We start from the raw sequence: 54,888 nt of genomic DNA on the forward strand, positions 1-54,888 counted from the left end.
CCGTCGAGGCCTGGGTCGCCGTGATCCGCCCCGGCAACATGCTGTTCGAAGTCGCCGGCGTGCCGGAGTCGCAGGCCAAGGAGGCCATGCGTCTTGCTTCCTACAAGCTCGGCCTTCCGACCCGCTTCGTCGTCCGCAACCCGCACGCCTGAGGCATCACTTCTTAAAGAACCACGACCATGGCTCAGACCAAGTTCAAGGACATCAAGGAGCTCTCCGTGAAGGAGCTCGAGTCCAAGCTCCGCGACCTCAAGGAGGAGGGATTCAACCTCCGCCTGCAGAAGGCCACCGGCACGCTTGAAAATTCCGCCCGCATCCGCGTGCTCCGCCGCGAGGCCGCCCGCGTCCAAACCGTGCTCACCCAGCGTAAGAACGCCTGAGCCGCCCGCATCCGCAGCAGCCACCACCATCCATTTCCATGAGCGAGCAGCCACAGCAGGAAACCGCCGCACACGTCCGCAAGACCCGCGTCGGCGTCGTGACCTCCAACAAGATGAGCAAGACCCTCGTGGTCGAGCACGTCGCCCGGGTGCCCCACCCGAAGTTCAACAAGATCGTCAAGCGCTCCAAGAAGTACTACGTGCACGACGAGAAGGGTGAAGCCCAGATCGGCGACAAGGTCCGCATCGTCGAAACCCGCCCTCTTTCCAAGCTGAAGCGCTGGACGCTCGAGAAGGTGCTCACGCACTGAGTTTTCCGCCGGTTCTACCGATCCACTCACCACACACGCTTTTTCCGCCATGATCCAGATGGAATCCCTCGTTCAGGTCGCCGACAACACCGGCGCCCGCTCTGCCAAGATGATCGGTGTCCTCGGCAAGCGCTCCCGCACCGCACAGGTGGGAGACATCATCACCGCCCACATTCGCGACTCGATCCCGACCGCCTCGGTCAAGAAGGGCTCTGTCGTGAAGGCAGTGGTCGTCCGCACCGCTTTCCCGATCCGTCGTGCTGACGGCTCCGTCCTTCGCTTCGATGGCAACGCGATCGTCATCATCGACAAGGACAACAACCCGAAGGGCACCCGCATCTTCGGACCGGTCGCCCGCGAACTGCGTGAAAAGCAGTTCATGAAGATCGTCTCGCTTGCACCCGAGGTCCTCTGAGGCTACGGGGCACCCCTTCAACCGAATATTTCCCATGAAGACTCACGTCAAGAAAGGCGACGAAGTCGAGATCATCGCCGGCAACCACAAGGGCAAGCGCGGCACTGTTCTCTCCGTCGATGCTGAAAAAGGCAAGGTCGTCGTCCAAGGCGGCCGCACCATCAAGAAGGCCACCCGCCGCTCCGAAGCGAATCCCGATGGCGGGATCCTCGAGCAGGACGGCCCCGTCCACATCTCGAATGTAAAGAAACTGGGCTGAGACTTCGGTCTTTGCCCGCGCTTAAGCGCACTAAACGAAGCGCTGACCCGCTAAAACAAAATGAGCACCCCAGTACTGCAAAAGCAATACGCGGAGAAGGTTGCGCCGGCTCTCAAGGAGAAGCTTGGCTACACCAATCCGCATCAGATCCCACGGCTTGAAAAGATCGTGGTCACCTCGTGCATGGGCAAGGCCCCGGACCGCAAGGTCGCGGTGGACGATGCCGTCTCCGAGATCGCCAAGATCACCGGCCAGAAGCCGTCGATCACCTACTCGAAGAAGGCCGTTGCCAACTTCAAGCTGCGCGAGGGTGAAGCCCTCGGTGCCCGCGTGACTCTCCGCGGCGCCCGCATGTGGGAATTCCTGCATCGCTTCATCAACGTCACCGCGCCGAACATCCGCGACTTCCGCGGTATTTCGCCGAAGGGCTTCGACGGCCGCGGCAACTACGCCGTCGGTCTGCCTGACCAGTCCATCTTCCCTGAAATCGAGCTTGATCAGATCAAGCGCACCATCGGTTTCGACATCATCTTCGTCACCACGGCCAAAACCAATGACGAAGGCCGTGCCCTGCTGACCGAGCTGGGATTGCCGTTCCGCGACGTGAAGAAGGCGGAGACCACCGAAGGCGCCGCCGCCTGATTCCGATTACCTTTCAAGGAACCACCATCATGGCCGTTCTCACCGATCCAATTTCCGACTTCCTGACCCGCTTCAAGAACTGCTGCCGCGCTGGCAACGAGCAGTTCCTGGCCCCCTACTCCCGCATCAAGGCCGACATCGCCAAGGTGCTTCAGGAGGAAGGCTACATCTGGGGCTTCGAAGTCATCACCGACTCCGGACACCCGCAGCTCAAGGTCAAGGCCCGCTACGTCGATGGCCGCCCGGTCCTCACCGACCTCAAGCGGGTCTCCAAGCCCGGCCGCCGCGTTTATTGCGGTGGTCAGGAAATGCCCCGCGTCCTCAACGGACTCGGCATCGCCATCGTCTCCACCTCCAAGGGTGTGATGACCGGCTCCAACGCCAAGCGCAGCCAACTCGGCGGCGAAGTGCTCGGTCACGTCTGGTAATCCCCAACCCGAGAAAGGAACATTTACCATGTCACGAGTTGGTCTCAAACCGATTTCCCTGCCCGCCAAGGTCAGCGTGAAAGTTGACGGCACCACGGTCGTCGTCGAAGGCCCGAAGGGTAAGCTCGATCTCGCGCTTCCCTCCGGCATCACCATCAATGCAGACGACACCGCCACGGTGATCGTCGCCCGCGCCAGCGAGGCACGCACCCACCGCGCGCTGCACGGCACCGTCCGCAGCCTGGTGAACAACATGATCACCGGAGTCTCCCAAGGCTTCTTCAAGGACCTTGAAATCCAGGGCGTCGGTCTCCGTGCCGCAGTCAAGGGCAAGGACCTCGACCTGTCCCTTGGCAAGTCCCACCCGATCCTTCACCCGATCCCGGCCGGTCTGACCGTCACCGTGAACGAAAACACCAAGATCAAGGTGGAAGGCATCGACAAGCAGCTCGTCGGCCAGTTCGCCGCCGAGGTCCGCGGCTTCTACCCGCCGGAGCCTTACAAGGGCAAGGGCGTCCGTTACGTGGGCGAGCACGTTCGCCGCAAGGAAGGCAAGAGCGTCGGCAAGTAACCCCGAAACCTTTACTCGAAATGAGCAAGATCAATCGCAAGGAAGGACGCCGCCGCATCCACGCGCGCATCCGCAAGAAGGTCGCCGGGACCGCCGCACGCCCGCGTCTGGCCGTTCACTACTCGAACCAGCACGTTTACGCGCAGGTCATCGACGACGTCGCCGGTCGTACCCTCGTCTCCGCCTCGACGCTCGACAAGAGCTTCGAAAGTGCCGCCTCGAACGTGGAAGCCGCCGCCAAGGTGGGTGCCCTCGTTGCCGAGCGTGCCAAGGCTGCCAATGTCAGCGCCGTGGTCTTCGACCGCGGTGGTCACCTCTACCACGGCAAGATCAAGGCTCTGGCCGATGCCGCCCGCGAAGCCGGTCTTCAATTCTAATATCTTACCGTCATGGTGACTCCAGATTCGACTCCTACTCCTTCCGCACCCCAGCCCCCGCAGGGCGGCCAGCAACAGCAACCGGGCGGCTACGGCCAGCGCGGCGGCTACGGTGGCAACCGCGGTGGTGGTGGCGGCTACGGCGGCCCTGGTGGCCAGAACCGCGGCGGCCCGCGTGGCCCTCGCCGCGACGACCGCAACCAGCCGCAGGAGTCCGATGGACCCCAGCTCGCTGAGAAGGTCGTCTTCATCAACCGTTGCGCCAAGGTTGTCAAAGGCGGCCGTCGCTTCAGCTTCTCCGCGCTCGTCGTCGCTGGCGACCGCGAGGGCAAGGTCGGCCTCGGCTTCGGCAAGGCCAACGAAGTGGCCGACGCGATCAAGAAGGCCGGCGAGTCCGCCAAGAAGTCGCTCAAGCCGATGAACATCGTGGAAGGAACCATCCCCCACGAAATCTACGCCGAGTTCGGTGGTGGCAAGGTGCTCCTCAAGCCCGCATCGCCGGGAACTGGCATCATCGCCGGCGGTGGCGTCCGCGCCGTCTGCGAAGCAGTCGGCATCCGCGACATCCTCGCGAAGTCGATGGGCTCCTCCAATCACTCGAACGTGGTCAAGGCCACCCTCAAGGCACTCACCCAGCTTCGCACCCGCGACCAGATCCTCGGATCCCGCGGCAAGAAGAAGGAAAAGGCGATTTAGTTCATTGGGAGATTGGGTGATTGAGGTTTTCCGACCCCAGTCGCCTAATTATCCCAATATCCCAATTAACTTCAAAAAGTTATGAAACTTCACACTCTCGCGCCTAATAAAGGTGCCAAGCACCGGGTCAAGCGCCTCGGCTGCGGCGAAAGCTCCGGCCACGGCAAGACCTCCGGCAAGGGCAACAAGGGCCAGAAGGCCCGCTCCGGCAGCGGCACCCGCGTCGGTTTCGAAGGTGGCCAGATGCCCCTTCACCGTCGTCTGCCCAAGCGCGGCTTCAACAACTTCAACTTCAAGACCAAGGTCGAAGTGGTGAACCTGGCCCAGCTCGACAAGGCCTTCAACGACGGCGACACCGTCAATGAAGAAGCCCTGCGCAAGGCCGGTCTCATCAATCGCGCCTGCGAACAGGTCAAGGTGCTCGGCCTCGGCGAGATCAGCAAGAAGCTGACCATCGTCGTGGACACGATCAGCGCCTCGGCCAAGGAGAAGGTCGAAAAGGCTGGCGGCTCCGTCCAGCTCATCGCTTGATCCTCTGTTGGTCATACCCGTCTTGACGGTTCTCCGGCGAGGAAGCGCTTGATCGCTTCCTCGCCTTGTTTACAAACCCGTCGCTTTTTGCAGCTCACCGCTTCCCCATGATCTCCGCGTTCGCGAATACTTGGAAGGTGCCGGAACTCCGGGACCGCATTCTTTTCACCCTGGCGATGATCATCATCGTCCGCCTTGGCGTTCACATCACGTTGCCCGGGGTGAATTCCGCGGTCATCGAGAAGTGGATGGCCGATGCTGCGAAGACCGACGGCGGCAACGCCTTCGGCGCGATGCTCACCATCTTCGCCGGTGGTGGCCTCCAGCAGGCCGGCATCTTCGCGCTGGGGATCATGCCCTACATTTCCGCATCGATCATGGTGCAGCTCATGACCGCGGTGGTGCCGAAGCTGGCCCGCCTGGCCCGTGAAGACGGCGGCCGCCAGAAGATCACCCAATACACCCGCTACATCACGATCGTGATCGCGCTGGTGCAGGGCTACTTCGTGGCGACCTCGCTGATGCATCCGGAGCGCCTGTTCTACATGCAGGGCATCGACAACGTCGCGAAATACGGCGTGCTCGTACCCGGTGCGAACATGATGTGGATCGCGCTGACCGTGCTGACGCTGGTGTCCGGCACCCTGCTGCTGATGTGGATCGGTGACCAGATGACCGAGCGCGGTCTCGGCAACGGCACCTCGATCATCATCACGGTGAACATCATTTCCGCGCTGCCCGGCGCGCTCGTCCAGACCTGGCGTCACTTCGTGACCGGGGATGACGTGAATGCCTTCCGCTCGGTCATGATGGTCGTCATGATTGCCATGCTGATCCTCGTGATCGCCGGCACCATTGCCATCACCCAGGCCCAGCGCCGGATCGCGGTCCAGTACGCCAAGCGCGTCGTCGGCCGCAAGCAGTTCGGCGGACAGACCCAGTACCTGCCGCTCAAGGTCAACTACGCCGGCGTGATGCCGATCATCTTCGCGACCGCGATCCTGTCGCTGCCGACGATGATGATCTCGTGGATTGCCAAGGGCGAAACCTGGGCCGTGAAGCTCCAGGAAGCGCTCAACCCCGGGGGTAGCTGGTACTACGTCCTCGGTGGCCTGTTCATCTTCTTCTTCTCCTACTTCTGGGTGGCCACCATGTTCCAGCCGTCGCAGATCTCGGAAGACCTCAAGCGCAATGGCGGCTACATTCCCGGCGTCCGTCCGGGCAAGCCGACGGCCGACTTCCTCGACTTCACGATGACGCGCCTGACCTTCGCGGGTGCCATCTTCCTGTCCCTCATCTTCGTGCTGCCGCCGCTGGTGGGCCACCTCGTAGACCTGCCGCCGGGCTCGATGGTGCTCCAGTTCTTCGGTGGAACCAGCTTGCTGATCCTCGTGGGTGTGGTGCTCGACATCATGCGCCAGGTGGAGACCCACCTGCTGCAGCGCCACTACGACGGCTTCCTCCGCAAGGGCAAGATCAAGGGGCGCTACGACCGCCTCGCCCAGACCGGCAATGCCGCGTCCAGCACCGCACTCGTTTACCTATGGGCCGTGATCGGCTTGCTGGTGGTCGTGGCCGCTGCGGCGTGGATCGCCAAAGCCTAATACGGCGATGTCGAAACGTGTGGTTCTCCTCGGTCCGCCTGCCTCCGGCAAGGGGACCCAGGGCCGTCGCCTGGCCGAGGATCTCGGCCTCGCCTACCTGAGCACCGGCGCGCTCTTGCGCTCGGCGGTGGAGCAGGGGAGCGAACTCGGCAAGCAGGCCGAGCCGATACTCGCGAAGGGAGAATACCTGCCCGACTCGCTGATGTGCCCGATCATGGGCGAATGGCTCTCGAAGCAAGCCGGCGGTTGGGTGCTCGATGGTTTCCCGCGCAGTCTCTTCCAAGCCGACTTCCTCGCGAGCTGGCTGGCGGAACACAGCCAGAAGCTGACCGCTGCGGTGCTGTTGGAAGCGCCGCTCGATGAGCTGCTGGTGCGCCTGGGCAATCGCATCGAGTGCCCCGAGTGCCGTTGGTCCGGCCGTCGTCAGGAACTCAACCGCGCCGACCGCTGCCCCGAGTGCGGCGGCGTGACCGGCCCGCGTGCCGACGATACCCCATTGAATTTCCGGTCGCGCCTCGCCGAATACGAAGAGCACACGCTCCCGGTGGTGGCCCGCTATGAAGGCGAAGGCCTGCTGCGCCGTTTCGATGCGACCACGGGCGTGGAAGACGTGGAAAAGCGCTTGGTCGAGTGCATCCGATCCCTCGAAGCCCATGGCCAGGCGGCATAAGATCAAGATCAAGACGCCGCACGAGATCGGCCGCATGCGCATTGCCGGTGCGATTGCCAGCGAGGTCCTGCTGGAGCTTGCAAAGGCGATCGAGCCCGGGCGCACGACCCTCGAGATCGACCAGCTCGCCGCCGAGCTGATGCGCCAGCGCGAGTGCAAGAGCGCCTTCCTCGGCTACCGCGGGCAAAGCGGGCCGTTCAAGGGCCAGATCTGTATTTCCGTTAATGAAGAGGTCGTCCATGGCCTCGGTGGACCGCGCAAGATCCAGCCGGGTGACGTGGTGAAGCTCGACGTGGGCATCGTGAAGAACGGCTGGATTGGCGACAATGCCATCACCGTGGCGGTTGGCGACGTCCCCGACGAGACCCGCCGTCTTCTCATTGCGACCGAAGAGTCCCTTTTCGCCGCCATTTCCCATGCCCGCGCCGGCGAACGGCTGGCCGACCTGTGCGGCTCAGTCGAGGAGTACGTGAAGCCGTTGGGTTTCACTGTGGTTCGCGACTTTGTCGGTCACGGCGTCGGCCGGGACCTGCATGAAGCGCCGCAGGTGCCGAATTACCGGCCCCAAGGCAAGAGCCCCATCCTTGAGCCGGGCATGATCCTGGCCATCGAGCCGATGGTGAATGCCGGTGTCCGCACAGTGCGCATTCTGGACGATGGCTGGACGGTGGTGACCACCGACGGCAAGCCGTCTGCGCATTTCGAGCACACGGTGCTAATTACTGAAGGCGAGCCCGAGTTGCTGACGTGGCGGCCACGCGGCGTGCCGGGACTTTAAGGGCAGGGCTCAAAGCAGTCGGGCTTGCGATCCTTCTCCGTGACGGCCGTCACCAAGCGTGGAGCCGGTTCTTTTCCTCAAGGGTTCGCAGCCGAGCCCTTTGAAACCGCCTTGCTGTATTTCATCACTGCGGCGGCGATGCCCTTGGCCACCGTGTTGCGATAGGCCTCGTTGTGGATCAGGCGCGCCTCGTAGGGATGCGTCATGAAACCACACTCGACCAGGATCGCCGGGTGCTTCACCCCGGTCAGCACGCTGAAGCGGGCGCGCTTGATGCCGCGGTCCAGCGTGTAGGATTTTTCGGTCTTGGGCTCCTTGAGGAGGGTCAGCAGCGAACCGTGGACGGCGGTGGCGAGCGCGACGTTGCCGGAGTCGTGGCTATTGCCGGTGCGCATCTGGAAGTCGCTGGCATTCAGGCCGCGGCCGTAGTGGGCCACACCGATGGGCGAGAGGGTGAACGTTTCCAGACCGCGCGCGGCGCTGCCGCCCGAGTTGTGGTGGATGGAAATGAAGATCGCGTTTTCGCCCACGCGGTTCGCGAGCTGAACGCGCTCCTGCAGCGTGAGGTAGCGGTCGCTCTCGCGGGTCATCACCACCTTGTAGCCGACCTTCGGGTCGGACAGGATTTTCTTGAGACGCGTTGCGACGTCGAGGTTGTAGCCGGCTTCGGTGCCCAGTCCATTGGTCGCTCCGGGATCCTTGCCGCCGTGGCCGGCGTCGATGATCACGGTTTTGAAATTGCCAGCGTCCGCGATGTAGTTCGGCCGCAGGACGGGATCCACCAGCTTGGTGAGGTCGATCCGCGACATCCAGACGCGTCCGCCATTGTCCTCCACCTTGTAGCTGAAGACGAACTTCACGCCATTCATCAGGCACTCCTGCGAGCCGATCTGGAGTTTCATCAGGACTCCCTGCTTCTCCACCTTGCCGGTGCGTGGATTCTTGGCCATGACGACCTTGTCCAGCAGGAGCTGGTTGCCGCTGCGTTTGATGGAATCGAAGCCGTAAAACTTCTTCATCCCATCCACACAGATGTAGTCGCGGCCGTTGATCTGTTTGGTCTCCCACTGCGCACGGGCGACGGGAGAAGCTCCCAGCCACGCGAAGAGCACAGCCAGCAGGAGCGGAATCGAAAATCGGTTCTGCATGAGGTTTTTCGGGGCGTTGCGCAGGGGAGACCTAGGGAATAGCGGATTTGCGGCGGTATGACAAATCCGTTTTCACCGGACAAAAAAGCCGGCCGCCCCGGATGTTGCCTGAGCTTTTTCTTTTCCCGCCCTAACCGCGGCCTACGGTCCCGCCGCATGACCATCGAAACCGTCGGCAACTACCGCGCCATTTGGGGCGAAGGACCCTTGTGGTGGAAGGATTCGCTCCTCTATGTGGATATCGAAAGCCACCGCGTGGTGCGTTTCAATCCGGCCACCGGCGAGGAGCAGACCTGGGACGTCGGCGAGCGCGTCGGCACCGTGGTTCCGCGGGAGGCAGGCGGCTTCGTGATCGCGGGCGACCATGGTTTCCATTTTCTCAGTGAGGACGGTCACCTGACCTCGCTCGGCGACCCGGAGCCGGACAAGGGCGACAACCGCTTCAATGACGGCAAGTGCTCGCCCGACGGCCGCTTCTTCGCCGGAACGATCAGCCTGGTGAAAAAGACCGGCGATGCCCGGCTCTACCGCCTCGATCCCGATCTGACGATCCACGAGGTCTTCGGCCCGGTGACGAATTCGAACGGCATCGTGTGGAGCGCTGACGGCCGTACGGTCTACTACATCGACACCCCGCGGAAAGAGGTCCTCGCCTTCGACTACGAAGCCGGCCACCTGACGAACCTGCGGAGCGTGGTTTCCACGGCGCATCACGGCTCCTCGCCGGATGGGATGACCATCGACGCCGATGGCAACCTGTGGATCGCGTTTTGCCACGGCGCCTGCGTGGCCTGCTTCAGCCCGGAGAGCGGGGAAGAGCTGCGCAAGGTGGATCTGCCTTGCTTGGAGACAACGGCCTGTGCCTTTGGCGGGCCGGATCTGGCGGATCTCTACGTCACCACCGGCGTGCACAAGAGCGTGGAAGAAGCGGACGCCGGGCGCCTCTTCGGGATCCGCGGGCTCGGGGTGAAAGGCGTGGCGGCGAATGGGTTTGCGGGATAATAGAACCCGCTCGGGTCTTCCGAAGCTCTTGATCGGACGGCGTTGCTTCCACTGTCGTCGTTTTCCTCCACCGCCCGCATCGCATGTCCTTTCGCACTTGGGTCACTCGCCTCTCCCGCCAGCTCAGCGGCGAGAATCCCTTCACCGGCGGCGACCTCCTCCCGTCCCGTGTCTCCCTCTTCGGTGCCGGCGGTCCTACGCTCCCCTTTCCCCATCCGTGGAATTACAAGGAGCCTATCAAGATCTTCGAGGCCTTCTACACCGGTGCGGAAAAGGAAACCGGCGCCGGAGCCCGGCACAATCGTTACCTCTACCTCGCCGGCCTACCCCCCGTCCTGCTCACGCGCGATCCCGCTGTGATCAAGGCCATCCTCGCCGCCACCGGGGACAAGCCCGGTCAGTTCGACCGTGACACCGGGCCCACCGCCGGCATCGCCCGCGCCACCGGCGTGGACTCGCTGCTCTATGCGAACGGCGCCGTGTGGAAACGCCAGAAGCGCCTCTCCGCCGAGCCCTTCAGCAAGTCGAACCTCTTCCAGCCGGAGAAATTCCACGGATTCGAGCAGACCTTCCGCCGGACCGTCGCGGAGCGCCTCGCGGCCTTGCGCGCCCACCTCCAGGCCACCGGGCAGAAGACCACGCGACTCCGGCTGGAGCCGGAGATCCAAGTCGTCATGCTTGAGATGCTGGTGAACAACTTCTTCGGTGCCGCCGTCTCCCGCGAGGAACTGCGCGACCGCTATGTGCCCGCGCTCGTGCATCTCATCGAGCACATGATCATTGATACCGTCGCGCCCCGGCTCCACGCCTTGCGCTGCCGCCTCACCGGCCGGGACAAGGTGCTCAAACAATACGCCGCCGACTTCGAGGCGCTCACGGACATCGCCCTCTCCGGTCGCGCCGAGGGGCGCGGCCTTTGGTGCCAATTCGAGTCCGACGCCACGAATGACGCCCTGCGCGCGAATGTCCGCGTCTTCCTCGCCGGTGCCATGGAGGCCACCACCTCCTTTGCCAGTTGGGCCCTTTCCCACCTCTCCCGCACGCCCGCCATCCAGGAGCAGATCTTCTCCGAGGTGCGCGACATGAACGCCTACGATCCGGACAACCTCGCCGCCGCCGTCACGTTGAATCGCGTTCTGGAGGAAACCCTGCGCCTTACTCCAGCGCTCTATTTCTTTCCCCGCCGCGCCACCGTGGACACCACACTCGAGGTCGGTGACGGGAAAAGGATGTTCATCCCGGACGGCACCTGCATCCGCCTCGATGTATGGCACGCCAACCGCAACGAGGAATTCTGGGGCGAGGCCGTCAGCGGCCATCGAGCCGATGTCTTCGCGCCCGCGCGCTGGGATGTCCTCGCCGCGAAAGGCATCACCTCCCGCGACATGCTTCACTTCGGCTTCGGTCACGGCCCCCGCTTCTGCCCCGGCCGCTACCTTGGCCTCCTCGAGGTGGGCCTCGTCGTCGGTGCCATCGTGAAAATGTTCAAGTTCACCGCTGCCGCCGAAAAGACCGACCCCTGCGCCGGCGTTTCCACCAAGCCCGCGGACGGCGTGTGGGTGGATCTGGAGTCGAGGGAGTGAGTCTCCTGCAAAGACCACATGCTTAGCCCTCCCGAGGAGACGCCGGGATCACGCAATCCCGGACAAGCCGTCCATTTCAAGTGACACCATGAATGCCAGCCTGATCCACGAAGCAGCCCGTGCCACCCACGAAGCCCAGTTGCCGTTTCCCGAAATCGTCGGCCTTCTGATCCAAGCGGGCGTCGAGTTTTACCATGTCGATTATCTCGCCCGCACGACGACCTACCATGACGGCGCGGGCGAACAACTCGTCGTGGAGCTGCCTTATGAAAACCTCCCGCCAGTGGCTGCCGACTTCGATGCGGAGGCGGTGCGCGCCGCCATTCTCGACAGCCAGCTTCACGGGCAGACGCACGAAGCCTTTTCCCGTCGCGTGATGGCGGCCGGCACGCAGGGCTACCATGCCTTTCTCCGTGGCCAGCGTGTGATCTACACCGGCCGCCAGGGAGACCAGCATATCGAGTGGTTCCCCGGAGCGCGATGAGACCTGCGGCTCACTCGGACTTCTTCTCTTCCGCTGGAGCCGGGGCAGGGTAAATTGTCACGCGTTCCCCCTTCTTCACCTGGAGTGCTTCCGCGGCGTTGCCACCGTTGATGACGATGGCCACCCAGCCGTCGGGTGTGACGTAGACGGCGGTCTTCCCTTCCTCCACGTCGGTGCGGTAGAGCGCGACGGTCGCTTCGAGTTGCGCGGCGCCGCTCTTCACGATCGCCTTGTCTCCGGGCTTGAGCTTGAGTGTGTCGAGATCCGCGGAGACCAGATCGCTGGAAAGGTTGCCGAAGCTTGCGGAGACGAAGGTGATCTTGCCGGCCAGCCCGCCGTCCTGTTTGGCGGCGGTGCTCTTCCTTGCGGGCGGGCGCACGGTGCCATCCTTGTCTTTCTCCGGCGCGGTGCCATCGATCCATCCATCCACGGCCACCACCGCGTGGTAACGCTCGATGGCGGAGACATTGCAATGTCCCGGGCGCTTGATCTCCCACAGGGCGGTGGTTTCCGCGCCGGCCTTTTCGCGATAGTGGCGAGGGTGATCGAGTTCGGTCTCGTTGGTCAGGAACAGCACCGGCACCTTCGGCTTCCAGGAAAGCGTCTGGTAGTAGGCTCCCGTCTCCCGGTCGCCAAGGTAGGCGCCGATGGCGACCACGCCGTGGAGATTGTCGATGGCACCTTCCGCGGCGAGCGTGCTGATCAGCCCGCCCATGGAGCTGCCGACCAAAATGCAGCGGTTCACCCCGCCCTTGGCCGCGGCGATGTGGTCGCGCAGCACCTTCAGGTCAGTGATGGCGTCCTCAATGATCCAGCCATTCCGCCGGTAGCTGGTCGAAGCGATCGCCCAACCCTTATCTAACAGCGGTGTGGCGAATCGCTTGTCGATTTCGAAGTCGGCCTTCAGCGGCTGGTCCTCGGCGCGATAGCCGTGGGCGATCAGCACCAGCTTGCCTTCCCACTTCTCCGGCGTGGCGAACATGTACTTCGCTCCATCGATTTCGCCGGTCACGACCTCCGCGGCATGGAGGTGGACGGCGAAAAGGACGATGGCGAGCACGAGGGCTTTCACCCCGACATGCTACGGAAGGCTCGACCGTGAAGGGAAGGGGGAAGTCGCCTTAAATCGCCCGCAGCGCCAAGTAAGCCTCGATTTCCTCGGCGGGATTGTGGGCGCGCATCAGCGACTCGCCGATGAGCACCGCATTCGCGCCGGCATCGAGGGCGCGCTGGACGTCTTCCGGCGTGCGCAGGCCGGACTCGGAGACGAGGATGACGTCGTCGCCCACCTCGTCCGCCAGGTCCTCGGTGGTCGCGAGGTCGATCTCGAAGGTCTTGAGGTTGCGGTTATTGATGCCGATCAAATCCGCGCCGAGCTCAAGGGCGCGCTCCATTTCCGGCAGGTTGTGAACCTCGACCAGCACGTCGAGCTGGAAGTCTTTCGCTTCCTGGTAGAGGCGCTTGAGAGTGTCGTCATCGAGCGCGGCGACGATCAACAGGATCGCATCCGCACCGGCCACGATGGCTTCGTGGATTTGCACCGGGTGGACGGTGAAGTCCTTGCGCAGCAGCGGCGCATCGGAGAATTCCGAGATTTTCGTAAGATAGCTCAGCGAGCCCTGGAAGTACTTCTCATCGGTAAGGATGGACAGGCAGGACGCACCGCCGTCGAGGTAGCGCCTTGCCTGGCGGATCGGGTCGAAATTCGGGTCGATCAGGCCGACCGACGGCGAGGCTTTTTTCACCTCCGCGATCACGCCGAGCCGGTCCGGACCGAGTTCAAGGGCCGCGCGGAAGCCACGGAACTCATTGCGCTGCAAGGCGGCGGCGCGCAAGTGGCCGGCGCGGGCTAGCAGCGCTTCGACTTCCTGATGCTTGGTGGCGATGATCTCGGCGAGCTTGTCGGACATGGCGGGCGCGGGAGGAAAACCACGGAACGCCCGCCGCGGGAAGCGGAAAGACCGGCCGCTGTGGCAGCCGCGCGGCCAATCGTTCGGAACCGTGAACGATTTTTCCCTGTCGCCCGTCGCGGGAGGGGTCTGATAGAGACTCGGGCAACCCAGTTTTCACATGCCCCCCCCGGTGCCGAAGCGCGATCTACTCATCGTGGACGACCATCCGATCATCACCCTCGCGGTGAAGTCGCTGGTCGAGACCATGCTCACCGGTTACGTCCCGCACACGGTCCACACCGCGGCGGATGCACTGGAGTTGGCAGTGCAACTCAAGCCTGCCGTGGCGGTCGTGGATATCTCATTGCCGGACGGCGACGGGCTCGATCTCGTCCGCCGGATCAAGGAAGCCGCCCCGTCCTGTGCGGTGCTGGTTTTCAGCATGCAGAACGAGCTTCACTACGGCGCGCGGGCGCTCAAGGCCGGTGCCAACGGCTACCTCATGAAGGGCGACAAGGTCTCGGCCGTGGTCGAGGCGATCCGCAAGATCGAGTCCGGTGGCATGTATGCCTCGCCGGCCTTGGCCGAGGAACTCCTGCGCGGCGTCGCCAAGCCGGCCAACTCGGGCATCGAAACCTTCAGCGACCGGGAATACCAGGTTTTCCGCCTGCTGGCGGAGGGTCACTCGACCAAGGAGATCGCCCTGCGGCTGAAGATCAGCACCAAGACGGTGGACAGTCACATCGAGCACATGAAGGTGAAGGTCGATTGTGCGAACAAGACCGAGTTGTTGCTGAAGGCGCGCGACTGGTGGCGCTCGACCCAGGAGGGGGGATGAAAATGGGAGTTTCTCCGATTGGCGGCACCGGGGAGTTTTTGTTAGTTGTGATGCTTGATCTCCCCGGATCGCCCCACCCCGATGATTCCCTATACCGAACGTGACACGGACCTCAACTTCCGTCCCCCCTATCGAATCACCGGCGTCGAGGCGTTGTCGGCCGTTCGTCGGATCGACATCCATGCGGCCCAGCAGTGGCTGGACGAGACCCTGAACTGGCGGCCGGACGATGAAGAGCCGAAGCCGGAGTTCACGGCCCTGCCGCTCGCCTTCGTGATCTTCATGCACATGAAGTCGATGTGCTCGATCGATCCGCCGCACGATGCCTGGGGCGCGGCATCCGAGACGGAAGTGGTGGTCACCCTGCCAGTGCTGGAGTGGGATAACGAGGGCCTGCCCTCGCCCCCGTCGCTGAAGTTTTACCCGATCGTGCTGTGTCTCGACTCCGGTCCGGCACTCATCAGCGGGCGCGAAGTCTTCGGCTTTCCGAAGATCGTGGGCAAGGTCGAGATCGGTCCCGACGGCGGCACGGCTCGCACCGAGGCCTGCCGGAAGGAAGGCGAGGCCACCATCGATCGCGACGCGCTGTTGCTTGCGCTCCGGCGCGAGAAGGACGATGGCCAGCCTGCTCTTGAGCCGGACTCGTACGGGAAGGGCTTGGCTGAGATGGTGAAGGAGGAGCTGTTAGGTGGTCTGGACCGCGGGGTGCTCGGCCATCTGCTGAAGCTCAATCCGGCGCGCAAGGCGCTGAATTTCACCCTTGAGCGGGTGGTGGATGCGATCGAAGGGCTGGAGATCGGGCAGAAATTCGTTTTCTTGAAGCAGTTCCGCGATGTCGCGAATCCCCGGGTCGCCTGTCATCGCTCGGTGGCGGAGTGCGTGCTGGAGTTCTCCACCCTCACGAGTCTGCGCCGGGAAAGCGGCGATTGGGAGCTGGAGGTGCCGGAGTGGCACAGCAGCCGGCTGCTGAAGAGGATCGGGCTCGTAAGCGGACCCATCGGCGCTCCGCTGAGATCGGAGTTCCAGATCGACATGTCTCTTGGAAAAACCCTCTGGACCAGTTGACGCGAAGATGTCCGGAGAAGATCGCATTCATGAACAAGCTGCCGCCTGGGAAATCTGGCGGCATGAAGCAACCGACCCGTGCACCAAGCTCCCCGGCGAGACCGGTGATGCCGCCGATTTGCTGAAGGTGCTGCTCGCGGAGGCAACGACGTTGTTAGAGAAGGACGCCTCGGCCTTGCTCGCGCTGCGCTCCGGCCTCACGGCCAGCAGTGAGCCGGTGTCGCAATTGCTGGAAGGCCTGTCGGCGATGGGTCTCGACGGCCTGATCATGGACGAGCGGACCGCGGCGCAATTGCCCCCGCCGTATCGCGCCGAACGCATCGGATTCCTGCCTGGAATCCTTTCGGAACCGTTCTGCGCGCACCGGCTGGAGGTACGGAAGGCGGTGCCGCAGGAGGTCGAGGCACCCGCTCGCGCGGTGTTGTGGGAGAAGCTCCAGCAACGGGTCGACGCGCAGGGCGATGCCTTCTTGCGGGTCTCGATTTCCGGATCTGCCGGTGCTGGCAAGTCTCACCTGATCGGTGCGCTGGCGGCTTGGCTCGCGTCACGGGGAATGGAGGTGGCACGGGTATCGTGCCTGCCCACGGATGTGCCCGGCACGTTCGCCGCCTGGCGTGCGTTGTTAGGTCAATGGGGTGGCGATGACCTGACCGCCGCAATTGCGGCCACCGGTGCCGCGCTGACGCTGGATGAAACGCTGGTGAAGAATCTGGTGCGCTTCCTTTCCGAGCCGGTTCATGCCGAGACGGACGACAGCGGACTCTCCCCGCTACAGTACAAGGACATCTTGCCCGAGTTCATCGCCGGCGTGTTGGCGCGGCTGGTGGCCGGGCGCCCGTGTGCGGGGATCATCGATGACATCCAGTGGATGGACGAGGGCAGCCATGGCGTGACGGAAGCACTTGAGCATGCCGGAGTGCCAATGCTGCTGGTGCTCGGCCGGCGCGGGCAGCCCGTGCCGGAAGACATCGTGCTCGGCCCGATGTCGGTGGAAGAGCACCGCAAACTGCTGGCAGAGCTGTCCGGGCACGCGGAAATCACGGATGCGCTGAACGACGAAATCCATCGCGTTTCCGGTGGGCTGCCGTTGATCTCGCGAGAGGTGTATTCAGTGCTGAGCCAGCGACGCCGCCTGATCGCGATGGGTGGCACACTCGACCTCGCGCCGGCACCTGCCTCGGCGGAATCGGCTCACGAGACACCGCTGACAGGGCGCTTCCGCGATCTGTCACCGCGGCTGCGCTCGTTGCTCGGTGCCTGTGCGATCTGGCGTGAGCCGTTCACGAAGGAGCAGGCGGAGACGACGGCCAAGGCATGCAGCCCGGGAATCGAGTTCGAGACCTGCTGGTCCTCACCGCTGTTAGGTGAATTCATTGTCGCGACTCCAGCCCTGCCCGGACGCTTTTCGTTCTATCACGATTTGCTGCGGGAAGCCGCGCTGTCGCTGATGCCCGACCGCGACCGGGCAGCGGGTCACGGGGCGGCGCTCGAATGGATGATGGAGCGACCGCTGCGGGATCTGTCGCCTGCCGAGGCCGCGTTTCACGCCCGCGAGTCCGGCCGTGATGACGTCGCGGTGGAGCTGTTCGATCGCGCGGCGCGGGCGGCGCTCGGTCGCTTCGCCTTGCGGGAAGCACGCGAGGCGGCGCGCGCGGCCTTGGACCTCGACCGCGTGAGCGAACACACCGGCGACCCGGTGGCAATCGCCCAGCGGGCGCGGCGCTACCAGATCGAAGGCGAGGCCGCCTTTCACTGGGGCATGGTCGAGGATGCGGTGGGTCTGTTAGAGAAAGCCTTGGTGCTTTACCGCGTCAGTCCGGAGAAAGGGGTATTCCCGATCAAGGGGGCCATGCTGTTGCGCCACCTGTGGCTCTTCGCCACTGGCAAACCATGGGCAGATGCCACGGTTTCGCCGGTAAGGGAAGGCGCGGCGCGCACGGCACTGATGCTTGCGGAGATCGCCTACTTCCAGAATGACCAGAAGCGATCCGCCGATTGCTGCGTCACCGCGCTCGATCTCGCCTCCAAGAATGGCGAGAGCGCGATGCTGGCGTCCTTGTGCGCGGCGATCGCCTGTCCGATGTCCGGCAAGCGGCCGCGCTGGCTGGCGGAGCGCTACCGCAATATCGCGCGGCGGATGATCGCGCGGGTCGGCGACCGCACCGAGCAGACCTACATCGAGCACGTCGGCTGTCTGGTGGATCTCGACAAGACGCGCTGGCCGGAGGCTGCCGAGCGCGCTGCCGGCAATGTGGCGTATTGGAAATCCCACGGCCATGGGCGTCGTGTGGAAGAGGCGGCGACGCATGCTTTCTTCGTAGACTACTTCCGCGGTGATCTCGGACGTGCGGCCGAGTGGTCCGGCGTGTTGCAGGAGTCGGCCTTCAAGCGCACCGACCGGCAATCGCGGACGTGGGCGGCGATGATGGGCAGCCTGCACGCGCTTGCCACCCTCGGCACCAAGGAAGCCGAAGCCCATTGCCGCAAGGTGCCGGTGCATGGTGGCGATGCGATCACGCAGTCATCGATCCATGTGATGCGGGCGATGTGCGCGTGGCGCTCAGGCAACCCGTGGCAGGCGATGGATTGTCTGCGCGATGCCGAAGATCTCGCCGGGCAACATCCGCCGGTGTCTTCCACCCAGTTCCTGTTGGCCGATGCCGCAGTATTGTTAGGCGAGATGCGTTCGTGGGGTCCGCCTGAGCTGGAAGCTGACCCGATGTTCGGCGGTCTGGTGGAGCGCTTCATGAAGCGTGCAACCGCTTTCTCGAAGAGTTTCTCCCTCGGTGGCGCGATCCTGCACTGCGCCCGCGGCCTGCATGCTCCCGGTGGTGGCAAGGAGTTCATTGCGGCGGAAAACGCGGCCCAGCGCCTGGGTGCGGATTTCCTCAAGGCCCGCGCCCGCTGCTATCACGCCCTGAAGTCACCGGCCTCCGCGCAGCTTCAGGATGGACTGACGCTTCTGGAAAAATGCGGTGCGACTGCCGAGGCCGCGTTTTTCCAGCAACTCGCCTCCCGCCATGATCGACTCCCGTGAACACATCGTTATCCTCGGCGGCGGCGTCGGTGGATGTGCCGCCGCCTACTGGCTGACTGCAACCCCGGAGCTGCGCGCGAAGTATCGCGTCACTCTCTATCAGACGGGCTGGCGCTTGGGTGGGAAAGGCGCCAGCAGCCGCGGCGAGAGCGACCAGCATCGCAGCGAGGAACACGGCCCGCACGTCTGGTTCGGCTTCTATGAGAATGCCTTCAAGACCCTGCGCGGCGCGATGGAGGAACACGCGCAACTTGGCCACACCGTCGGGCCCTTCCAAACGCTGAAGGATCTCTTCATGGAGGCACGCGAAGGCGTCTTCTATCACCACAATGAACCGGCGGGGAAATGGGAGCCGTGGAAGATGGCCTTGCCTCGTTACGCGGGAGAACCCGGTGATGGTACTCCGAGTCCGGACATTCGCGAGAACCTGTGGCGCATGGCCGACCATCTCGCTCTCAACCTTAGCAAGGTCGGCGCTTTCGGTCCCGTCGTGAGTTGGTTCCTCAAGATGATGGAGAAGATCCTCAGCCGCAGCGTGAAGTGGCAGGAGGCGATGACTTGCCCGACCGGCATCCAGCCCGGCGACCCGAGCGGCTGGGCGAGCTATCTTTCCCGCCGCTTGATCGATCTCGCGGGCAGCGAGCGGCATTGGTATGGCGAGCCGCTGATCGGCCGCGGCTTCAAGCTGCTGCTCGACTACATCGGCTGGCGGCTGCGGCGTATGAAGAAGAGCGCCATGACCAGCGAGGCGAAGCGCGAGGTCTGCCTGGCCGACCTCTATCGCACCTGCTTGCGTGGCGCGCTGGTCGATCTGCTGCTCCGGGACGAAACGTTCCAACAGCTCGACCGGCATGAGTTCCTCGCGTGGCTGAAGTCGCACGGCGCCGGTTTCACCACGGTGAAGGAGTCGCCCTTCCTGCGTGGCTACTACGATACGCCCTTCGCCTTCTCCAATGGCATGGCGCATGATCCGAACAATGCCAACTTCGCCGCGGGCGCGGCACTGCGCGGTTTCTTCCGCATCTTCTTCGGCTACAAGGGCGCTTATGTCCATCGCATGAACCTAGGCATGGGCGAGTGTGTCTTCGTCCCGCTCTATCGCGTGCTCAAGGCCCGCGGAGTGCGCTTCGAGTTCTTCCACCGGGTGGAAGCTCTCGAGCCCAATGCAGCCGGCAATCGTGTCGCCCGCATCCGGATCAACCGTCAGGTTCGCCTTGCCGATGGAAAGGATGAGTACAACCCGATCAAAGAGGTGGCCGTCCCGCACGCCGAGGCACCCCCGGTCTTCTGGCCGGTCTGGCCGGAGCACCCGATGGTGGATCAGCTCGACCCTGCCACGCTGCCGCCGGCGGACGATCCCGGGCTCGAGTCCCACTGGAGCACCCATCGCAGTAGTACGGTCGAGCTTTATGATCGCATGGATCCCTCAGCCAATGGCCACGAACGGTTTGATCACGTGGTGCTCGCTATCCCGCCCGCGGCGCACCCTCATCTGGCAAAGGGTCTGTTAGAGAAAGACACCCGCTTCCGGGTCATGGTCGGTACCAGCGAGACGATCCGCACGATTGCCTGCCAGTTCTGGTTCTCCGACAAGGACGACCTGGGATGGGATACCCACGATTACTTCTGCGAGCTGGCGATGGCCGGCTCGGGGCCGGACCCGTTCAACATCATCATCGAGGCCTCCAACATCCTGAGGACCGAGGCGACTCCCGGTGCCAGCCATCTGCTCTACCTGTGTGGCCCGATTTCCAACGATGCCAACGAGCCGCCGGCCGGCAGCGATCCGGGTTACCCCGCGCGCGAGAAGGCGCGTGCCAAGGCGACAGCCTTGAGCTGGATTCAGGAGAAGGCTTCGCTTTGGCCCGGTGTGTGTCTCCCCGGCACCAACACCCTTGACCCGATGTCGCTCTATCATCCCGACGAGGGGGCGACGGTCGAGCAGCGTCTCGATTGGCAGTACTTCCGGATGAACATCGACCCCGGCGAGCGCTACGTGCTCTCGACCAATACCGCCGCTCCGAACCGACTGTGGCCGTGGGAAAGCGGCTTCAACAACCTGGTCTTCTCGGGCGACTGGTGCCGCAACTCCATCGACATCGGCTGCGTCGAGTCCGCCGTCACCTCCGCCATGCTCGCGGCGCACCATCTGACGGGCTACCCGACCCGCGACATGATCGACGGGCTGCAGTACGAGTGACGTAGTAGTTGTGAAAAAAGAGCGGGCACCCGGTTTCCCGGATGCCCGCCCCACCATGATCTGGGGGGGTGATTATTCCACAAACGTGACCTTGTAGAATGCCTTGCCGCCGGGCGGAGGTGACAGGTCGGTCCATGACGCGCTCGCACCCGTGGCGGTCACCGTCCCGACGTTCTCCCAGCCAGCAAGAGTGGTGCTTCGCTGGACCGTGAACTGCACTCCGGCAGCGGCAGGCCAGGTGATGGTGCTGCCGCTCAAGCTTCCTGCGAAGAACGATGAGCCGCTCATCGGATTCAGGCCGAGACGGAACTCGACGAGATTCGAGGTGCCGTCGCCGTCAGCATCGGCGGTCTCTGCGCGCAGGCTGGCGTTCGGGATGTTTTGCTCCGCCCACAACTGGAATGGCGTGCCATCCTGGTGGAAGAGGAATTGCGACTCTGGCAAGGCCACGGCGCTGATCCGCACTTCGTCGATGTTGCCTTGGAATGCGTCGGTGGCACCGCCGTTCCACATGCCCTGGCCGATGTTCCAAGGGTTATCGAGCGGACCGGTGGCCGGCACATGCCACGCACCGGAGATGGCGGCCGTGCCTTCCAGCACGTAGCCAGCATCGCCGGGCTTCTTCAGCCACAGCTTCATCTCGGTGGCGGTGCCGGTGACTGCGGTGGAATACCAGGAGCCCGCCGCGATCGTCGAGGTGCCGATGATCTCCCGAGCCACGCCGGATCCATCCACCATCCCAGCGCGCAGTTTATTCGCGGTGTCGATCTTGATCGAGAACGGCGGTTGGCCTGCGACCGGATTGCCTAGCTTGCACACCGGCACCTGCCATTGGCCGGTGAGGTTGGTATTGAAGCTCGCCTCGACGGTGAAGCCGGTGAAGGGGTAGGTCCGCAAGGTCGCTTGGCCACCACCGAGGTTGGCAGTCGGTGTCGAGAAGATCGCCTCGATGTAGTAAATGCCATTGGCATTCCGCTGGAAGAACAGCGAAGCGGTATCAGAGGCACCGGTGGCCGGCACTGTGGGGGACGGGACCACCGCGGCGTAGTTCGGGCGGCTGTAGTCGGCCCATGCCATCATGTGGTTGCCGTAGACGGATGAGTCCTGGATCGAAGTGGGAAACAGATACTGGCCATTGCCACCCGCGGGAACTTCGCCAGCGGTCGCTTCCTCGAAGCGCCAGTAGCCCAGCGTCGTTTCCGCCGATGCCGCGTTTGAGGGGTCGGTGCCGACCAGATACTCCAGCTTGTTGTTCACGCCATCGGCGTCCGGATCGCCGATGGCGCTTTGACGTGCGGTCGCTTCGGCCAGCGTTTCATTGCCGACGCGGAAGTACTTCACTTCCCATCCGTCAGGCAGTCCGTCGCCGGCCATGTCGTTGTCGATGTCCGGTGAGGAGAGCTGGTCCTCGGGATTGGTGCCCGACCACATCTCTTCTTCATTGTCGAAGAGGTCGCCATCGGGATCGGCATCCGGAACGCCCGCGGGAAGCGTATCGAAGTAAAAGACCTCCCAGCCATCGTTGAGGCCGTCGTTGTCGGTGTCGGGATAGGCGAAGGCGTTGTTAGGATCGCTGCCGGCGGTCTGTTCGGCGGCGTTGGTATTGTGGTCGCCATCGGGATCGCCATTCGCGAGCTGGGCGAGACTGTTGTTGAAGAAGTGGAGTTCCCAACCGTCGTTCAGCCCATCCCCGTCAGTGTCGGGATAAGAGGTGGCAAGTTCCGGATTGGTCGTTCTCTGAAACTCCAGAAGGTTGGTGGCATAGTCGCCATCGGGATCGTCCAGCGCCCCTTCGTCGAGATGCTCGAAGTAGTCCATCTCCCACGTATCCGGCAGCCCGTCACCATCCGTGTCGGCGGTGATGCGGCTGAGCACGCCGGTTGCTTCATTGAATTGGTATTTACCGTCGGCCGAGGTCCAGAAGCCGTTGTTCTCGGTGAAGCCGGCGATGCTGAAATTCGTGCCGAAGGTTTCGACGAGGGTGGCGACATTCACCAGCGTCCACTGGTTGCCGATGGTGTCGCCCGCATTCGTCAGATCGATATTGAAGGCTCCGTTGAACACTGTGGATCCGGTACCGGAGATGGTGTTGTTCACCCCGGTGGCACCGATCGCAAAGGTGAACGAGCCCGTGGTATCCAACACCAGATTCCCCGCAACCGTGATGCTTCCGGTGTAGGTGCTGGCACCCCTGAAGGTGACGGAGTAGGCGTTGTTATTGTTGGTGACGGGCAAGGTCAGCCCGGCGCTGCCGGTCATCACCGAGGAGATCACGATCGGTCCCTGGCGGGCTTCGATGATGGAGGCGGCGGCGAATTGCAGTCCACCGGCCACGGTGAAGACATCGGCGAAGCTGCTCGCATGGTCGAGCTTGCCTCCATTGAGGATCAGGTTGGGGACGGTGAGGATGCCCGCGGTCCCCGCGCCCTTGTAAAGCATGGAGCCACCCGTGTTGATCGACAGCGAATCGCCTTGAAACGTGTAGCTGTTCCCATCCGCCGGAGTGCGGAGCTGGATCACGGCGACTTGATAGGCGTTCCCGGCAACAGGTAGTCCGGAGGGATTCCAGTTGCCTGCGGTGTTGAACGACGAGAGGCCGAAGCCGTCGCCGGCATTGAGCGTCACGGTTGCCCCGTGGAGTGGGAAGGCGGCGGCCAGGGTGATGGCGGCAAGCCATCGCGGTGCTGAGGTTGAGGTCGGATTCATGAGGTCGGGCATGAGAGTTCGTGCTCCCCGGCCACGGGCGACGGGTGCCTGCGCCGCCGGGAAACACTTGCATACAAATCAGCACCGCCGATACCACGGCCCTGCGAATCGCTTCCGGCACTGGCGAATCGGCACAAATCCGACCCTTTCGGCCTAATCTCTAGCAGCCGCTCATGAAGTTACCCTTGCCGGACAATATTCCGGGATGACGCTTCGATCATAATGTGGCGCACGCTTCATCAAAGCCGCGGGAGGTCGCGCCACGAGCCATCCTCCTGAGTTTTTCCGGGGATGTTAGATCCCGTTCATCCACGCCTCGAGGATCTCGACGGCGGCGGCTTGATCGATCACGCCTTTCTGCTGCTTCGCCTTGCGGCCGGCCTCGCGCAGCTTCGCAGAAGCGGCCAGCGTGGTGTAGGCCTCATCGACGAGTTCGAGCGGCAACTCCGGCAAACGCGCCGAGAGCTTGGTCGCGAACGCGCGGACTTTCTCCGCCGCGGTGCCCTCGGTGCCATCGCTGCGAATCGGCAGGCCCACGACCAGCGTGCGGATACCACGCTGCGTCACGAGTTGCGCGATGCGATCGATAGGATCGGTCGCGCGGACATCGATCGTTTCCACCGGATGGGCCAGGATGCCGAGCGGATCGGTGGCGGCGATGCCGATGCGGGCTTCGCCGTGATCAATGCCGAGCGCGGGATGCGGGCCTTCGTCCATGGCTACTCCGGCTTCTGATAAACGCGCACGTAATCCACCTCGTAGCGCTGCGGGAAAGTCGTGCCGGAAGGATCGCCGCCATTCATGCCGCCGATCGCGAAGTTCAGGCGCATCGCCTGCGGAGCGAGAAACGGATTCACGGGGGGGCCGTCTTGATTCTTCACGTGGCTCATGAGCTGCGTGTTGAGCGGCTGGCCATCGAGCCAGATCGTCATCTTCTCCGCGTCCCACTCCAGCACCCACACGTGGAAGCGCTCCTGCCAACTGCCGTCGTCGAAGCGGCCGAATGAATGCGAGCCGGTGCTCCACAAGTCGCGGCCGCCCTTTCCGGCCCAGCAGAAATTCGCGTAAATACGACCGCCGTAGTATTCGAGGATATCGATCTCGCCCCCATGCGGCCAGCGTCCGCGGCCGGTGGTCCAGATGGCCGGCCACAGACCGGGGCGGGCTTTGAAACGGGCGCGGATCTCGAAGCGGCCGAATTTCCAGTCCTGCTTGCCCGCAGTGGTCAGCGAGGCGGATGTGTAGTCGGCCTCCTTGCGCTGGTGCTTCCAGTCGCGGGCGCCCTCGCGGAACTGCGGATTGGGAAACTTCTCACGGCGAGCCTCGATGACCAGCAGGCCTTCCTTCTTCACGGCGTTGTCCTTGCGGTACCACTGGAGTTCGTGGTTCCGCTGGAAGCCTTCCTCGAAGCGCCACTTGCTCTCATCCACCGCGCCATCGCCATCGAACTCGTCGGACCAGACGAGCTTGTACGCCGGATGGCGCGGCGGTGCAGCCGGTTCCTCGTTCTGGGCGAACGCGGATGCGGTGAAGAGAAGAGGCAGCAGGTATCGGGTCATCGGCGAATGTGATGGTAGCAGGGCAGACTATGAAAACTGCGACGCTATTTCATTCTGAGCAACCACCCGAACGGGGAGAGGGTTCTCCTCCGCCGCCGCCGCGCGACTCATTCCGCTTCTTCGATGACAATTTTCGGGAAGACCGGCTTGGCCTTGCCGGTTTCGTGGCCGTTGGCGACGAGGCCCCACTTCAGGTCATCCAGCTTCAGCTTCAGCAAATCGTCAATCCGGAGCTGGGCGGCGATGCGCTCGGCGGGATCCGGCAGCACGGGCGAAAGCAACACCGCGCAGTGGGCGAGGCTCTCCACGAGGTTCGCGAGCACGGCTTCGAGGCGCGCCTTGTTGGTGGGATCCTTGGCAAGTTCCCACGGCTTGTTGCGGTCGGCGTAGGCGTTGCAGAAGGTGACGTGGCGGTTGATGGCCTTGAGACCTTCGGCGATGTCGAATGCGTCCATCGCGGCACGATAGTCCTCGATGACCGTGGCGAGCGAGGCGCGCATGTCGAGGTCATCGTCACTCGTCTCGCCCGTGGTGGTGACGATGCCATTGCAGAAGCGTCCCGTCATGGCGAGAGCGCGGTTGCAGAGGTTGCCGAGTTCATTCGCCAACTCCTGGTTGTAGAGCATCACCAGCCGTTCGAGATCGAAGTCCGCATCCTTTCCGGTGACGATGTCGCGCACGAGGTAGTAGCGCAGAGCATCGACACCAAACTTGTCGGCGAGTTCGTCGGGATCGACGACATTGCCGAGCGACTTGGACATCTTCTCGCTGCCGCCGGCCGCGTTCTTCCGGTTCCACCAGCCGTGGACGAGGATCTTGGGCATCTGCTCGTCGCTGAAGCCCATCGCGTGGAGCATGCAGGGCCAATAGATGCCGTGGGCAGGCACCAGGATGTCCTTGCCGATGACGTGCGCGGCACAGGGCCAGAGTTTCTCGAAGGAGGGAAGGTCGGAGCCTTCCTGCGCGCGGTAACCGGCAAAGGAGATGTAATTGATCAGCGCGTCGAACCAGACGTAGGTGACGAAGTCGGGGTCAAAGGGAAACTCGATGCCCCAGCGGAGACGCTCCTTCGGGCGGGAGATGCAGAGGTCCAGCTCGCCGGAATTCGCCAGCGCACCGACCAGCTCATTGCGGCGGAAGCCGGGAACCACGAAATCCGGATTACTAGAGACGTAGTTTTTCAGCCACTCGGCGTGGGCGCTGAGGCGGAAGTACCAGTTCTCTTCCTCGATTTCCATGACCTCGCCCCATTCGGGCCCGAATTCGCCGGCTTCGTTGCGGTCGCGATCGGTGAGGAATTGCTCCTGGCGGATCGAGTAGAATCCCTTGTAGCCCTTCTTGTAGAGTTCGCCGCGCTCCTTCAGGTCGCTGAGGATCGCCCGGACGCAGGCCTTGTGGCGGTCGTCGGTGGTTTCCGCCCAGCCGTCGTAGGCGACGCCGAGCTTCTTCCAGAGGTTGAGGAAAAGCTTGGTCGTCTTCTTGGCGAAGGTGGCGGGGTTGATCCCTTCCTTTTCCGCGATCTGCTGGACCTTCTGGCCGTGCTGGTCCACGCCCGTCAGGAAATAGACCTCCTCGCCTTTCAACCGCTGGTAGCGGGCGATCACGTCGGCGAGCACCTTTTCATAGGCGTGGCCGATGTGCGGGGCGCCGTTGGTGTAGTCGATGGCGGTGGTGATGTAGAACATGGAAGGAGACAGAAGACTTGAAGACTGAAGACGCAAGAGGGGAAGGATCAAGGCTCACGGACCACCTTGCCGCCTAGCGAAAGGATGCGGGCGTTGGCCTTGGCGGACTCGGCTTCCCCGATCTGGCCGTCGCGAACGTACATTTGCGAGAGGCCGGTCCAGGCGAGCAGGTCATTCGGCTGCAGGGTGGTCGCCTGCAGGCCGCAGCCGATCGCTTCCTTCACGTGGCCGAGCTTCAGCAGGCACATGCCGAGGGCGTGCCAGCCATCGAAGAACTCGGGATCGAGCGCGACGCAGCGGCGGTAGAGGCTACAGGCTTCCTCCAGCTCGCCGAGGGCGAGCGCGCCATTGGCGTCGTCGAAGATCAGATCGCGTTCGGAGTCGGGCATGGGCTGCGGGGCTCCGGAGCGGAGGCGGTCAGGGCTTCTTGAGAAGATCGGTGACCTGGGTGCTGGCCAGCTTTTCCTCCAGCCACGCGGAGAAGGCGATGCGCTGCTGGTTCGAGGTCAGGCCGGTCAGCGACTGGTTGATGCGCTCGTCGCGGGCCGGGTCCTTCACGACCTCGCGCTTCTCGACGAAGATGAACACGGCTCCATCCGGCCGCATCACGGGATCCGCCAGCGTGCCGGGATCCACCAACGAGGCGGTTTCGAAGAGGATCGAGGTGTCGGCTTCCTCCGGAAGCTTGTCGGTGGCCTTGAAGGGGCCGAGCGACTTCACCTCGAGTCCGAGTTCCTTGGCGGCATCGGCGAAGGACTTGCCGGCGGCAAGTGCCTCGCGGAGCTTCGCTGCTTTCTCGTCGGCGTCCTTCTTGAGGGCTTCGCCGGCCTTGTCCGTGATGAAGTCCACGCGGACCAGATCCTTGGCCTCTTCGAAGGTCTTGGTGCGCGGCTCCTCGGCTTCATCGAGGTGAGCGATGAGGAAGGCTCCATCGGCAATCGGCAGTGCCTCGCTGAAGCGAGACATCGCGTCCGAGCCGGGAGTGATTTGGAAGATGATGTCGCCGACCGGACGGGGATTGGAGGTCGAGCGGGTATTGACGGACAGCTCGGCGGGCAGGGAAGTGCGGGTGAAGAGGTCGGTGGTGACGATCTTCCAGCCGTTTTCCTCGGCGAGCTTGGCGAAATCCTTGCCTTCGCTGGCTTCGATTTGCTGCAGGAGGCCATCGACGGTATCGGCCAGTTGGGTGTCCACCTTGCGCTTGTGCTCGGCGAGCTTGGCTTCGGCGGCGGCCTTCTTGTCGGCGGCGGCCTTTTCCGCTTCCTTCTTCTGCTCGTCGGTGACGGCGTCGGGCAGCTTGGTTTCGTCCTTTGGCAGCTCCGGGTAGGTCGGTTTGGCGATGAGGTAGGAGACCTTGATCTTCCGGTCGGTCTGATACTTGTCCTTGGTGGTTTCCCACTGGGCTTTCAGTTCCTCGTCGGTCGGCTTGAGCTCGTCCTGGAACTTCGAGAGCGGGATCCGGATTAGCTGGATGGCGACCTGTTGGTCGCGGCTGGTCACCTGCTGGGCAGCGACGCTGCGGTCCACGGCGAGGCCGCCGCCGATGATTTCGGTCAGCTTGCGGGTGGCGAGCGTGTCGCGGACGATGTCGATGAAGTCGCCTTCGGTCATGCCGAGGCGGCCCAAGCGCTTGGTGATGAAATCGTTGTAGGTCTGCTGGTTGTAAGCGCCATCAGCTCCCTGAAAGGTCGGCATCTTCTTGATCTCCGCGGAGATCTCCTCGGCCGACGGATGCACGCCGAAGTCTTCCGCGGCCTGGCGCACGATCAAGCGGTTCACGAAGAAGCGATTCGCGGTTTCCTCGCCGCCGCCGAAGCCGCCGAGCGTACTCAGGAAATCGATCATCCCATACATGCCGAAGCCCTGGACGAGCGCCATCGGCGTCTCGCCGAGCTTCTGCACCTCGGTCATGGTGTATTGGCGGCCATCCACGGAGAGGGCGGGCGGATCACCGGCCGACCCGCGGCCTCCGGTGTTATTCTCGAAAAAGACAAGGCCTACGAACAGCAGGGCGACCACGATGATGATGAGGCCGGTGTATTTACGGAGGTGTTCGATCATGGACGCTTCTTCTGGGATGTCCCTCGCGGGGCGCGGAAGTAAAGGGAGCCGCAGGGACGGCTTCAACCCTTATTCGCGGTCTCAAACACGACCGGTCGCGACAAAAAAAGAGCCGCCGGGGAGCACCCACTCCCCGGCGGCCAAGTTCGTCAACCCCGTCGGGCAAGCCCGGCGAAAGCTGACAACTGCTGTTCACCCTTACATGAAAACTGCACTTGCGCGCGGTTTTCAAAGGGGTCTGACCGGCAGCCGGGGGATCCGTTCAAAGGTTTTTCAGATTTTTTTCGGGAGCGATTTTCCCGCTGCGGCGGAAAAGCAATCTTGTCGCGGGCCGGGCAAGGCGGCATCGCTCGCGGCGTGACGGGACACGAGATTCGCGATGCCTTGGAGACCGCCGGGGTGATGCCCAGCCGCCAGCTTGGCCAGAATTTCCTCTGCGATCCGAACATGGCGCGTTGGATCACCGACCAGCTCGACGCCCGGCCGGAGGACACCATCGTCGAGGTCGGGCCGGGCACCGGCGCGCTGACCGAGCACCTCGTCGGCCGCGTCCGGCGGATCGTGCTGGTGGAGTTTGATTCACGGCTGGCGGCCTATTTGAAGGGGCGCTTCGCCAACGAGCCGAGCGTGGAGGTTCATCATGCCGATGGAGCGAAATTCGACGTGCGGACGCTCTGGAAGCACCGGCCGGTGAAGTTTCTGGGAAATCTGCCCTATTCTTCCGGCGGGGCGATCCTGCGGAATTTCCTGTCCCGCCCCCATCCCTTTGAGCTCGCGGTCATCATGCTGCAAAAGGAAGTGATCGAGCGTCTCGCCGCCGGTCCACGGACCAAGGAATACGGCGTCCTGACGCTGCGGGTGCAGAGCGAGTGGCAGGTGAAGCCGCTGCGGACGGTGCCGCCGGAGGCCTTTCACCCGCGGCCGCAGATCGATTCCTCGGTGGCGCTGCTGACCCCGCGGGGAAAGGAGTTCCCGGCATTCGATGCCCGGCGTTTCGACGAGCTGATCCGCCGCGGCTTCGCCCAGCGGCGCAAGCAAATGGGCAAGCACATGCCCGAGAGCCCGCCATGGGAGGAAGTTCACACCGCGCTGGGGGTGGCTGCGACCGCCCGGGGCGAGGAGCTTTCGCTGGCCCAGTGGATCGAGCTGGCCCGGGTTTACGACGATCATCCGCTGCGCGACGTGCCACAGCGCGGTGACGAGATTTTCGACGTGGTGGATGCGGGCGACCAAGTGACCGGCCAGGCCACGCGGCGGGAGGTCCATGAGAAGGGCCTGCTTCACCGGGCGATCCACGTGTTTGTCGTGAATCGCCATGGCGAGCTGTTGTTGCAGAAGCGCTCGCGGTTCAAGGATGCCCACCCCGGCGTTTGGGATTCCAGCGTGGCCGGGCATCTGGATGCCGGCGAGGACTACGCCGACGCTGCGATTCGCGAATTGGAGGAAGAAATGGGAATCACGGGGGTGCCTGCCGAGGAAATCGGCCGGATTCCCCCGACCGATGCCACCGGATGGGAGCATGTGCGGCTCTACCTTTGTCGGTGGGACGGCACGCCGCGGTTTCCCAGTGCGGAGGTCGAAGCTGCCTTGTGGATGAGGCCGGAAGAGCTCGACGGATGGATTGCGGCGCGACCGGAAGACTTCGCCAGCGGGTTCGTGGAGTGCTGGAAGTTATCGAGAGGACGATAATTGCCTGAGCTGGAATGTTTTTAGAATAAGCTTGTCTGGAAAGGCTAATATTTTAGTCTAGGGACGCTCCCCGCAATGTTCACCTGTCCCACCCATGAAACCAGCCAGTCACATCGGGTACAGCCGGAACTCCCGCCGGCACCATGCTAGAAATCTTCGGGCCCGGGGGATGACTCTCCTTGAGCTCACTGTCGTCATCCTCGTACTCCTCACATTGATCACAATCCTCTTCTTTGGCGCAAATGCCTGGAAGAATGGTTCCGACCGGGTGCTTTGCATCCTGAACCTCCAGTCGGTTCAAAAGGGCGTTCGCAGCTACGCGAATCTCAACGGCCGCAATCCGGGCGAAACCGTCCCCGGGCTTCAGTCCGAGGTGATCGGCCTGGGTCGCTTCGTCGAAGCGATGCCGTCCTGCCCCGGCCGAGGCAGCTACACCACGAGCGGAGATATCATTCCTGCCCTCGGCAGCCTGTATTTGGAGTGCTCGCTTTCCGGAGCAGGTGCCCATGAGCCGGTGAACGTCGAAGATTGGTGAACGGATTTCCCTGATTGCAGGGACGCCGGTTTCAGTGAAGGGTCGCCGCCGTGTTCCCATGAGCGCGGCCACGACTCCCTTTGAAAGCCAGACCCGGCTGTGGCTGGTGGCTTTCGCCGTGTCCGCACTGGTCAATCTGATCGCGCTGTCGGCGATTGCCTTTTGGGTGCTGGCCAAGATCGCCCTGCAGTCCCTGCCGCGGGATCCCGTGACCTCCACGGGCGAATCGGTGGCGGTAATCATGCCGGAAATGATCGAGAGCGTGGCCGGCGAGCCCGCTCCGGCGGCGCCCGTGGTGCCGCCGCCCGCTCCTCCTCCCGACTTCGCGCGGACCTCGCCGGATCAGGTGGAAGCGACTCCGGATCGGCCGGATTTCATCGGCGAGCGGAGCACCCAGGCTACAAGCGACACGACGCCGGCTCCCATGGCTCCGGACCAGATCAGCCAGAAAGGTCGCGACCCTCTTTATGAGGACGAGGTCGAAACGACCCGGAGCAATTACCAGGACGGCGATTTGGCTCATGACAGGAAGGCTCGCATCGGCGAACCCGCTCCCGCGGAGTCGAAGCCCGCGCCGATGACTCCCCACCAGGATAACGTCGCCGAGGCGGCGAAGCGCGATGGCGAGCTTGAGGCGGAGAAGCCACCGGCGGAAGCGACCCGTGAGCAGTTGGCCGAGGGTCCCTCGCCGGTCGAGCGGCGGGTCAAGGAAGCGAAGCCGGAGGACGAGACCAAGCCCGCGCAACCGGAGCGCCGGGCTGATGGCCAAAAGCCCGAGGAAAAGCCCGCCGCGGAGCAACCGAAGCAAGCGGCCGCCAACGCGAACGCTCCCGGTTTCCGCGGCAATCAGGTCAAGACCAAGCTGGTCGGGTCCATCACCCGCAGCGGGCGCTCGGCCCTCAATGTGGAGGACTCCGTGCTCGGCCGCTACCATGCCGCCGTCAGCCGTGCCGTGGAGAAGGAGTGGCAGCTCAACTGCGTCCGCAACCGCGACTACATCACGCCCGGCATGCTCACCATGAGCTTCATGCTCGATGCCAAGGGCAAGGTCCGCGAGATCCGCGTGGTCGAGGACCTGCAGGTCGGCGCGATTCCCAAGGGTTTCACCCTCAATGCCATCAATGACGCCGAGATCCCCGTGATGCCGGCGGATCTAAAGAAGCAGCTCAATGGCGAGCCGCTTGAGCTTATTTACCGTTTCAGTTTCTAACTCATGTCCCTTCCCTTGTTCCTTGCCGCCGCCGCGACGGTGGAAAAATCCCGCGTGGAGCGGATCTGGCAGTTCTTCGCCGATGGCGGCTACTGCATGATCCTGCTGGCCCTGTGCTCCTTCGTCATGGTGGCGTCGATCCTCTTCAAGCTGCTCTCGCTGCGACGCGACATTATCGTGCCGTCCGGGCTGGAGCGGAAGCTGCGCGAATACGAGCACCAGCACGAGGCGAGCCCCGGCTTGTTCGACGAGATCAAGGAGGGCCGCACGCCGCTGGCCCGGCTCTGCGGCATTGCGCTGCGCCACCGCGGAGAGACCCGCGAGCAAATCACGGGTGCCGTCCAGGCCGCGGCACGCGAGGAGGTCCTGCGGCTGCACGCCGGGATGTCGTCCATCGACGTGATCGTCAGCATCGCCCCGCTGTTAGGTCTGCTCGGGATGGCCAGCGGCCTAGTCGTGATGTTCGGCGGCTTGGGGGAAAATCCCGACCCCACGCTGGTCTCGCGCGGCATCAGCGAGGCGCTGAATACCACCGTCTTCGGCTTGGCGCTGGCGGTGCCGGCGATCGTGGCCCACGCATTTTTCCTCCGCCGCATCGATATGTTCGTCGCCCGTCTCGAGGGGCTGCTGGCCGGCTTCGCCCGCACCTGCGAGGGATCTGCTGCCGTGCCCGCTCGCCCGCCGCTGCCAGCGCCCGCATCCGCGCAGCTTCCTGTCTAACAAACCGGCCATGCACTTCGAACATCCCGTCCGCAAGACCCGTGGGGTGCCGGTGGTCCCCATGATCGACCTGCTTTTCGTCATCCTGATCTTCCTGGTGGTGTCCACGACCTTCAAGAAGCCGCGCAGCGTGCTGCCGATCGAACTGCCCACGGTCAGGGAAATCGCCGGTTCGGCGGTGGTGGATTCCCGCTCGGTGCTCGCGCTCGACAAGGAGGGCAAGATCACCCTCGACGCCGTGGCCGTGCCGGACGTGCAACTGCTCGATTCCTACCTGAAGGCATTCACGAAAGAGAACCCCGGCCGCAAGCTGGAACTGGAGGCGGACAAGCAGGTGCCGCTGGAGAAATTGCTCGGCGTATGGGACGCGTTGACCCGCGCGGGCATCGCGATTAAGGACGTGCCGGCCCGTATCCGCCTGCCGCAGGAACCGGGCAGTTCCTCGAAATGATCCTCGAAATCGTCCAATACGGCCACCCTGTCCTCCGCGAACGCTGCAAGCCCGTCGAAACAGTCGATGATGACCTGCGCAAGCTTGCCGCCGACATGCTCGAAACCATGTACGACGCCAATGGCGTGGGTCTGGCCGCGCCGCAAATCGGCGTCGCGCTCCGCCTCGCGGTGATCGATGTGGCGCACGATCCCGAGTGCATCACCTTCCTCAAGGTCGGTGGCGAGGATGCGCCACTCGACTCGATCATGCCGCTGATCTTCATCAATCCCGAGCTGGAGTTCACCGGCCCCAAGGAGAAGGACACCGAAGGCTGCCTGAGCATCCGCGACGTGCGCGCGGACGTCAGCCGGCCGGGCTCGCTGAAGGCGAAGCTCCCGCAGCTCGATGGCACGGTGCTGGAGATCGAGACGGATGGCCTGCTCGCCCGCGCCTTGCAGCATGAGACGGATCATCTCAACGGCATCCTTTTCATCGATCGCGTCGCACCGGCCACCAAGATCAGCCTGCGGCGGAAATTGAAGCGGCTCGCCGCCGACGAATGACGTCCATCGGGGATTGAAGGCTCGACTTTCCGGGCAGCCAAAGCTATCGACTCTGCCGGATAGCTCGTTTTTCTAACAAAGTTTGATGCCATGAACAGCAGCCGCGGTATTTTCGAACCCCAAGAAGGTTTCGCTCCAGCCCCTCCCGCCAAGAGCCCGTTTGCCGTCGCCGATGAAGGCCCGGCCACCAGCCCTTTTGCCATCGTCTCCGAGCCGGAATCTCCGTTTGCCGCGATGAAGGACGACCATCCGACCCGCTTGGCCGCCGAGGCTGGACGCCCGGTGAAGCTTCCGGAGCGCCGCCCGGCAGCCGGTGAAGTGCCGGCCGTGGAAGCCCGCTCGCCGTTTGCGGCCGAGGCCTCGAATCCTTCGCCATTTGACGCTCCGGCTCCAGCTTCCTCGCCGTTTGCAAGCTCGCCGCCGCCCGTGCCGACTGCTGCTCCGGCGTCCAGTCCCTTCGGCTTTGCCGCGGAGCCTGCCGCTGCAGCCCCAGCTCCAGCTGCTGCTGCTGTTGCCGCTCCTGCGCCTGTCGCGGCTCCGGCCCCGGCGGCCACGCCAGCTCCAATCGCTGCCGCCGCTCCCGCGCCAGCTCCGGTTGCCGCCGCTCCTGCCGCGGTCGAAAGCGATAGCGGCGACTCCGACTCCAGCTCGATTCGCCAGCTTGCGCTCCGCGCCATCTTCGGCGTGGACCGCGAACTCGGTGCGGAGGAAATGCTCCAGCGCGCCCGCGGCCTTTCCGGCATCCGCCACGTCGCTCGCGTGCCCGGCAATGAAGTGGCCACCGTCGATGCCTTCCGCAAGATCATCAACAACCTCGGCTTCCCTGCCGGCCAGGTGAAGCTCGTCAGCGGCAGCCTGCCCATCGACTTCATCCGCGAAGGCAATGTCGTCCTCGCTATCCAGAACGATGGCAGCTTCGCCCCCGGCGTGAAGGAAACGCTCATCATCGTTGCCCGCGAATTGGGCAAGCTGTGACGCCGTCGCCGGCATGACGGTCCAGCAAAACGGCCGGCAAGTCTCCGTGAAGGTCGCCCTCACCGGGGCGGCCGACACCGGCAAGCTCGCCATCCTGCGGGCCATTGCCGGTCGTTTCGGCTCCGCCACGGTCCGCGAGCACTCGGTCGGCGCGGTGCATGTGCATCGCGTCGAGTGGACCGAGCCGAATACCTTGCCGGACGGCCGCTTTCTCAATGTGGCCGTCCACTCGCTGACCGGCCGCGTGGACTACAACGCCGCCGAGGAACTGCTGGTCCGCGATGCCGCCGGCATCGTCTTCGTGGTCGATGTCGACCCGGCCAAGTTCAAGGCTACGTGGGACAGCCTGATGCGGCTTTCCGATAACACGAAGCGCAACGGCTTCGATCTTCATTCGGTCGGCCTCGCGATCCAATATCACCGCGCGGACCTCTACCCGGACTTCGAGCCGCAGAAGCTCGACCAGCGCCTGGGCGTGCCGCCCGGCCTGATCCCGCGCTTCGTTTCCACCAGCCGCCAGCCGGATGCCGAGGGCCTCGCGTTCGATTCGGTGCTCGCGCAGATCAAGGAGCGGCTTTGACTGCGGCCGTTGAAGTCGGCCGCCGATCCTATCGCCCCTTGAGCAGGTTCCGGCTCGCCCACACGTAGTTCGCGCCGGAGATCAGGGTCAGCGCCACCGCGGTCCAGAGTGAGACCGGCATCAGCCAGTTCTTCGGGTTCGCTAAGTCGCGCAGCAAGCCCCCGATGACGCCCGGATTCTCGATTGAGGAAAAGGTCAGCCACACCAGCCCGGTGATGCAGTAGGTGAGCTGGAAGGTGGTCTTCCATTTCCCGAGCTTGTCGGCGGCGAGCACCTGCCCGGCCTCGACCGCGATCTGGCGCAGGCCGGTGACCAAAAACTCCCGCGCGATGATCGTGGCGGTGACCCACACCGGGCAGTGGTAGCCACCTACCGGTTGGGCGGAAAAATACACGAAGGCGGCGCACACGAGGATCTTGTCCGCCAAGGGGTCGAGTAATTTTCCCAGCGGCGTCACCAGTCCGAGCTTCCGCGCCAGGTAGCCGTCCAGCCAATCCGTGGCCGCTGCCACCGAGAAAGTGACCAGCGCCACCGCATAGCCTGCGGTTCCCGGAAAACCCACTGCGATCACGAAGACTGCCGTCAGGAACAGGCGGGAGAGGGTGATCGCATTGGGCAAGTTCACGCCCGGAATGTGGGGAATGCATGGCAGCATGGCAACAAGGGGTTGCACCGCGGCCCGCGGTTCCCTACACGGCCCGCGGTTCCTGAACCGTTTCAAGATCATGAGTAACAGCGATTTCGGCCTCATCGGCCTGGCCGTCATGGGCCAGAACCTCGTCCTCAACGTGGAATCCCGCGGCTTCCAGGTGTCTGTCTATAACCGCACCACCTCGGTCACCGACGAATTTGTCAGCAAGCATCCGGACAAGAAACTCGTCGGCGCCAAGTCGCTGGAAGAGTTCGTCCAGTCGCTCGCTTCCCCGCGCAAAGTGATGATCATGGTCAAGGCCGGCGGTCCGGTGGACGCGGTCATCGAGTCCCTCATCCCGCTGCTCGACAAGGGCGACATTATCATCGACGGCGGCAATTCGCTCTACACCGACACCGAGCGCCGCGACAAGTGGCTCGGCGACCTCGGCTTCCGCTTCATCGGCGCCGGTGTCTCCGGTGGTGAAGAAGGCGCCCGCAAGGGCCCGTCGATCATGCCCGGAGGCCCCGCTTCCACGTGGGACGTGATGAAGCCGATCTTCGAAAGCATCGCTGCCAAGGTTGATGGCGAGCCGTGCGTCATCCACATCGGACCCGGCGGTGCCGGCCACTATGTGAAGATGATCCACAATGGCATCGAGTACGGCGACATGCAGCTCATCTGCGAAGCCTACAACATCTTCAAGGCTGCCGGCTTCACCCCGGCCGAGCTCGCCACCGTCTTCACCGACTGGAACGAAGGCGACCTAGAGAGCTACCTCATCCAGATCACCTCGAAGATCTTCGCCCAGCAGGATCCCGAAACCGGCAAGCCGCTCGTCGATCTCATCCTCGACACCGCCGGCCAGAAGGGCACCGGCAAGTGGACCCTGATCAACGCCGTCGAAAACGCCGTCGTGATCTCCACCATCAACGCCGCCGTCGAAGCCCGCATCCTGTCTTCCTTCAAGGACAAGCGCGTGGCCGCCAGCGAGTTCCTCCACGGCCCGAAGGCCGAGATCTCCGCCGACAAGGCCGAGCTGGTGAAGAAGGTTCACGACGCGCTCTTCGCCTCCAAGATCATCTCTTACGCGCAGGGCCTCGACCTCATCGCTGCCATGGGCAAGGAGAAGGACTGGGGTCTCGACCTCGGCAAGATCGCGGCCATCTGGCGCGGCGGTTGCATCATCCGCGCCCGCTTCCTCAACGACATCACGGACGCCTACCGCTCGGATCCGGGCCTGAGCAACCTGATGCTCGCCCCGTTCTTCACGAACCTCCTCAACGAGTTCCAGCAGAACTGGCGCGAGGTCATCGCCACCGCCACCCTCGCCGGCATTCCGGTGCCCGCGTTCTCGGCCTCGCTCGGTTACTACGATAGCTATCGTAGCGCCGTCCTTCCCGCGAACCTGCTCCAGGCCCAGCGCGACTTCTTCGGCGCGCACACCTACGAGCGCACCGACAAGCCACGCGGCGAATTCTTCCACACCGATTGGCCGGAAGTCATCGGCTGAGGAACAGAGACAGTGTGTTTTTCCAACGGCGGCCGGGAGCGATCCCGGCCGTCTTTTTTTAATGTAGCGTCGGCCTATAACCGTCGGACTTCGGCGGCACGGGCCGCATCGTCGTGGATTCGGAAACAAGGTCTCACGATGCGGCTTGTGGCCGCCAGTCAGTGACGGTCGCAGACCGACGCTACATCACGGCAGCAGGAATCTCATTGCCGCCCGCAAGGCAGCGAAGAGAATCCCCCGCGATCATGAAAGCGACGCCCCTCCTGCTCGCCCTGCTTTTCTCCCTGCCTGTGCCGCTTGCCGCCCAAGCGCCCAAGCCCGCGGAGGAGAAGAAGAAGCTGAAGAAACTCGACGACATCCTCACGTGGTCGAAGGCGAAGCAGACCTACGACGAGGGCTTGAAGGCCTTCCACCAGGCGAAGGGCGAGGAGGCGATCGCGAAGTTCACCGAGTCGCTATCGCACATCGAAAAGTATACGGATGCCCGGATGGCGCGCGGTCGCACTTACTACGAGATGCACCGCTATGAGCCGGCGCTGGAGGACTTTACCCGCGTGGTGGCGGAGCAGCCGGATCAGGCGAGCGGCCACTACTATCGCGGCCTCGCGCTGTGGAACCTGAAGCGGCCGGAAGAGGCGCTGAAGGCGCTCGACACCGCGATCCAGAAGCAGCCGCGAACGTATGCGTATCACGAGTCGCGGGCAATGCTGCTGGAGTCCATGAAGCAGCAGGCACGGGCCCTGGCCGACTATGACATGATGGTGGCTTTGCACCCACTGCAGCCCTCGAACATCGAGCGCCGGGCGAAGTTGCTGCGGGGACTCGGCCGGAACGAGGAAGCCGACGAGGAAGAGCGGCAGGCGGATCAACTTCGTGAAGCGGGTTTCTGACGGCAACCCGCTCCGCAACTTTTTCCCGCGGGGCCGGTTGCAGCGTTTGGTTCGCCCCGGGCCACCGTCTTGCCCCATTGGTCACGATGAAAACGAAGCTCCCTTGGATGGTCGTTGCCGCCACGCTGCTAGCCGCGTGCGACGAGAAACAAGAGCCGGTCGCCGCCCAGCCGAAGTCGCCGTCGGCTTCCAAGCGCTTCACGCCTGACCGGCCTGCGACACCGAAGCCTCAGGCCGACAAGGTTCCCGAGCCCGCGGAGCCGCCGGTCGCCCAGCATTCGCAACCAACCGTTCCTCCTGCCGCACCGGCGACTCCACCGCCTGCGCCGGCACCCGCCCTTTCCGCCGAGGAACGCGAGGCCCGGCGTGCCGAGCAGCGCCAGCAGCGGGTGACCCGCGTCGCGGAGCAGATGACCACCCGCTTGAAGGAGCAAGATGCGAACGGCGACGGACTCCTCGCCCAGAGCGAGGTAACCGGACCCATGCAGCGCGGCTTCAGCCGTGCCGACACGAATGCCGACGGCTCGCTGGATGCCGCCGAGCAGCAGGCCATGATCCAGAACGTGGCGGAGCGCATGGGCAACTCCGACCGGGACCGGGGCGATCGCGGTGACCGGCGCGGATTCAGCCGCCGGGGAACAGGCGGTGGTGGCGGCTTCGGCGGTGGCTCTAACCGGCGGCGGGACGACTGAGATAACGTTGCGGAAAGCAACGATTCGTCTCTTTGATGGCAGGCTCGGGAAAAGCCGGTTGCTTTCCAGCGTGCGGGAAGACACATCGTCGCCGCGCTACACGTTGGCATGACGAACGAACTGCTGATCCTGATCGTCGAAGCGATCGCCGTTTACTTCCTCGTCCTGTGGGCTCACTCGCTGCGCAACCGGCTCGGGCTCGCCCATTTCTACGCGCTGATCGGCAGCCTGACCGCGGTGATGGTATGGGTCACCGATGCCGGCGTGCGGGTGAATATCCCCGGCGTGTCTTTCATGGTGGGGTCGACGGTGTTCTACACCGCGCTCTTGTTAGGGGTGTTCGTCGTCTATGTCTTCGACGGCCCGCGGGCCACGCGGATCGCGATTTCCACCATCATCGGCGTGTCCATCATGGTGCCGGTGGTCACGCTGGTGCTGCACTGGCAGCTCCGCATTTCCTCGCCGGATGGGCTGAGCTATTTCCCGCCGCAGAGCCTGCGGATCTATTCCGCGTCGATTTTCGCCGCCCTCGCCGACCTGATCTTCCTGGCGATCGCCTGGGAATTCCTCGGCCAACCGAAGCTCCAGGTGCAGCTGTGGCTGCGGGCCTTCCTGACCCTGCTCGGCGTGTTGTGGCTGGATGTGATCCTCTTTGCCACCGGGGCCTTCGCCGGCACGCCGGACTACCTTAAAATCATGGGCGGCACCTTCCTCAGCCGCCTCGTCATCGGCATCTTCGCGTTTCCCTTCCTCTACTGGTATCTCGCCTGGCAAAGCGGCAAGAACGGCATGGAGATCGAGAACCGGCCAGTGCTCGCCATTCTCAAGGAGGTCACCCGCGTGCGGCAGGAGCTGAGCCTGGCCCAGCGCGAGATCGAACTCCGCAAGGAGGTGGAGCGCGAGAACGTGACGCTCATCGAATCGCTGCAGCAAGCGATGAAGGAGGTGAAGGTGCTGCGCGGCTTCCTGCCGACCTGCAGCTACTGCAAGGACATCCGGGACGAGGGTGGCAACTGGCACCAGCTCGAGGCCTACCTCCAGCGTCACAGCGAGGTGAAATTCAGCCACGGGATCTGCGACAAGTGCCTCAAGGAGCACCATCCCGGGATCGACCTATCGTCCGGGAGCGGGACGTAGCCGGGAGCGGGTCCGCATGCGGCGATCCCTCTGAAGAGGGGTGGAAATCGACGGCACCAATGGTGTTTCCTACGAGGATCTCCTGCATCCTTCCGGAGAGTCCTTGCACTTTTCGTCGCGCAGCCTTGCGCGGCGGCTCGGCCCCGTAACACTGCAACTGCACTCGCATGAAACCGCTGCTCGTCCTTCTCCTCTGCACCGCGGCGCTTCCGGCTGCCGATCCGCCGGCGCAGGTCTTCCAGATGAACTGCTCCGCCTGTCACGTGGCGGACCAGATGATCGTCGGCCCATCGCTGGTCGAGATCGCCGGCATCTACGGCAAGGATCCGGACGGCTTCGTGAAGTGGTGCATCGCACCGCAGCACAAGCGCGAGGGTGCGATCGAGATGCCCTCGATGGCTCACCTCGGCGAGCCGGTGCTGCGCGAGCTGCACAAGTACATCATCGCCCAGGCCGCGGGAAAGAAGGAGCAGAAGAAAGCCGACATCGACCCCTTCGCCGTGCCGGCCGCCCAGGTCCGCCGGCCGCAGGTGCAGCGCGTGTTCCTGCCGGATGCCTCGCCCGCGGCGATCGCGGTGGCGCTGCCGGGTGATCTTTCGTTTTGCTTCGATGCGGCCGAGTGCCGCCTGCGCTACGTGTGGAAGGGCGGCTTCATCGACGGCGGGGGCTACTGGAAGGGCAATGGCAGCTCGCTGGCGAAGTTAGGCGGCGAGGTGGTCTATCGGGAGGCGCGCTTTCCGCTGACGTGGCCGCTCGCGGGCGAAGAGCTTCCGCCGAAGTTCCTCGGCTACCGCGTGGCGAAGGACGGGCTGCCTTCGTTCCGCTACCGCCGTGGTGGCGTGACGTGGACGGAAACGGTCAAGCCCTTGTCTGACGGCACGGGCGTCGAGCGCCTCTTCGAACTCGATGCCGGCAAGGCGATGACGGTCGCTGCCGAGAAAGCCACCGTCACGTCCACCACGGGAAGAGACGCCATTCCCGCCTCCGACAAATCCTTCACCCTCACCTTCCGCTGGAAATGACGCCGCTGAATTTCAAACCGCGGATGACGCGGATCGCACGGATCCGGAATGGAGTGATCCCCATCGGCTCCATCGTCAATCCTTGCACTGTCATCCGTGAAATCCGCGCCATCCGCGGTTCTCTTCTACGATGCCTTCCGTACTTCGCCGCCGGCACGGTCTCCGCGGCGACGTTCACGGTCGAACGCATGCCGAATCCGCCGGGGGTGGACCCGCAGGTCGGCGGGGTGGATGTGTTGCCGGATGGCAAGGTCGCGGTCGTGTTTCACCGTGGCGAGGCGATGATCTTCGATCCTGTAACCAAGACGTGGAGCAAGTTCGCCGAGGGATTGCAGGAGCCGCTCGGGGTGATCGCCGAGTCGCCGTCATCGTGGCTGGTCATGCAGCGCGCGGAGCTGACCCGCCTCAAGGACACCGATGGCGATGGCAAGGCGGACGAGTATGAGACGGTCTTCGATGACTTCGGACTGACGGGGAATTACCACGAGTTCGCCTTCGGTCCGGCGAGGGGTCCAGACGGTTCGCTCTACATCGCTCTCAACGTGGCGTCGAATGGTGCCGGTGTGCGCGAGGAGATCCGCGGCAAGTGGTCGGAACTGGGCGATCTCGACTTCAAGCAGATGATCCACGACGGGCAGTGGGGCAAGCGCGCCGCCAGGGCCGGGCGCATGTACTCGCGCGTCCCGTGGCGCGGTTGGGTGCTCAAGCTTTCCCCGGATGGCAAGACGATGACGCCCTATGCCTGCGGCTTCCGCTCACCGGATGGCATCGGCGTGGATGCCGACGGCCACGTGCTGGTCACGGACAATCAAGGCGATTGGCGCGGCACCTCGCCGCTGCACGCGCTGAAGCCGGGTGGCTTCCATGGCCACCCGGCGTCGCTGGTCTGGCAGGAGGGCTGGAGCCAAGGTGATCCGCGCAAGCTGTCGCTGGCGAAGATCGATGCGATGCGCGTGAAGGAAAGCGGCCGCTTTGCCCAAGGCGAACTCGCGAACTCGCCGACCCAGCCGGTGGTATTCCCGGCGACCTGGGGGCCTTATGCCCGGCAGGTGTTGATCGGCGAAATGAACCAGAATCGCATGGTGCGTTTCATCGCCGACGACGTGAATGGCTTCCGCCAAGGCTCGCTGATCCCGATCTTCGACGACGCCGGTCTCGGCAATGGCAATCACCGGCTCGCCTTTGGGAAGGATGGCATCTTGTGGGTGGGCAAGACCCACCTTTCGTGGGCCGGTGCGGAGGGACTGGTGAAGGTGACCCCCTCGGGGCTCGAAGACGTTTTTGTCGTCACCGGCATGAAGTTGGAGAAGACCGCGGAGGGTCACGCCTTCCGGATTTCGTTCAACCGGCCGATGCCGTCGGTGAACTCGATCCGCCTCAACCGCTTCAACTACATCTACCACGAGGACTACGGCTCGCCCAAGACCGACGAGGCCACCGTGGAGATCACCAAGCGCGAGATGATCGGCGACGGCCGCGAATGGCGGCTCACGGCCGTTCCGAAGCTCGGGGCCCTCCATCGCTTCGATTTGGCAGGCTTGAGGTCCGCGGATGGCAAGGCCTTGGAAGGGAAATCGCTCTACTATCAGGCCAGCGAATTGCCGTAAGAGTCCGGTTTTTCGATCTTTATTGAAATAAAGTGACTTTTGCGGCGTCTTGTCGGGCATGCTTTTGCTTGCCCAGATTCGTCCTTGGCTTCTCCTCGCTGGCCTCGCCCCCTTGCCGCTCCATGCGGCGGAGAAGGCGGTGACAAGTTGGACCGTCCCGCTCGCGGGGAACGCCTACGTCACCAGTGGCGAGGGCGGCCAACGTTGGGACGATCCCAAGATGGTCCGGTCGATCTACTTTCGCGTTGATCGCTCGGCCGAGCTCAAGCTCGCGCTGAAAGCCACCGTCCCGCAAGGCGAGTCGAAGATCCGCGCCACTGTGGAGGGCAAGACCTTCAACGCAGACCTCAAGGGCAGCGCGGACTTCGCGCTCGGAACGATCAAGGTGAAGGAGGCGGGCTACGTCCGCGTCGACTTGCAGGGCGTGACGAAGGATGGACCCGTCTTCGCCGAGGCCGGTGAACTGTTGGTCTCCTCGGAAACCCGCGATCTCACCGTCGCCTTTGTGAAGGACAACGAGGGCAACCGTTTCTACTGGGGTCGCCGCGGGCCATCGGTCCACCTGGGCTACAAGCTGCCGGAGAAGACGACCATCGAGTGGTTCTACAATGAAGTGACGGTGCCAGAGGGCAAGGATCCGATCGGCTCCTACTTCATGGCGAACGGATTCGGCGAAGGCTACTTCGGCATCCAAGTCAATAGCCCCACCGAGCGCCGCGTCCTCTTCTCTGTGTGGAGTCCTTTCTCCACGGACAAGCCCAGCGAAATACCCGAAGACCAGCGGATCGCATTGCTCGCCAAGGGTGATGGCGTGCATGGCGGGGAATTTGGAGGCGAAGGTTCCGGCGGGCAGAGCTACCTGCGCTTCCCGTGGAAGGCCGGTACGACGTATCGCTTCCTCAATCGCGCCAAGCCGGACGGCAAGGGCCACACCGTCTATACCGCCTGGTTCTTCGCTCCGGAGGCGAACAAGTGGCAACTCGTTGCCAGCTTCAAGCGGCCGAAGACCGACAAGCACATGACCGGAATGCACTCATTCCTCGAGAACTTCGCCGACCGCAACGGCTGGCAAAACCGCGAGGCGCACTATGGCAACCAGTGGGCTCGCGATACCGAAGGAAACTGGCACGCGCTCACGGAGGCCCGTTTCACCGGGGACGACATCGCAAGCCGTGGCTATCGCCTCGACTACGCAGGCGGCGTGACGGGCAAGGAATTCTTCATGCGCAACGGCGGCTTCTTCGCCGATACCGTGAAGCTCAAGAGCAGCTTCACCCGCCCATCGAGCGGGAAGACCGAACCGAAAATCGACTTCGAGAAGCTCGAAGCGGTCACCACCGGGCTGAACTAACCGTACGCACTTGGCGTCACGTCCCGGATCGGGGCGCGACGCCAACATCACTCAAGCCTTTAGCGGTGGTGATGGTACCCGCCGTGCCGGTAACCACCGCGGTTGTAATAGCCTCCACGGTGGTAATTACGGCCACCGTAGTAGTAATTGCGGTCGTCATTATTCTGACCGATCGCGTAGCCGAGGGCACCTGCTGCGACCGCACCCGCAGCGGCAGCTCCAGGGTCGACCGATTGAACCGGGCGGCCCGCGGCGTCATAGGTGGTCATGCAGGATGTAGTGGCGAGCGCCAACACGGCAGCGGTTATTAGAGTTCCATACGTCTTCATAGCACTTGGGGTTGTTGTATGATTGATTGAGCAGTCCCAATGCCGTCGGTGAGCGGTGACCTGTGCCAAGAGTGTGTGAGGTTGATTTTCAACGGGTTGAGTCACCTTGCGGACAAAAGCCGGCAGTCCCCTCATGGCGGCGAATGGAGCGCCTTTTGCCGGTTTCGAACATGCACGTTGCACGGGGGAACTCTAGCGATTGACGCTGTGCCGTTGGATCGCCACGACGTGTGGCGTCGCCATGAAAACACTGCTGTCCCGTCTCGCCCGCTGGGCAATTCTTGCCGTCCCCTTGGTCCTCGGCCAATGCATGCACGTCCCTGAACTCGGTGCTCTCGCCGATCAGGGCAGCACCAGCCAGCGCCGTATCGTCGTGGACCTCGGCGAGCAAAAGGCCCGCCTTTATCACCAGGGCAAGCTCGTCGCCGTGTCGCCGATCTCTTCCGGTCGCGAGGGCAAAAGCTCGCCGGTGGGCCGCTTCTCGGTGATCGAAAAGGATGCCGATCATCGCTCGTCGCTCTACGGCAACTACGTCCGCGATGGCAAGGTGGTGAAGGAGAACATCGATGTCCGCAAAGGCGGCCGTCCATCCGGGTCGAAGTTCGAGGGCGTGCCGATGCCGTACTTCCTGCGCTTCAGCGGTGCCTACGGCTTGCATGCCGGCCGGGTGCCCGGCTACCCGGCATCGAGCGGCTGCATCCGTCTGCCCAAGCGCCATGCGAAGCGCTTTTACGATGCGGTTCGCCTCGGCACGCCGGTGATCGTCCAGCGCTGAACTCGCTCGCCATCCGCCCGGCGGCTTGCTCGTGGGTGAGGGCCTCAAGGCCGGGCTCCCGAAGGACAAGGTGGCCGGCGGTCATAAAAGATGGATCTGCAGTTTGATTGATCCGGTGCTTTCGCCGTGGCGCGCGATGCGCTTGATTGAGTGAAGTCATGGACCTCGATCCCCAGCGAACCATCGCCGAACTCAAGCAACTGCGCGAACTCACCGGCGACGAGAACGGCGCCCAGCGGGTTGCTTTCACCGATACCTGGGCTAAGGCCCGCGCCTGGTACCGCGACCTCTTGAAAAACCTGCCGGTGGAGATTCACACCGATGAGGCCGGGAATGTATGGGCTACACTGCGTGGCGTTTCTGACAAGGCTCTCATCATCGGCGGTCACATCGACTCGGTGCCGAATGGTGGCTGGCTCGATGGCTGTCTCAACGTGCTGTCCGGCGTGGAAATCCTGCGTCGCATCCATGACGAGCATCGTGGCAAGCCACCGTTCACCATCCGCGTCGTCGATTGGGCGGATGAGGAAGGCGCACGCTTTGGCAAGAGCTTGTTTGGCTCCTCGGCGTGCTCGGGAAATCTCGACATGAACGAGGCCCGCGGCCTGCGGGACAAGGATGGCATTGCTTTGCCCGAGGCACTCGCGGCCCATGGCATTGACTTCGAGAATGTGAAGGCCAGCGGCAAGGAACTCGTCAACGCAGCCGCCTACATCGAGCTGCATATCGAGCAAGGTCCTGTCTTGTTAGATCGCGACCTTCCGCTCGGTGCGGTGCTCGGAACCTTCGGCGTGGAGCGTCACGCGATCACCTTCCACGGCCAGGCCGCTCATTCCGGTAGCACGCCGATGAACCGCCGCCGCGACGCCTTCCTCGCCGCGGCGAAGATGAGCGAGGCGATCTATCAGATCTCCGAACGCAGCGGGGAAGGGGTGTGCACCATCGGCTCCTGCACCACCAAGCCGGGGATCGTCACCAGCGTGGTCGAGGAATGCCGCATCACCCTCGATCAGCGCCACCTTGATCCCACGAAGCTTGCGACCATGCTGTTAGAAGCGCGCGAGGCCAGCGAGCGATTCGCGAACGAGGGCAGCGTTTCCGTCACCTGGGAGCGCATCTGGCAGATTGCACCCCGGCCTTTTGACAAGGAGCTGATCGATCTCTGCGACGATGCCATCCGTGAAACCTGCGGCGTCTGTCACCGCCTTCCCTCCGGTCCGCTTCACGATGCCGCCGAGGTGGCCGCCGCAGGCATTCCTACGGTGATGATGTTCGTCCAGAGCCTCCACGGCATCAGCCACAACAAGATCGAGGACACCAAGGAAGAGCACCTCGCGCAGTCGGTGGTCGCCTTCGACAAGCTGGCGGAGAAGGTGATGGGGTGGATCGCACGTCACTAACAACTCACGCGCACAGGAAACGGTGCTGCACGGCGTGCTGTGTCGCCAGGTTCAGCAATGATCCGGCGTCATCGCCCAGCTCGGCCGCCACGATTTCATGCTCCTTCTTGAGGTTCGTGTGCACGAGGTAGGGGTTGTCCGTATTGATGCAGAAGGGCACGTCATTCGCGGCGAGCAGCCGCACGAAGCCGCCGAGCCATTGAAAATCCGGCACCACGCGGGTCACGCGGTTGACGGTGGGGCATAGCTCCAGACAGATGCCTTCATCCTGCAGGCGGGCGATCAGGTTTTCCCGTAGCCGTCCCTCGGCGCGGCGCAGCTCGATGCCGTGGCCGATGCGGTCGGGGTGGATGGCCTCGATCACCTTCATCATGCCTTCCGCGCCGGTGCCTTCGCTTTCGCCGACGTGGTAGGTGATTTTCAGGCCGGCCTCGCGGGCCTTCTCCATCATCGTGGTGATCTCGCTGAGCCAAGGCTTGCTGAGTTCGAGCGAGCGCGATTCGGGGCCGGCCATGTCGATCCCGACCACGCCGTTCGCGCCATTGAGTGCACCGCGGCTGCGCCACTTGATGGCGGCCTCGATGATCTGCCAGTTTGCTTCCAGCGACAGGTCACGTCCCAGCGACAGAATGATGCCGGTGGCCACGCCGTAGTGGAGCGACGCGCGCTCGAGTCCCTGCATCACGGCCAGGATGATGGCATCCATTGTGTGCAGGCCATGGCGGACGCGCTTGAAGGGATTGAAGCGGAGCTCCAGCGCACGGACCTGCGCTCGCCGGTAGGCCTTGGCGACGACCTGATAGGCGGAGACGTTGGCAGCGGAGGGGGAGGACTGGATTTCCTCGGTGACCTCGAAGTAGCGGCCGAGGAAGTCATCGAGCGACGCCACTTCATCCGGCCGCGCCGTGAGTGACTCGTGGAAGCTGGCGAAGTTATTGAAGCCGGTCCGCAGCCCGTTGTCGCAGAGGATTTCCCACAAGACGGACGAGGGGACCGCCCCGCCGAGATGAATGTGGAGGTCGTGCATGAACCATCAAAGCCGTGGGTCGGGGTGATGGCAAGGCCGGCTGCCGGACGTGCCTAGGAGAGGAGGGATGACCAGTTCAAAGAAAAGGATTGAGAGTCCGGATACCGGTTCGTTCGAAGTCGGCAGTATTCCTCGTAACCACCGTGAGCGAATGGCGGCTGGCCGTTGCAGCGATCTGGCTGTCGAGCGAGGATACCGCAATACGCGATTTCTCCCAACTCGCCTTGAGCTGGCCCCAAACGTGGGCAGTGCTCACGTTGAAATTCAGAATCCGCCCCTGCATGCAATCGCACAGGGCTTGAAGCCAGAGGTGGAGTTGCGCCCTTCTGCTGCCATGCGGCAGACGTTCAATTCCGCGCCGGATCTCGCCGATGGTGATGGTGCTGACATACAGCTCGCTTTCATGAGCCCGCAGCCACTCGATGACCTTGGCGTCCGGCCTGGGTTTCGCCTGCTCGCCGAAGACGTTGGTGTCGACGAGGTAGCTCAAAGCTCCAGAGGCTGAGAATCATCCGCGTCCCGCGGGGCAATTTCAAATGTTCCGGGACAGGACAAGATGAGATCCACCAGTCCCCGGTTGGCGGGGTGGCTGATCCGCCGCAGTGTGATGGTGTCGCCGTCTTCGATCGTGATCTCGAAGTCATCCCCCGGCTGGAGTTGGAGCTGTTGTCGGACAACTCCGGGCAGGACGATCTGACCTTTTTGGGATAGCACCGTAGTCATCGTAGGAAAATCCTACACGTTGGGGGGCTACTTGCAAGCAAGCAGGGAGCGGGCGTGGCATCGCCTTCCTACTGGAAGAAAAATCCCGGCAGTGGTGGCCACTGCCGGGAGGGAATCGTCTTGGATGGCGGTGACCCTCAGATCATCTCCAGGATCGACTTGAACGTCGCGCTCGGGCGCAGGGCAGCGGAGGCCTTGGCATCGTCCGGCTGGAAGTAGCCGCCGATGTCTACGGGCTTGCCTTGGACGGCATTGAGCTCTTCCACGATCTTGGCTTCGTTCGCGGCGAGCTGTTCGGCCACCGGGGCGAAGATGGCTTGCAGCTCCAGATCGCCGGTCTGCGTGGCCAGCTCGTGCGCCCAGTAGAGTGCGAGGTAGAAGTGCGAGCCGCGGTTGTCGATGGTTCCGAGCTTGCGGCCCGGTGAGCGGTCGAACTCTAGGAACTTGCCAGTGGCGGCATCGAGCGTGTCGGCCAGCACCTTGGCGCGCGGCAGCTTGAAGGTATCGGCAATGTGTTCGAAGGACGGGGCGAGCGCGAAGAACTCACCGAGGCTGTCCCAGCGCAGGTAGTTCTCCTCGATGAACTGCTCGACGTGCTTTGGCGCGGATCCGCCGGCACCGGTTTCGAAGAGTCCGCCGCCATTCATCAGCGGGACGATGGAGAGCATCTTCGCCGAGGTGCCGACTTCGAGGATTGGGAAGAGGTCGGTGTTGTAATCGCGCAGCACGTTGCCGGTCACGGAGATGGTGTCCTTGCCCTGCACGATGCGCTCGAGCGAGTAGGTGCAGGCATCGGCCGGGGCGAGGATCTTGATCTCCAGGCCGCTGGTGTCGTGATCCTTCAGATACTTCTCGATCTTGGTGATGAGCTGGGCGTCGTGGGCGCGGGTCTTGTCTAGCCAGAAGACGGCCGGATCGCCGGTGGCGCGGGCGCGGTTCACGGCAAGCTTCACCCAGTCTTGGATCGGCGCGTCCTTGGTCTGGCAGGCGCGCCAGATGTCGCCGGCTTCCACGTCGTGGGAGAGCAGCACGTTGCCCGCGCTGTCGGTCACGCTGATGGTCCCCTTGGCGGGGGCTTCGAAGGTCTTGTTGTGCGAGCCGTATTCCTCGGCGGCCTGGGCCATGAGGCCGACATTCGGCACCGAGCCCATGGTCTTGGGATCGAGCGCGCCGTTCTTTTTGCAGAAGTCGATGACCGCCTGATAGATGCCCGCGTAGGAGCTGTCCGGGATCACGGCGAGGGTGTCGCCGGTCTTGCCCTGCGCGTCCCAGACCTTGCCGCCGGCGCGGATCATCGCGGGCATCGAGGCATCCACGATCACGTCGCTCGGCACGTGGAGGTTGGTGATGCCCTTGTCGGAGTTCACCATCGAGAGGCTCGGGCCATTCGCGTAGGCGGCCTGGATGTCAGCTTCGATTTCGGCCTTCTTGTCGGCAGGCAGCTTCTCGATCTTCGCGACCAGATCGCCGAAGCCATTGCGGAAATCGACGCCGAGTTCCTTGAGCGTCGCGGCATGCTTGGCGATGAGGTCCTTGAAGAACACTTCCACCGCGTGGCCGAAGATGATCGGGTCACTGACCTTCATCATCGTGGCTTTCATGTGCAGTGAGAACAGCACGCCATCGGCCTTCGCCTTGGCGATCTGCCCTTCGAGGAAGGAAACCAACGCTGCCTTGCTCATGAAGGTGGAGTCGATGATCTCACCGGCTTTCAGCGGCGTGGACTCCTTGAGGACCTTCACGCTGCCATCGGCACCGGTGAAGGTGATCTTCACGTCGGTCGCGGCGGCAACGGTCACCGATTTCTCATTGGAAAAAAAGTCCCCGTTTCCACCCATGGTGCCGACAGACGTATTCGAGTCCGCGGACCAGGCACCCATCGAGTGCGGGTGGGCCTTGGCGTAGTCCTTCACCGCCTTCGGCGCGCGGCGGTCAGAGTTGCCTTCGCGCAGCACCGGATTCACGGCAGAGCCCATGACCTTCGAATAGCGTGCCTTGATGTCCTTCTCGGCGTCGGTCTGTGGGTTCTCCGGGAGATCCGGGAGGGCATAGCCTTTCGCTTGGAGCTCGGCCACGGCGGCCTTGAGCTGCGGGACGGAGGCGGAGATGTTCGGCAGCTTGATGATGTTCGCCTCGGGTTTCAGGGTCAGCGCACCGAGTTCGGCGAGATGGTCGCCGATCCGCTGGTCCTCCGCGAGGAACTCGGGGAACTGGGCGATGATGCGGCCGGCCAGCGAGATGTCCCGGGTTTCCACCGTGATGCCGGAGTGCTTCGTGAACGCCTGGACGATCGGCAGGAACGAGTAGGTCGCGAGCAGCGGGGCCTCGTCGGTCTTCGTGTAAATGATGGTGGGAACCGTGGACATGGAAGTGGCGGTCGTTTCGACCGGGCTTGGAACTAGGGAAATGCCCCGCCCGGGTCAATCCCGGGGGGAATCCGCGGGCGGAAGAGCATTTTCCGGGCTGGCAGGCCTCGGGCGACCCCCGTTGACACGAAAAATGACGCGCCGCCGTGGTTGCGAAAGGCCGCCGGACCGCTCATCGTAACGAGGCAGCCTGACACGACCGATATGAAATACCTCGCTCTTTCGCTCCTCACCGCCACCGCGGCGGTCGCTTCCGCCGATGACGCCCAGAAGGCCAAGCTCATGGAAACCGGCAAGGCAGCCTTCATGACCTGCATGGCCTGCCACGGTGCCGACGGAACGGGCATGAACATCCCGCCGGACAAGAAGATGGCGCCTTCGCTGGCTGGCTCCAAGATCGTGACCGGAGAACCGGCGGCGCTCGCGCTCGCCATTCTCAAGGGCATCCAGAAGGATCCTGCGAATGCCCAGATCCTCGGGATCATGGCTCCGCTCGAGCTGCAGCTCGACGACAACAAGCTCGCCGGCGTGATGACCTACGTCCGCAATTCCTTCACCAACACCGCCTCGGTCGTGACCCCGGAAGACGCGAAGAAATTCCGCGAGCAGTTCAAGGACATCAAGGCCCAGGTGACTCGCGCCCAGCTCGATGAAGCCGGTAAGAAGAAGGACAAGTAAGCAGCAAAACGATGCGCGCCTTCCTCGCCCCCTTCGTGCTAGTCTCGGCCGCGGCTCCTGCGGCCGAGGTCGTGAAGCTGGAACTAACCGCCGACGACCGGATGGTCTATAGCAAGACCGCCTTTGAGGTGGTCAGCGGCCAGAAGGTCTCGCTGGTGTTCAAGAACACCAGCGCCAAGGGCGAGAAGTCGATGAAGCACAATGTGGTGCTGCTCAAGCCAGGCACCACGATCATCCAGTTTGCAGCCAAGTGCAATGCCGCCGCGGCGACCGGCTATGTGCCGACCGACAAGGAATCGAAGGCGCTGATGGTGGGCAACACACGGCTGATCGGCGGCGGCGAAACCGCCACGCTGAATTTCGTGGCGGGTGAACCGGGCGAGTATCCGTTCTTCTGCTCCTCACCCGGCCACTTCGACAAGATGTTCGGCAAGATCGTGGTGAAGCCGAAATGATCCGGCGACACGGCAGTCCCCTTTAAATGAAAAGCGCGCGGCCCCAGCGGGTCGCGCGCTTTTTCGTGAGGGAGATCAAGCCTTGGTCTTGAGCAGGTCGCGGATCTCGGTGAGGAGCTTCTCCTCAGCAGTCGGTGCAGCAGGTGCGGGCGGCACCTCCTTTTCTCGCTTCAGGATACCGAGTGCTTTCTTCACCACCAGGAAGACCGCGAATGCCAGAAGAATGAAGGCGATGAAATCCGTGATGAACTGGCCGTAGCCGATCACCGGCTCACCAGCTTTCAATGCATCGGCGTAGGATACTTTTTTTTCCGGGAAGTTCAGATTCACATACATATCCGAGAAGTTCACACCCCCCGTTACCTTCCCGAGGAGGGGCATGAAGACATTGTCCACGAGGGACTTCACAACGGTTCCGAATGCGCCGCCGATGATGATACCGACGGCCATGTCGATGAGGTTGCCTTTGAAGGCGAATTCTTTGAACTCCTTGATCATGGAAATGGGAATTGGTGCGGTTCCATCCAAGCAGCGTTTCTAACATCGCGCAACGTCGATTCTGTAAGGAACGCAGGCGTGATCATTGGAATCGAAGGGCGCTCGATCATCCGGGTCTCTGAAGGAATTGCAGCCGCTTTGAGGCAAAAAAGCCGGAGCCCTTCGGGGGGGCTCCGGCCTGTGGAGATCAGCTGTTCGTGGCGATCACTCCGCCATGACGACGGGAGCCACGACGGTGAGGGACGTCAGCGGCCACGGGCCGCCGATCTTGTCGAGTGAGGTGGCTGCACCGGTGGTCAGATCGACGGTGTAAAGAGTGGCGCGGAGATTCTTCTTCTTGCCCTGTTTCACGACGATAGCGGCATAGGCGGTGCCGGTGCTGCCGGAAACGTCGAAGCCTGCCACTTGCTGGGCATCCACACCGAGGGAGCCGATGGTATTCAGCGTGCCATTGTTGGGCGGATTCTGGTTGGTGAGGATGTCACGTCCGGCATCGATATTGAACAGCGTGGTGCCGGTCAGGGGATCGTTGTCGTTGTTGTTATACGCACTGGCCACGACGTTGGGGACGGCCGCGAAGTTTGGATCGCCGCCCGCGTAAGCAAGACTGGCATCCACCGCCGCGATTTCCCCGGTGTCGGGATTCAGACGAAGGTTTTGCCCGGTATTGCTCACGACCCGGATGCGGTCCACTGTCGGGTTGAAGTCAAAGCCGAAGGAGGTCCCGTTCAGAAGCGTGCTGAACGGCGCGGTGCCGACCACCGTGGCGATCCCGGTTTCCCAATTGATGGTGTAGATCCGGCTGGAGCTGCCCAGCGCGTAGAGCTGTCCATTGAGCGGACGGACATCCAAGCCGAGGATCTTCTCCTTCTTCTGGAGGCCCTTGATCTTCACCTTGGTGAAATCGAAGGGATCGTCGCTGGGGAACATCACGAGCATGCCATTGGCGGAGACGCCGGCGAGCCATTCGGGGGCCGGGGATAAGCCGGCGTGGGCGCGCACGCCGAGGAGGCAGAGCGCAGTGAGTAGGATGCGGAATTTCATGGTTTCCTTGTTTTAGGGGGTTTCATGCGCCGTTCCCCACCCCGGAGAACGTGGCGCATGTGAACCCTAGCACCCCTTCGCCCGCTCGCCATGAACGGCGGGAATCAATCGTGAATGGGGGCATTCGTCCCGCTGCCGGTCACTTCTTTGGCCGTCCGAAACCCGGCTTTGGCCGGCCTTGGGCATCGAGCTTGTCGGTGGCCCACAGCACGCCCTTGGCGACCATGTCGAGATAGCGGGCGTCTTCCACCGTGGCATTGTTGTGGCCGATGGTGGTCGCGAAGACGCGGGTCTTCTTGGGGCCGTAGAGGTTCGTCCACACGACCACGGCTTCGGACTTCTCCTGGGTGCCAGTGGCCAGCGGCGAGGCGGTTTTGTGAACGTCTACGTTGTTGTAGAGTTCCTCGTTGATGGTGGTCCAGTCCTTGGCTCCCTTGGTGATCGGGTGGCTGGTGTCGGTGAATTTGATGTCGATCGGCTTCTGCGGGCCGTGGCCGCTGGATTGCAGGCCGAGCAGCTCAAACCACATCTTGTCGTCGTCCTTGGTCGCCTTCTTTTGGAATTCACCGACGCGGTAGCTGTGCATCGCGCAGTGGAGGGCGAGTGCCGGGGTGCCGTCGATGTGCGGCTTGAGCACGCCTTTGACGACTTCCACGTCCTTGATGTCGGCGGCGCACTCGTCGTGGATGACCAGGTCGTAGCCGGCGGCGTAGTCGGGGTTCCCGTAGATCGGCAGCTTTGGCTTGGTGCTGCCGTCGTCCACGTGGATCTGGTCGACGGTTACGTTGATCCGCTCCTCCAGACCCTTTTTCAGGATGTTCGTCTGGTTCTTGTAGTCGTGGCAGCAGCCGCCGGTGATCAGCATCACCTTGAGCGGCTTGGCTTCCTGGGCGTGGGCGGAGAGGGCGAGGGTGCCCATGAGGGCGAGGATCGACGGCAGTTTCATGCTGGAAGGAATGTTGCGGGGCCGGATGGCGTGACGCCAGAACGGAACCGGCGAGGCGATCATTTCATCCGGGGGCTCCCCCAAACCGGTAGATTTTGAAAGCCGCGACGGGACGCCAGTGGGCGCAAATGCCGTGAAGAGTTTCAAATGAGGCAGCCCGGATCCCCCCAAACAGGC

The 54,888-nt window shown here is 63.4% G+C and carries 59 protein-coding genes (1 of these 59 running past the window's edge); 41 read left to right on the plus strand and 18 right to left on the minus strand.

Going from position 1 to position 54,888, the window contains the following annotated elements; genetic code table 11:
• The 14 genes from rplP to map all read left to right on the plus strand — a co-directional run.
• A protein-coding gene (gene rplP, locus OKA05_RS23060; protein WP_169454389.1) for a 50S ribosomal protein L16 crosses the window boundary here: on the plus strand, positions 1-152 show its 3' portion. Its footprint begins 268 nt before the window's first position; 152 of the gene's 420 nt are visible here — the last part of the coding sequence; its start codon lies off the left edge, out of view; its stop codon occupies positions 150-152.
• A 27-nt stretch (positions 153-179) separates the two neighbouring features.
• Positions 180-380 carry a 50S ribosomal protein L29 gene (rpmC, locus tag OKA05_RS23065; RefSeq protein WP_264489561.1) on the plus strand — a complete coding sequence of 67 codons (201 nt, stop codon included), beginning with the start codon at positions 180-182 and terminating at the stop codon, positions 378-380.
• 38 nt (positions 381-418) lie between these two features.
• Complete coding sequence (gene rpsQ / locus OKA05_RS23070) at positions 419-691, plus strand: 30S ribosomal protein S17 (protein ID WP_264489562.1); 273 nt, start codon at positions 419-421, stop codon at positions 689-691.
• Positions 692-740: 49 nt separating this feature from the next.
• The gene (gene rplN / locus OKA05_RS23075; protein WP_264489563.1) at positions 741-1,106 is read left to right on the plus strand and encodes a 50S ribosomal protein L14; all 366 of its coding nucleotides are present in this window, start codon (positions 741-743) and stop codon (positions 1,104-1,106) included.
• 34 nt (positions 1,107-1,140) lie between these two features.
• Entirely contained in the window at positions 1,141-1,365 is a 225-nt protein-coding gene (gene rplX / locus OKA05_RS23080) for a 50S ribosomal protein L24 (protein WP_264489564.1), read from the plus strand.
• 60 nt (positions 1,366-1,425) lie between these two features.
• The gene (rplE, locus tag OKA05_RS23085; protein ID WP_264489565.1) at positions 1,426-2,007 is read left to right on the plus strand and encodes a 50S ribosomal protein L5; all 582 of its coding nucleotides are present in this window, start codon (positions 1,426-1,428) and stop codon (positions 2,005-2,007) included.
• A 29-nt stretch (positions 2,008-2,036) separates the two neighbouring features.
• Complete coding sequence (gene rpsH, locus OKA05_RS23090; RefSeq protein WP_264489566.1) at positions 2,037-2,435, plus strand: 30S ribosomal protein S8; 399 nt, start codon at positions 2,037-2,039, stop codon at positions 2,433-2,435.
• Between the two features lie 28 nt (positions 2,436-2,463).
• The gene (gene rplF / locus OKA05_RS23095) at positions 2,464-3,006 is read left to right on the plus strand and encodes a 50S ribosomal protein L6 (RefSeq protein WP_264489567.1); all 543 of its coding nucleotides are present in this window, start codon (positions 2,464-2,466) and stop codon (positions 3,004-3,006) included.
• Positions 3,007-3,026: 20 nt separating this feature from the next.
• The gene (rplR, locus tag OKA05_RS23100) at positions 3,027-3,383 is read left to right on the plus strand and encodes a 50S ribosomal protein L18 (protein WP_264489568.1); all 357 of its coding nucleotides are present in this window, start codon (positions 3,027-3,029) and stop codon (positions 3,381-3,383) included.
• Between the two features lie 12 nt (positions 3,384-3,395).
• A complete protein-coding gene (gene rpsE, locus OKA05_RS23105) occupies positions 3,396-4,079 on the plus strand; it encodes a 30S ribosomal protein S5 (protein WP_343226989.1) in 684 nt (227 codons plus the stop codon).
• A gap of 81 nt (positions 4,080-4,160) precedes the next feature.
• Positions 4,161-4,610 carry a 50S ribosomal protein L15 gene (gene rplO / locus OKA05_RS23110; protein ID WP_264489569.1) on the plus strand — a complete coding sequence of 150 codons (450 nt, stop codon included), beginning with the start codon at positions 4,161-4,163 and terminating at the stop codon, positions 4,608-4,610.
• 107 nt (positions 4,611-4,717) lie between these two features.
• Complete coding sequence (gene secY, locus OKA05_RS23115; protein ID WP_264489570.1) at positions 4,718-6,214, plus strand: preprotein translocase subunit SecY; 1,497 nt, start codon at positions 4,718-4,720, stop codon at positions 6,212-6,214.
• Positions 6,215-6,221: 7 nt separating this feature from the next.
• Positions 6,222-6,884 carry an adenylate kinase family protein gene (locus OKA05_RS23120; protein ID WP_264489571.1) on the plus strand — a complete coding sequence of 221 codons (663 nt, stop codon included), beginning with the start codon at positions 6,222-6,224 and terminating at the stop codon, positions 6,882-6,884.
• Positions 6,868-7,662 carry a type I methionyl aminopeptidase gene (gene map / locus OKA05_RS23125; protein WP_264489572.1) on the plus strand — a complete coding sequence of 265 codons (795 nt, stop codon included), beginning with the start codon at positions 6,868-6,870 and terminating at the stop codon, positions 7,660-7,662. Before OKA05_RS23120 ends, map begins: the two co-directional genes overlap by 17 nt.
• 77 nt (positions 7,663-7,739) lie before the next feature.
• Here map and OKA05_RS23130 read toward each other — a convergent pair whose 3' ends face one another.
• On the minus strand, positions 7,740-8,810 hold the full coding sequence (locus OKA05_RS23130; RefSeq protein WP_264489573.1) for an N-acetylmuramoyl-L-alanine amidase family protein: 1,071 nt from the start codon (positions 8,808-8,810) through the stop codon (positions 7,740-7,742).
• 156 nt (positions 8,811-8,966) lie between these two features.
• On the opposite strand from OKA05_RS23130, the gene OKA05_RS23135 reads away from it, so the two are divergent.
• The 3 genes from OKA05_RS23135 to OKA05_RS23145 all read left to right on the plus strand — a co-directional run bounded on the left by OKA05_RS23135 (position 8,967) and on the right by OKA05_RS23145 (position 11,879).
• Positions 8,967-9,812, plus strand: a complete 846-nt coding sequence (locus OKA05_RS23135; protein ID WP_264489574.1) for an SMP-30/gluconolactonase/LRE family protein — start codon at positions 8,967-8,969, stop codon at positions 9,810-9,812.
• Positions 9,813-9,895: 83 nt separating this feature from the next.
• Positions 9,896-11,395: a cytochrome P450 gene (locus tag OKA05_RS23140; RefSeq protein WP_264489575.1), complete on the plus strand. Its 1,500-nt coding sequence runs from the start codon at positions 9,896-9,898 to the stop codon at positions 11,393-11,395.
• Between the two features lie 88 nt (positions 11,396-11,483).
• Positions 11,484-11,879, plus strand: coding sequence for a DUF1398 domain-containing protein (locus OKA05_RS23145; RefSeq protein ID WP_264489576.1), 396 nt, complete (start codon positions 11,484-11,486; stop codon positions 11,877-11,879).
• Between the two features lie 10 nt (positions 11,880-11,889).
• Here the strand turns inward: OKA05_RS23145 and OKA05_RS23150 are convergent, their stop codons facing one another.
• Positions 11,890-12,951, minus strand: coding sequence for an SAM hydroxide adenosyltransferase (locus tag OKA05_RS23150; protein WP_264489577.1), 1,062 nt, complete (start codon positions 12,949-12,951; stop codon positions 11,890-11,892).
• Between the two features lie 49 nt (positions 12,952-13,000).
• On the minus strand, positions 13,001-13,789 hold the full coding sequence (trpC, locus tag OKA05_RS23155; protein ID WP_264489578.1) for an indole-3-glycerol phosphate synthase TrpC: 789 nt from the start codon (positions 13,787-13,789) through the stop codon (positions 13,001-13,003).
• A 160-nt stretch (positions 13,790-13,949) separates the two neighbouring features.
• Here trpC and OKA05_RS23160 point away from each other — a divergent pair, with 160 nt between their 5' ends.
• From OKA05_RS23160 to OKA05_RS23175, 4 genes are all read left to right on the plus strand, one after another.
• Positions 13,950-14,609, plus strand: a complete 660-nt coding sequence (locus OKA05_RS23160; RefSeq protein ID WP_264489579.1) for a response regulator — start codon at positions 13,950-13,952, stop codon at positions 14,607-14,609.
• Between the two features lie 81 nt (positions 14,610-14,690).
• Entirely contained in the window at positions 14,691-15,674 is a 984-nt protein-coding gene (locus OKA05_RS23165; protein ID WP_264489580.1) for an acetoacetate decarboxylase family protein, read from the plus strand.
• Between the two features lie 7 nt (positions 15,675-15,681).
• Positions 15,682-18,711: an ATP-binding protein gene (locus tag OKA05_RS23170; RefSeq protein ID WP_264489581.1), complete on the plus strand. Its 3,030-nt coding sequence runs from the start codon at positions 15,682-15,684 to the stop codon at positions 18,709-18,711.
• On the plus strand, positions 18,695-20,911 hold the full coding sequence (locus OKA05_RS23175) for an NAD(P)-binding protein (RefSeq protein ID WP_264489582.1): 2,217 nt from the start codon (positions 18,695-18,697) through the stop codon (positions 20,909-20,911). Before OKA05_RS23170 ends, OKA05_RS23175 begins: the two co-directional genes overlap by 17 nt.
• Positions 20,912-20,983: 72 nt before the next feature.
• Here OKA05_RS23175 and OKA05_RS23180 read toward each other — a convergent pair whose 3' ends face one another.
• The 6 genes from OKA05_RS23180 to OKA05_RS23205 all read right to left on the minus strand — a co-directional run bounded on the left by OKA05_RS23180 (position 20,984) and on the right by OKA05_RS23205 (position 28,922).
• On the minus strand, positions 20,984-23,617 hold the full coding sequence (locus OKA05_RS23180; protein WP_264489583.1) for a LamG-like jellyroll fold domain-containing protein: 2,634 nt from the start codon (positions 23,615-23,617) through the stop codon (positions 20,984-20,986).
• A 294-nt stretch (positions 23,618-23,911) separates the two neighbouring features.
• Entirely contained in the window at positions 23,912-24,334 is a 423-nt protein-coding gene (gene ruvX, locus OKA05_RS23185) for a Holliday junction resolvase RuvX (RefSeq protein WP_264489584.1), read from the minus strand.
• A gap of 2 nt (positions 24,335-24,336) precedes the next feature.
• Entirely contained in the window at positions 24,337-25,176 is an 840-nt protein-coding gene (locus tag OKA05_RS23190; protein WP_264489585.1) for a glycoside hydrolase family 16 protein, read from the minus strand.
• Between the two features lie 107 nt (positions 25,177-25,283).
• Positions 25,284-26,861 (minus strand): methionine--tRNA ligase, encoded by a 1,578-nt coding sequence (metG, locus tag OKA05_RS23195; RefSeq protein WP_264489586.1) that lies wholly within the window; start codon positions 26,859-26,861, stop codon positions 25,284-25,286.
• A 47-nt stretch (positions 26,862-26,908) separates the two neighbouring features.
• The gene (locus OKA05_RS23200; RefSeq protein ID WP_264489587.1) at positions 26,909-27,250 is read right to left on the minus strand and encodes a tetratricopeptide repeat protein; all 342 of its coding nucleotides are present in this window, start codon (positions 27,248-27,250) and stop codon (positions 26,909-26,911) included.
• A 28-nt stretch (positions 27,251-27,278) separates the two neighbouring features.
• The gene (locus OKA05_RS23205; RefSeq protein ID WP_264489588.1) at positions 27,279-28,922 is read right to left on the minus strand and encodes a peptidylprolyl isomerase; all 1,644 of its coding nucleotides are present in this window, start codon (positions 28,920-28,922) and stop codon (positions 27,279-27,281) included.
• Between the two features lie 202 nt (positions 28,923-29,124).
• Between OKA05_RS23205 and OKA05_RS23210 the strand changes: the two genes are divergently transcribed.
• The 9 genes from OKA05_RS23210 to OKA05_RS23250 all read left to right on the plus strand — a co-directional run bounded on the left by OKA05_RS23210 (position 29,125) and on the right by OKA05_RS23250 (position 35,627).
• Complete coding sequence (locus tag OKA05_RS23210) at positions 29,125-29,283, plus strand: hypothetical protein (protein WP_264489589.1); 159 nt, start codon at positions 29,125-29,127, stop codon at positions 29,281-29,283.
• Entirely contained in the window at positions 29,280-30,611 is a 1,332-nt protein-coding gene (rsmA, locus tag OKA05_RS23215) for a 16S rRNA (adenine(1518)-N(6)/adenine(1519)-N(6))-dimethyltransferase RsmA (RefSeq protein WP_264489590.1), read from the plus strand. The genes OKA05_RS23210 and rsmA overlap by 4 nt, the downstream gene beginning before the upstream one ends.
• A 169-nt stretch (positions 30,612-30,780) precedes the next feature.
• Complete coding sequence (locus OKA05_RS23220) at positions 30,781-31,146, plus strand: hypothetical protein (RefSeq protein ID WP_264489591.1); 366 nt, start codon at positions 30,781-30,783, stop codon at positions 31,144-31,146.
• A gap of 58 nt (positions 31,147-31,204) precedes the next feature.
• Positions 31,205-32,356 (plus strand): hypothetical protein, encoded by a 1,152-nt coding sequence (locus OKA05_RS23225; protein WP_264489592.1) that lies wholly within the window; start codon positions 31,205-31,207, stop codon positions 32,354-32,356.
• Between the two features lie 3 nt (positions 32,357-32,359).
• Positions 32,360-33,076, plus strand: a complete 717-nt coding sequence (locus OKA05_RS23230; protein ID WP_264489593.1) for a MotA/TolQ/ExbB proton channel family protein — start codon at positions 32,360-32,362, stop codon at positions 33,074-33,076.
• Between the two features lie 10 nt (positions 33,077-33,086).
• Positions 33,087-33,527, plus strand: a complete 441-nt coding sequence (locus OKA05_RS23235; protein WP_264489594.1) for an ExbD/TolR family protein — start codon at positions 33,087-33,089, stop codon at positions 33,525-33,527.
• Positions 33,524-34,072 (plus strand): peptide deformylase, encoded by a 549-nt coding sequence (gene def, locus OKA05_RS23240; RefSeq protein WP_264489595.1) that lies wholly within the window; start codon positions 33,524-33,526, stop codon positions 34,070-34,072. Before OKA05_RS23235 ends, def begins: the two co-directional genes overlap by 4 nt.
• A 90-nt stretch (positions 34,073-34,162) precedes the next feature.
• The gene (locus tag OKA05_RS23245; protein WP_264489596.1) at positions 34,163-35,047 is read left to right on the plus strand and encodes a hypothetical protein; all 885 of its coding nucleotides are present in this window, start codon (positions 34,163-34,165) and stop codon (positions 35,045-35,047) included.
• 13 nt (positions 35,048-35,060) lie between these two features.
• Positions 35,061-35,627, plus strand: coding sequence for a GTPase domain-containing protein (locus tag OKA05_RS23250; RefSeq protein WP_264489597.1), 567 nt, complete (start codon positions 35,061-35,063; stop codon positions 35,625-35,627).
• Positions 35,628-35,655: 28 nt separating this feature from the next.
• On the opposite strand, the gene pgsA is transcribed toward OKA05_RS23250, so the two are convergent.
• Complete coding sequence (gene pgsA, locus OKA05_RS23255) at positions 35,656-36,252, minus strand: CDP-diacylglycerol--glycerol-3-phosphate 3-phosphatidyltransferase (protein WP_264489598.1); 597 nt, start codon at positions 36,250-36,252, stop codon at positions 35,656-35,658.
• Positions 36,253-36,352: 100 nt separating this feature from the next.
• On the opposite strand from pgsA, the gene gnd reads away from it, so the two are divergent.
• The 7 genes from gnd (at position 36,353) to OKA05_RS23290 (ending at position 44,470) form a co-directional block, all read left to right on the plus strand.
• The gene (gene gnd, locus OKA05_RS23260) at positions 36,353-37,771 is read left to right on the plus strand and encodes a decarboxylating NADP(+)-dependent phosphogluconate dehydrogenase (protein ID WP_264489599.1); all 1,419 of its coding nucleotides are present in this window, start codon (positions 36,353-36,355) and stop codon (positions 37,769-37,771) included.
• 245 nt (positions 37,772-38,016) lie between these two features.
• Entirely contained in the window at positions 38,017-38,661 is a 645-nt protein-coding gene (locus tag OKA05_RS23265) for a tetratricopeptide repeat protein (RefSeq protein WP_264489600.1), read from the plus strand.
• An 86-nt stretch (positions 38,662-38,747) separates the two neighbouring features.
• Entirely contained in the window at positions 38,748-39,353 is a 606-nt protein-coding gene (locus OKA05_RS23270; protein WP_264489601.1) for an EF-hand domain-containing protein, read from the plus strand.
• A 108-nt stretch (positions 39,354-39,461) separates the two neighbouring features.
• The gene (locus OKA05_RS23275; protein ID WP_264489602.1) at positions 39,462-40,490 is read left to right on the plus strand and encodes a hypothetical protein; all 1,029 of its coding nucleotides are present in this window, start codon (positions 39,462-39,464) and stop codon (positions 40,488-40,490) included.
• Positions 40,491-40,657: 167 nt separating this feature from the next.
• Positions 40,658-41,512: a c-type cytochrome gene (locus OKA05_RS23280; RefSeq protein WP_264489603.1), complete on the plus strand. Its 855-nt coding sequence runs from the start codon at positions 40,658-40,660 to the stop codon at positions 41,510-41,512.
• 23 nt (positions 41,513-41,535) lie between these two features.
• Positions 41,536-43,119, plus strand: coding sequence for a DUF7133 domain-containing protein (locus OKA05_RS23285; protein WP_264489604.1), 1,584 nt, complete (start codon positions 41,536-41,538; stop codon positions 43,117-43,119).
• A 58-nt stretch (positions 43,120-43,177) separates the two neighbouring features.
• Complete coding sequence (locus tag OKA05_RS23290; protein ID WP_264489605.1) at positions 43,178-44,470, plus strand: DUF3472 domain-containing protein; 1,293 nt, start codon at positions 43,178-43,180, stop codon at positions 44,468-44,470.
• Positions 44,471-44,529: 59 nt separating this feature from the next.
• Here OKA05_RS23290 and OKA05_RS23295 read toward each other — a convergent pair whose 3' ends face one another.
• Positions 44,530-44,799: a hypothetical protein gene (locus OKA05_RS23295; RefSeq protein ID WP_264489606.1), complete on the minus strand. Its 270-nt coding sequence runs from the start codon at positions 44,797-44,799 to the stop codon at positions 44,530-44,532.
• 241 nt (positions 44,800-45,040) lie between these two features.
• Here OKA05_RS23295 and OKA05_RS23300 point away from each other — a divergent pair, with 241 nt between their 5' ends.
• Positions 45,041-45,574, plus strand: coding sequence for a L,D-transpeptidase family protein (locus OKA05_RS23300; protein ID WP_264489607.1), 534 nt, complete (start codon positions 45,041-45,043; stop codon positions 45,572-45,574).
• A gap of 158 nt (positions 45,575-45,732) precedes the next feature.
• Entirely contained in the window at positions 45,733-46,974 is a 1,242-nt protein-coding gene (locus tag OKA05_RS23305; protein ID WP_264489608.1) for a hydantoinase/carbamoylase family amidase, read from the plus strand.
• A gap of 4 nt (positions 46,975-46,978) precedes the next feature.
• On the opposite strand, the gene OKA05_RS23310 is transcribed toward OKA05_RS23305, so the two are convergent.
• The 4 genes from OKA05_RS23310 to OKA05_RS23325 form a co-directional block, all read right to left on the minus strand.
• Positions 46,979-48,001 (minus strand): adenosine deaminase family protein, encoded by a 1,023-nt coding sequence (locus OKA05_RS23310; protein WP_264489609.1) that lies wholly within the window; start codon positions 47,999-48,001, stop codon positions 46,979-46,981.
• A gap of 76 nt (positions 48,002-48,077) precedes the next feature.
• The gene (locus tag OKA05_RS23315) at positions 48,078-48,491 is read right to left on the minus strand and encodes a type II toxin-antitoxin system VapC family toxin (protein ID WP_264489610.1); all 414 of its coding nucleotides are present in this window, start codon (positions 48,489-48,491) and stop codon (positions 48,078-48,080) included.
• Positions 48,488-48,724 carry an AbrB/MazE/SpoVT family DNA-binding domain-containing protein gene (locus tag OKA05_RS23320; protein WP_264489611.1) on the minus strand — a complete coding sequence of 79 codons (237 nt, stop codon included), beginning with the start codon at positions 48,722-48,724 and terminating at the stop codon, positions 48,488-48,490. Before OKA05_RS23320 ends, OKA05_RS23315 begins: the two co-directional genes overlap by 4 nt.
• Positions 48,725-48,861: 137 nt before the next feature.
• Positions 48,862-51,090: an NADP-dependent isocitrate dehydrogenase gene (locus tag OKA05_RS23325; protein WP_264489612.1), complete on the minus strand. Its 2,229-nt coding sequence runs from the start codon at positions 51,088-51,090 to the stop codon at positions 48,862-48,864.
• Between the two features lie 204 nt (positions 51,091-51,294).
• Here OKA05_RS23325 and OKA05_RS23330 point away from each other — a divergent pair, with 204 nt between their 5' ends.
• Both OKA05_RS23330 and OKA05_RS23335 read left to right on the plus strand, forming a co-directional pair.
• The gene (locus OKA05_RS23330) at positions 51,295-51,768 is read left to right on the plus strand and encodes a c-type cytochrome (RefSeq protein WP_264489613.1); all 474 of its coding nucleotides are present in this window, start codon (positions 51,295-51,297) and stop codon (positions 51,766-51,768) included.
• 11 nt (positions 51,769-51,779) lie between these two features.
• Complete coding sequence (locus OKA05_RS23335; protein WP_264489614.1) at positions 51,780-52,223, plus strand: plastocyanin/azurin family copper-binding protein; 444 nt, start codon at positions 51,780-51,782, stop codon at positions 52,221-52,223.
• A 75-nt stretch (positions 52,224-52,298) separates the two neighbouring features.
• Here the strand turns inward: OKA05_RS23335 and mscL are convergent, their stop codons facing one another.
• The 3 genes from mscL to OKA05_RS23350 all read right to left on the minus strand — a co-directional run bounded on the left by mscL (position 52,299) and on the right by OKA05_RS23350 (position 54,711).
• Entirely contained in the window at positions 52,299-52,721 is a 423-nt protein-coding gene (gene mscL / locus OKA05_RS23340; protein WP_264489615.1) for a large conductance mechanosensitive channel protein MscL, read from the minus strand.
• Positions 52,722-52,925: 204 nt separating this feature from the next.
• Positions 52,926-53,765 (minus strand): DUF4394 domain-containing protein, encoded by an 840-nt coding sequence (locus tag OKA05_RS23345; protein ID WP_264489616.1) that lies wholly within the window; start codon positions 53,763-53,765, stop codon positions 52,926-52,928.
• A 139-nt stretch (positions 53,766-53,904) separates the two neighbouring features.
• A complete protein-coding gene (locus OKA05_RS23350) occupies positions 53,905-54,711 on the minus strand; it encodes a ThuA domain-containing protein (RefSeq protein WP_264489617.1) in 807 nt (268 codons plus the stop codon).
• Positions 54,712-54,888 lie beyond the last annotated feature (177 nt).

Source organism: Luteolibacter arcticus, from assembly GCF_025950235.1.
Taxonomy (GTDB): domain Bacteria; phylum Verrucomicrobiota; class Verrucomicrobiia; order Verrucomicrobiales; family Akkermansiaceae; genus Haloferula; species Haloferula arctica.

Bases quoted from the DNA above. Each gene is read 5' to 3' on its own strand.
- rpmC (WP_264489561.1), top strand. From the start codon at position 180: ATGGCTCAGACCAAGTTCAAGGACATCAAGGAGCTCTCCGTGAAGGAG.
- rpsQ (WP_264489562.1), top strand. From the start codon at position 419: ATGAGCGAGCAGCCACAGCAGGAAACCGCCGCACACGTCCGCAAGACC.
- rplN (WP_264489563.1), top strand. From the start codon at position 741: ATGATCCAGATGGAATCCCTCGTTCAGGTCGCCGACAACACCGGCGCC.
- rplX (WP_264489564.1), top strand. From the start codon at position 1,141: ATGAAGACTCACGTCAAGAAAGGCGACGAAGTCGAGATCATCGCCGGC.
- rplE (WP_264489565.1), top strand. From the start codon at position 1,426: ATGAGCACCCCAGTACTGCAAAAGCAATACGCGGAGAAGGTTGCGCCG.
- rpsH (WP_264489566.1), top strand. From the start codon at position 2,037: ATGGCCGTTCTCACCGATCCAATTTCCGACTTCCTGACCCGCTTCAAG.
- rplF (WP_264489567.1), top strand. From the start codon at position 2,464: ATGTCACGAGTTGGTCTCAAACCGATTTCCCTGCCCGCCAAGGTCAGC.
- rplR (WP_264489568.1), top strand. From the start codon at position 3,027: ATGAGCAAGATCAATCGCAAGGAAGGACGCCGCCGCATCCACGCGCGC.
- rpsE (WP_343226989.1), top strand. From the start codon at position 3,396: ATGGTGACTCCAGATTCGACTCCTACTCCTTCCGCACCCCAGCCCCCG.
- rplO (WP_264489569.1), top strand. From the start codon at position 4,161: ATGAAACTTCACACTCTCGCGCCTAATAAAGGTGCCAAGCACCGGGTC.
- secY (WP_264489570.1), top strand. From the start codon at position 4,718: ATGATCTCCGCGTTCGCGAATACTTGGAAGGTGCCGGAACTCCGGGAC.
- OKA05_RS23120 (WP_264489571.1), top strand. From the start codon at position 6,222: ATGTCGAAACGTGTGGTTCTCCTCGGTCCGCCTGCCTCCGGCAAGGGG.
- map (WP_264489572.1), top strand. From the start codon at position 6,868: ATGGCCAGGCGGCATAAGATCAAGATCAAGACGCCGCACGAGATCGGC.
- OKA05_RS23130 (WP_264489573.1), bottom strand. From the start codon at position 8,810: ATGCAGAACCGATTTTCGATTCCGCTCCTGCTGGCTGTGCTCTTCGCG.
- OKA05_RS23135 (WP_264489574.1), top strand. From the start codon at position 8,967: ATGACCATCGAAACCGTCGGCAACTACCGCGCCATTTGGGGCGAAGGA.
- OKA05_RS23140 (WP_264489575.1), top strand. From the start codon at position 9,896: ATGTCCTTTCGCACTTGGGTCACTCGCCTCTCCCGCCAGCTCAGCGGC.
- OKA05_RS23145 (WP_264489576.1), top strand. From the start codon at position 11,484: ATGAATGCCAGCCTGATCCACGAAGCAGCCCGTGCCACCCACGAAGCC.
- trpC (WP_264489578.1), bottom strand. From the start codon at position 13,789: ATGTCCGACAAGCTCGCCGAGATCATCGCCACCAAGCATCAGGAAGTC.
- OKA05_RS23160 (WP_264489579.1), top strand. From the start codon at position 13,950: ATGCCCCCCCCGGTGCCGAAGCGCGATCTACTCATCGTGGACGACCAT.
- OKA05_RS23165 (WP_264489580.1), top strand. From the start codon at position 14,691: ATGATTCCCTATACCGAACGTGACACGGACCTCAACTTCCGTCCCCCC.
- OKA05_RS23170 (WP_264489581.1), top strand. From the start codon at position 15,682: ATGTCCGGAGAAGATCGCATTCATGAACAAGCTGCCGCCTGGGAAATC.
- OKA05_RS23175 (WP_264489582.1), top strand. From the start codon at position 18,695: ATGATCGACTCCCGTGAACACATCGTTATCCTCGGCGGCGGCGTCGGT.
- OKA05_RS23180 (WP_264489583.1), bottom strand. From the start codon at position 23,617: ATGAATCCGACCTCAACCTCAGCACCGCGATGGCTTGCCGCCATCACC.
- ruvX (WP_264489584.1), bottom strand. From the start codon at position 24,334: ATGGACGAAGGCCCGCATCCCGCGCTCGGCATTGATCACGGCGAAGCC.
- OKA05_RS23190 (WP_264489585.1), bottom strand. From the start codon at position 25,176: ATGACCCGATACCTGCTGCCTCTTCTCTTCACCGCATCCGCGTTCGCC.
- metG (WP_264489586.1), bottom strand. From the start codon at position 26,861: ATGTTCTACATCACCACCGCCATCGACTACACCAACGGCGCCCCGCAC.
- OKA05_RS23200 (WP_264489587.1), bottom strand. From the start codon at position 27,250: ATGCCCGACTCCGAACGCGATCTGATCTTCGACGACGCCAATGGCGCG.
- OKA05_RS23205 (WP_264489588.1), bottom strand. From the start codon at position 28,922: ATGATCGAACACCTCCGTAAATACACCGGCCTCATCATCATCGTGGTC.
- OKA05_RS23210 (WP_264489589.1), top strand. From the start codon at position 29,125: ATGAAAACTGCACTTGCGCGCGGTTTTCAAAGGGGTCTGACCGGCAGC.
- OKA05_RS23220 (WP_264489591.1), top strand. From the start codon at position 30,781: ATGACTCTCCTTGAGCTCACTGTCGTCATCCTCGTACTCCTCACATTG.
- OKA05_RS23225 (WP_264489592.1), top strand. From the start codon at position 31,205: ATGAGCGCGGCCACGACTCCCTTTGAAAGCCAGACCCGGCTGTGGCTG.
- OKA05_RS23230 (WP_264489593.1), top strand. From the start codon at position 32,360: ATGTCCCTTCCCTTGTTCCTTGCCGCCGCCGCGACGGTGGAAAAATCC.
- OKA05_RS23235 (WP_264489594.1), top strand. From the start codon at position 33,087: ATGCACTTCGAACATCCCGTCCGCAAGACCCGTGGGGTGCCGGTGGTC.
- def (WP_264489595.1), top strand. From the start codon at position 33,524: ATGATCCTCGAAATCGTCCAATACGGCCACCCTGTCCTCCGCGAACGC.
- OKA05_RS23245 (WP_264489596.1), top strand. From the start codon at position 34,163: ATGAACAGCAGCCGCGGTATTTTCGAACCCCAAGAAGGTTTCGCTCCA.
- OKA05_RS23250 (WP_264489597.1), top strand. From the start codon at position 35,061: ATGACGGTCCAGCAAAACGGCCGGCAAGTCTCCGTGAAGGTCGCCCTC.
- gnd (WP_264489599.1), top strand. From the start codon at position 36,353: ATGAGTAACAGCGATTTCGGCCTCATCGGCCTGGCCGTCATGGGCCAG.
- OKA05_RS23265 (WP_264489600.1), top strand. From the start codon at position 38,017: ATGAAAGCGACGCCCCTCCTGCTCGCCCTGCTTTTCTCCCTGCCTGTG.
- OKA05_RS23270 (WP_264489601.1), top strand. From the start codon at position 38,748: ATGAAAACGAAGCTCCCTTGGATGGTCGTTGCCGCCACGCTGCTAGCC.
- OKA05_RS23275 (WP_264489602.1), top strand. From the start codon at position 39,462: ATGACGAACGAACTGCTGATCCTGATCGTCGAAGCGATCGCCGTTTAC.
- OKA05_RS23280 (WP_264489603.1), top strand. From the start codon at position 40,658: ATGAAACCGCTGCTCGTCCTTCTCCTCTGCACCGCGGCGCTTCCGGCT.
- OKA05_RS23285 (WP_264489604.1), top strand. From the start codon at position 41,536: ATGACGCGGATCGCACGGATCCGGAATGGAGTGATCCCCATCGGCTCC.
- OKA05_RS23290 (WP_264489605.1), top strand. From the start codon at position 43,178: ATGCTTTTGCTTGCCCAGATTCGTCCTTGGCTTCTCCTCGCTGGCCTC.
- OKA05_RS23295 (WP_264489606.1), bottom strand. From the start codon at position 44,799: ATGAAGACGTATGGAACTCTAATAACCGCTGCCGTGTTGGCGCTCGCC.
- OKA05_RS23300 (WP_264489607.1), top strand. From the start codon at position 45,041: ATGAAAACACTGCTGTCCCGTCTCGCCCGCTGGGCAATTCTTGCCGTC.
- OKA05_RS23305 (WP_264489608.1), top strand. From the start codon at position 45,733: ATGGACCTCGATCCCCAGCGAACCATCGCCGAACTCAAGCAACTGCGC.
- OKA05_RS23310 (WP_264489609.1), bottom strand. From the start codon at position 48,001: ATGCACGACCTCCACATTCATCTCGGCGGGGCGGTCCCCTCGTCCGTC.
- OKA05_RS23320 (WP_264489611.1), bottom strand. From the start codon at position 48,724: ATGACTACGGTGCTATCCCAAAAAGGTCAGATCGTCCTGCCCGGAGTT.
- OKA05_RS23325 (WP_264489612.1), bottom strand. From the start codon at position 51,090: ATGTCCACGGTTCCCACCATCATTTACACGAAGACCGACGAGGCCCCG.
- OKA05_RS23330 (WP_264489613.1), top strand. From the start codon at position 51,295: ATGAAATACCTCGCTCTTTCGCTCCTCACCGCCACCGCGGCGGTCGCT.
- OKA05_RS23335 (WP_264489614.1), top strand. From the start codon at position 51,780: ATGCGCGCCTTCCTCGCCCCCTTCGTGCTAGTCTCGGCCGCGGCTCCT.
- mscL (WP_264489615.1), bottom strand. From the start codon at position 52,721: ATGATCAAGGAGTTCAAAGAATTCGCCTTCAAAGGCAACCTCATCGAC.
- OKA05_RS23345 (WP_264489616.1), bottom strand. From the start codon at position 53,765: ATGAAATTCCGCATCCTACTCACTGCGCTCTGCCTCCTCGGCGTGCGC.
- OKA05_RS23350 (WP_264489617.1), bottom strand. From the start codon at position 54,711: ATGAAACTGCCGTCGATCCTCGCCCTCATGGGCACCCTCGCCCTCTCC.